Genomic DNA, 55,236 nt, shown 5'->3' on the forward strand with positions numbered 1-55,236 from the left:
GATCGCGCGGACCGATGTGGCGGGCGATGAATTCGTTGCGGGTGGTCAAATCAGTCATGGCTTTATCTCACGCGTCGGCTTTGGCGTTGAGCAGGCGCTCGTAGGCATCCTGATCGAGCAGGCCGGCCAGGGCGCCGGCATCAGCTGGGCGGAAGCGGAAGAACCAGCCCTGGCCCAAAGGCTCGGCATTGACCAGTTCGGGGCTGGCCTCGAGATCCGGGTTCACTTCGACCACTTCGCCGTCCAGCGGCATGCCGATGTTGCTGGCAGCCTTCACGGACTCCAGCACCGCCACCTCGTCGCCGGCGGCATAGGCCTGCAGCTCGGGCAACTGCACGAATACCACGTCGCCCAGTGCGTCTTGAGCGTAGGCGGTGATCCCTACTGTGACCAGGCCATCGGCCTCCTGACGCAGCCATTCGTGCTCGACGGTGAAACGCAATTCGCTCATGGGGACTCCCTTGTTGGACTCTGTGCCCATCTGCGTGGGCGCGGTGATTGGAAGCTGATTAGCAAGGTCGGTGCCATATAAAATAATCCCTACAAATCAATTACTTAAATATTTTTACATTGTCTGATCAGGTAGTTTGTATTGAATTCAATACAGAAACGCCACGCCATATCCTTAAGCCCGCTACGGGCTTGGGAATGTCGTGGTTGGTTATGCCTGTGTCGTATTGGATACGGTGTATTTAAATCAATACACTTGTTGGCCGATGGCCGCTCTCGGTGATGTGCCGGGCTCAGTGCAGCGCGGGTTGCGCACTGGATTGGCGCAGCCGATCCCCGAGTTTCAGCCGTTGGGCGGGGTCTTCGCACAGCAGCAGGGCCCGCTGCACATCGAAGCGTTCAGCTTGGGAGCAATCTAGGTGGCGATAAAGCTCGGCCCTGGCCAGGTGGTCGTTAACGTTTGGCGCGGCCAGTTGCAGCACCCGCTCGGCATCCTTCAAAGCACTGATGTAGTCCTCTGCCTGGGCGTGCAAATGGCGCAAGTTGCGCGACAGGCGCAGGATCATGCCGCGGGCGTCGCAGCTCGCCATATGTTCGGCGCTCAGCTGGGCATGGGGGCCGAGGTAGCGCAGCAGTAACTCGCGGCAGTCGCGGGTGTACAGTCGTCGCCCGCCGCAGGGGTCGAGCAGGTGGTCGGCGCCAGGCACACGCAGCAGAAAGTAGCCGGGAAACCCGACGCCCTGCAGCGGGATATTCAGCCGACGCGCCAGTTCCAGGGCGATCAGCGCGATGCTCAGCGGCTGGCCGCGGCGTCGTTGCAGCACCTTGTGCAGCAAGGCGGCTTGCGGGCGTACCGGGCTGTCGTCATCGTCATAGAAATGCAGGTCACTGAGGCGGCGCAACAAGGGCTGCGCCAGTTCTTGGGGCGGGAAGTTGGGCAGGCCGGAGTCGACCTGATGCTTGACGTGCTCGAGCTCGTGCAGGAGCTGCTGGGGCTCCACCGCCGGATCGTGCTCGGCAGCGACCCAGAGTGCGGCTTCGAAAAACGCCGGCTGTTCGGCGTTCAGACAGGCAAGGCAGTGATCGCGCGCGCTCATGGACACCTCCCGGGGGATGTGCCTGTTTTAGCTGTGCGCGCGCCGGCCGTCCAGCCCGGAAAAGCGAAGAGATGTTAACGGCGCAGCCTGGCGGTCACTCTGTTTCCGGCAGGCTGCCCAGTTCGCCGAGGGCATCGGGCTGATTCTTGAACGCCTTGGCGAACACGTCGCGATTTCTGGCCATGTAGATCCCCAGCTCCTCGCCTTGGTCTTCGCTGAGCGACGGCACCGCCTTCTGCAGTACATCGCTGAGCAGCTCGGCCAGCTCCAGCATCTTGTCGTGACGATCTGCTTCGGCCTTATCCATAAACAAACGCTCCGGGTCGCGACTGCTGCGGTACACCACTTCGACGGCCATTCATCACCTCTACGCCTTCGCTGACAATTAAAAATACTGTTCATGCATACAGTTGTGGCGAGTTTACTCGACTGCGCTGCGTTTGAACAGCGTAAACCTGGCCGCGAGATTCGCCATCCAATGTGTCTTTCCCACGTCCTGGCGCTTCTGTTTGCCAGCGCAGCCGCCTCGCTGGTCTTGTTCCTGCATGGGAATGTCACGCGGGCGCGCCAGAATCGGCGCCAAGCTGTATCAATCTGAAAGGGGAATTCCATGAAGTGGGTCGACGATAGCCGCAAGCGGATGCATAAGGGCGCGAATTCGATCGGTAATCTGTTCGTCGAGGGCTTTCATTATTTAGGGCTTTTCGCCATCGGTGCAGCAACAGCCTGGGCCTCGGTCGGCGCGTTTCTAGGCATGGTGGAAAAGGGCAGTGCCAGCGTGGACGACATCCTGCTGCTGTTCATCTACCTGGAGTTGGGAGCGATGGTCGGCATTTATTTCAAGACCAACCATCTGCCCATCCGTTTTCTGCTTTACATCGCCATCACCGCGCTGACCCGTTACCTGATCGGCGACGTATCCCATCACAAGGCGCCGGACATTGGCCTGCTGTACCTGTGCGGCGGTATCTTCTTCCTGGCACTGTCGGTGCTGGCGGTGCGTTTCGCGTCCTACAAGTTTCCGTCCAGCAAGGCCATCGACGCCACCGGTGAGGTGGTCGGCGACAACTACTCCGAGCGCTGATGGCGCTCAGTCGGCCAGGGGTGCGAACAGCGCCTGTAGGTCGTCTTCACTGAGCTGCCAGCTGCTCTGGCTGCCGCCTTCTTCGAGCAGGCCGTGGGCCAGGTTGGCCTTGGCCTGCTGCAATTGCTGGATCTTCTCTTCCACGCTGCCGCGGGCGATCAGCTTGTAGACGAACACCGGTTTGTCCTGGCCGATGCGGTAGGCGCGGTCGCTGGCCTGGGCTTCGGCCGCCGGGTTCCACCAGGGGTCGAAGTGGATCACGGTGTCGGCAGCAGTCAGGTTCAGGCCTGCACCGCCGGCCTTGAGGCTGATCAGGAAGACCGGGAATTGCCCAGCCTGGAACTGCTCCACGGGGGTGCGCCGGTCCCGGGTGCTGCCGGTCAGTTTGGCATAGCCTATGTTGCGCGCCTGCAGCTCGCTTTCGATCAGCGCCAGCATCGAGGTGAACTGGGAGAACAGCAGCACGCGGCGGCCTTCGCCGATCAGGGCTTCGAACATGTCCAGCAGGCCGCTGAGCTTCCCGGAGTCGCTGCTGGTCAGTTCGGCTGGCGCCTCGTCGAGCAGGCGCAGGTCGCAACAGACCTGGCGCAGACGCAACAGCGCTTCGAGTATGACGATCTGGCTGCGCGCCAGGCCCTGGCGGGTGATCTCCTCGCGTACCTTGCGGTCCATGGCCAGGCGCAGGATCTCGTAGCGGTCACGCTGGGCCGGCGTCAGCTCCACCCACTGGGTGATTTCGGTTTTAGGTGGCAGTTCGCGGGCGACCTGTTCCTTCTTGCGGCGTAGCACGAACGGCTTGATGCGCCCGCGCAGGTGCGCCAGGCGCTGCTCGCTGCCGTGCTTTTCGATGGGCGTGCGGTAATCGCGGGTAAAGCGCTTGGCGTCGCCGAGCCAGCCCGGCATCAGGAAGTTGAACAGCGACCACAGCTCGCCCAGGTTGTTTTCCAGTGGCGTGCCGCTCAGGCACAGGCGCTGGCGGGCGTTGATCTGCCCGGCAGCGAGGGCGGCCTTGCTGCGCGGGTTCTTGATGCTCTGGGCTTCGTCGAGAATCAGCAGGTGGAAGCGCTGTGCGGACAACGTCTTGAGATCGCGGGGCAGCAGGGCATAGGTAGTGAGCACCACATCGTGCTCGCCGATCAGCTTGAACTGGCTACGCCGCTTGGCACCGTGCAGGGCCAGCACCTTGAGGGTCGGCGCGAAACGCGTGGCCTCGTCCTGCCAGTTGGGGATCAGGCTGGTGGGCATGACGATCAGCGCCGGCTGCTTGAGGCGACCGTTTTGCTTCTCCAGGAGAATGTGCGCCAGGGTCTGCAGGGTTTTGCCCAGGCCCATGTCGTCGGCCAGCACGCCACCGACTTCCAGCTCACCCAGCGCCTGCATCCAGCCGAGGCCCTGCAACTGATAGGGGCGTAGCTGCGCAGCCAGGTCGTCGGGAGCGCTCACGTCCTGTTGGGACGTTTGTTGCAGGCGCCTCGCGAACTCGCGCAGTTCGATGCCCCCCTGCCAGTTCAGCGCCGGCCCCTGTTGCAGGGTATTCAGGCGCGCGGCATCGGCCCGCGCCAGGCGTACGCGGGTACCGATTTCGTCGGCGTCGCCAATGAACAGCTCACCCAGCGCCGCCAGCAAGGGTTTCAGTCGCGCGTAGGGCAGGGCCACGCGGCGCTGGCTGTGGGGCAGACTGACCAGCAGTAATTCCTCGTCCGGGCGCTGCGCCAGGGCGTCACCGGAAAGCAGCCAGGGCGAGCGGCGGATGGCCTGCAGCAATACGGGCAGCAGGCTGATGCGTTGGCCTTCCACCTCGATGCCCAGCTCCAGGTCGAACCAGCCCTGTTCGGGCAGCTCGTCGACATCGGCGTACCAGTCGTCGATCTCGGCCAGGTTGTACTGGAAGTCGGGCTGGATCTCGACGCGCCAGCCTTCGTCGCGCAGCGCCGGCACCTGCTGTTGCATGAAGGTCAGCCAGGCGGCGTCGCCCTGCAATTCGAAATGCTCGCCTGGGTGCTGGGCCAGGGCTTCGCTCTGCCGCAGGGCGATACGCAGACCGACAGTCTCCAGGCGGCGCCGTAGCTCGGTTTCCCGAGCCGTGTCGCGGGTGATGCGCAGCTGGCGATTGGGCCCCAGGCGTACCAGCAGATCCTTGGCCGTTTTACCGACCGCGCTGTTGCCCTGGTAGTCGAAGGCCAGGGCGGCGCGGTGCTGGGTCTGCTCCAGCATGCGGCCCTTGCGCGCATCGAAATGCACGCGCACGTGGCTACCCAGGGTCAGGATCGGCTGCGGCTGCACGTGGTCCAGCACGGTTTCATCCACCGGCTTTTCGGTGACGATCAGGGTGCCGAGGTCATCGCCTGAGCGCTGCCGTGCTTCCAGGGTGATCAGGGCGGCCGCCACGTGCTTGCAGTTGAAGCCCACCGGGCAGCTGCAATGGCCGGTCACACCCCAGCCCTTGCCGTAGGCGTGCAGGGTGATGCGCTGCTGGTAGGGGCGCTCGCCGCTGCCCAGGCAACTTGCGAGCAGGCTGTGATCCTTGAGACTGAGCAGACGACTCAGGCCGCGTGTGGCGTAATCCTGGCCACGGCGCAGCGCGCCTTCATCGAAATCGCCGCGCCAGTCGGCCTGCTGCAGGTGCAGGATGTCAGGCATCGGACGAGCTCTCTGGGGACAAAACTAGGTTCGGCATGGCACTGTGAAAACGATGGCAAGCCGCCGATGGTCTCACAGCTTGTCGGGCAATGGCAGACCCTAGCTGGCTCAGGCGCGTTCGGCAGGCGTCTCGGTCTTGAGAGCGCCACGAATGTTCATCGCGCCCAGGCACAACTGCAGCACAATCAATGCGTAGGCGTGGCTGTAGAGCCCCCAGATGATCCACAAGAGGTTGCTGGCCATGAACACCCAGAAGCCCAGATTACGGCGGTGGCGCTGCTTGGAGGCGACCAGCCAGGCAGCGATGATGGTGATCAGCATGGCCGGCCATTGCAGCCAGTCGAGGTATTCCATAAGGCATCCGCAAACTGAGAGTACTCAGTAGCGACCCTTGCCCCGACGCGGACGTTCGACCTTTCAGATCGGATTGCTCTCGCGCTGTGCCTTGTCAGCGTACATTTCGGCGTCGGCCATGCGCAGCAGTTCGCTGGCCGTAGTGCCGTCCGTCGGTGCGATGGCGATACCGAGGCTGACACCCACCTGTAGATTCTGGCCATTGAATACGATGGGATCGCTCAGTTCTTCTTCTATGCGCTGGCCCAGGCGAATGGCTGCTGCCCTATCCAGACCGGGCAGCAGTACGGCGAACTCGTCACCGCCAAGACGTGCCGGTACGTCGATGCTGCGTAGCAGGCCGCGTAGCCGGCGGGCGCTGACTTTGAGTACCTCGTCGCCCGCAGCGTGGCCAAATCGGTCGTTGATCTGCTTGAAGTGATCCAGGTCGATCATCATCAGCGCGAAGGACGCCGAGCGCCCCTTGGTCAACGCATTGGTGACGCTCAGGTCGAATACCCGGCGATTCGGCAACTCGGTTAGCGGGTCCTGATGGGCCAGGGTGTCAAGCGGCCGCAGCAGGTGCCGGCCGATCAGCGCCACTACCAGGGCAGACAGCGCCAGGCTGGCTAGCAGCAGATAGCGCTGGAAACGTTCGATACGCTCGTAGGCGGCCATGTGCTGGTTCAGTGATTTGCCTGCGATCAGCAGTACTTCGCTGGCCTTCTGGGCATTGAAATTGTGCAGCGCCACCGAGCGCATCAGGTACTCGTCGTTCTCGTCCCGCAGTGTCCACTCGGCCCCGTCGACCAGCGCCGCCGGGTTGCTCAGCAAGCGCTCGAAGCTGCTTTCAAGGGTATTGCCGTGCAGTTGCCAGGCGCCGTCCTGGCCGCGTGACAGGAATACGAACTCGGTATCGGTGGTCTGCTTGAGCGCTTCAGCCAACTCGGTGTTAATGGCGAAACCCAGAGTCAGTTCAGCCTGGGGCGTAGGCATGTTCACCACGCGGTGGATCAGCTGGTAAAGCACACCGCTTTGACTGCGCAGCAGGCTCACCGGTTGCGCGCCCGGGCTGCCCGCCTGTGCAGCGGCCTTGAGTAGCGGGGCAATGTCGGCCTGTTGCAGTTCCTTGGGCACACTGGCAATCAGCTGGCGGTCGAGCGTATTGAGCAGAGCGATGTCGGCCTTCAGGCGCTTGCTGTGGTTGCTCAGCATGGATTCGATGGTCGAGCGCTCAGCGGTGGCAATGGCCTCCTTAAGGCCATAGTCAGCGGCCAGCACAGCAGCGCCCTGAGTCAGTTGCCGCTGGCGCAGTTCCAATAACTCGTCGACCACCTGGGTGGTGGTCTGCAGGCTTTTGCTGATGGTTTCTTCGACGATGCTGCGGTTGGTACGAGCGCTCACCAGGTAGATGACCACCTGCACGCTCAGCAACGCCACGAGCAGTACCACGATGATGCGTCGTTCCTGAGTCTTGATGTGCCGGCTGCTTCTCATCGACGTTCCATTCCCTATGGTTGTTATCGAGTGTAGAGCAGCGATTGGTCGACAGGTGTCAGCTGGTCAGGAAGTCCGTTTGAAGATGCGCTCCGAGAACAGCATTTGCGCGAGCAACGGATAGGCCAGGTAATGCAGGATGAAGAGCAGTATGCCCATGGGGCTGGGCTCGTCCTGTAGGCTCATCATGGTCAGCAGTAAGGCATACAGCAGGGCGAGGATGCCACCGTACAGCCACACCAGGCGCCGCCGTTCCCCGCGGGTTGGCGGGCGGCGTTGTTGCCAGGCGAATACAAGTGCCATCAGTGCTGCGATGCTGGCGGCGATCACCAGGGTCGCCAGCACGCCACCAAGTTTGACGAAGCTGCGCAGCAGCACATTGAGCACCACGGCCGCCGCCACACCGATGAGGGCGTAACGCAGCATGGCGACGGGCTGTTGGGAAGGCGGCATGGCGACAGGGCTCGGCGGTGGCGATGATGCTTGGAGTCTCGCCTGTGAATTCAGGTTCTACAAGCGGCGATCCAGGCCGAAGCGGCGGCTCAGCACGCGGTCGAGCAGGGCGCCTGGCAGCAGCGCCGAGAGCAGCGGCAGGGCGCGGCTGCCATTGCCCAGGCGCAATACCCTTGGGCGCTTGGCATTGGCCACGGCAGCGTATACGTTGCGCGCCACGTGGCTGGCCGGTGTCGGATTGTCTTGCGAAGCGATGGCGCGGGCGCGAATGCCGTCACGCATCGGCCACCATGGCGACTGCTCGCCGATCAGTTGTTCGGCCTGGCGACTGGCGTGGGTGCCGAAGCTCGATTCGATCGCACCCGGCTGCACTTCCATCACACCGACGCCAAATGGCGCCAACTCCAGCCGCAGTGCGTCGCTCAAAGCATGCACCGCAGCCTTTGAGGCGCAATAAGCGCCGGCGAACGGTGTCACCAGTACGGCGGAAACACTGCCGATATTGATCACCAAACCCTTGTTCTGGCGCAGTAGCGGAAACAGCGCGCGGGTCACGTTGACTAGGGAGAACACGTTGGTTTCGAACTGCGCGCGCATGGCGGCAGCGCCGCCGTCGAGCAGTGGGCCCATGGCGCCGTAGCCGGCATTGTTGATCAGCACGTCGAGCCCGCCGATGCGTTCCTTTAGCGTGGCGGCCAGCTGCTCGACCGCGGCTGCATCGTTGACGTCCAGCTGCACGGCATTGAACCCTGCTTCGCTCAGGCGCGCCACGTCTTCGCGCTTGCGGGCGCTTGCCCAGACCTCATAACCCTGTTGCGCGAAGGTGTCGGCCAGTGCCCGGCCAATGCCGCTGGAGCAGCCGGTGATCAGAACCCTAGGGTGACTCATGGGTAATCCTTGTGATTGTTGTTGTGTGGATCGTGAAAGGGCGGCTAACGACTGAAGGTGCCCTGCAACTGCTCGGCGCGGAATTCCAGGGTACTGGCGCGGTAGCCGCTGCGCAGCGTAGGCAGCGGCAGGCAGCTTTGCCAGTCGGCACCGGGTAGCAGCTCGCCGGGGCCGCTGTAGCGCGGCGTCTCGTACAGGCGCTGCGCCAGGTTGACACTGTCACCTGGCCGGTAGGCGCTGACCTGCCAATGCAGTTCCTGCAGTGCGGCGTCGCTGCCGTTGTGCAGGTGCAGCTCCAGTGGGCGGTCAGCGGGGCAGCGTTCGGGGGCGTAGCTCAGGCGCAATTCCAGGTGAGCCAGGTTGCGATTCTCGCGGTTTTCCTGCCACAGCACCCAGCTCGCCACCATGCCCAGCCCGGCCAGCGCCGCCAGTGAAATGGGCAGGGCCTTGGCCGGGTAGCGGATCAGCAGAATGAACCAGCTGAGAACCAGAATCGCGCCGAAAATCATGGCTGGACCTTGAACGTCGAGTGTCCGCCAATCCTACACAAGGCCGATGGGCTCGGCACCCGCCCAGAGATTGGTGGATGTTTCGCCAGGATCCGTTTCTCGCCGCCACGCAACTCGTGCTGAGGCGCCTGGGCCTTTACTCCGGCGCGTGGTCGCGCAGGAACACCAGCTTGTCGGCGCTCGAATCCTTTGCCGAGAAGCGGTAGCCCTGGTCGTCGAAATCCTTGAGGTGCTTTGGATCGGTCACGCGTTCCTTGATCACGTGGCGGGCCATCAGACCGCGGGCTTTCTTGGCGTAGAAGCTGATGATCTTGTACTGACCGTTCTTCAGGTCCTTGAATTCGGTGTCGATGATCCGCGCTTTCAGCACCTTGCGCTTGACCGCCCCGAAGTATTCATTGGATGCCAGGTTGAGCAGCACGTCGTCGCCCTGGGCGGCCAGCGCCTCATTCAGCCATTCGCTGATGTGCTCGCCCCAGAACGCGTAGAGGTCCTTGCCGCGGGCGTTGGCCAGCTTGGTACCCATTTCCAGGCGATAGGGCATCATCAGGTCCAGCGGGCGCAGCAGTCCGTACAGGCCGGAGAGCATGCGCAAGTGCTGCTGGGCGAAATCGAAGTCGGCCTCACTGAAGCTTTCCGCGTCCAGCCCGGTGTACACGTCGCCCTTGAAGGCCAGCAGCGCCTGCTTGGCGTTCTCAGGGGTGAAGTCCGGCGTCCAGCTGCCGAAGCGCGCTGCGTTGAGGCCGGCCAGTTTGTCGGAGAGGTGCATCAACTCGGCGATCTGCGCCGGCGTGAAGTCGCGCAGCTGGGTGACCAGTTCCTGGGAATGGTCGAGAAATTCGGGCTGGGTAAAGCGCGAAGTGACCGGTGCGCTTTCGTAGTCCAGGGTCTTGGCGGGGGAAATCACCATCAGCATGAGTCGTCTCCTTCGGCGGAGCGGCGATTCTAGCCGATTCGGCAGGGCCCGCGTGGAGCAAGGCAGCAGGCTGGACTCATGACTCTAGTGGGCGATAAGTGCCGCTGCCAAGGTCATTCGTCCAACCGACAAATAAAAATAAAAAAACTGAAAAGATCATTTGCCTGTCACATTTTTTGGAGTATCAACGAACTGTGGTTTGCGACGAACCGGGCATGAAGGCCGGCCCGTGCAGACCACGCCTTGAAAGACCGCCGAACCCTGCAGACAGGTGGCGGCCCTCGGCCCTCATCCGTTTGCGGCGCTCCTGATCGGGAGTCGGTGGTCCTGTGTGGCGGAGCGCCGTCCTGGCATTCCGTCGCTGGATCCGACAAGAGGTGACGAGTATGGATGACCACGGACGCATCAAGCCCACCGCCCCAACCTTGTACGCCCTCGACACCAATGTCCTGATTCACGATCCCAACGCGCTGCTCAATTTCCAGGAACACCACGTCGCCATCCCGATGACGGTGCTGGAGGAACTCGACAAGCTGAAAACCGGCAAACAGGGCGTCGCCGCCGAATGCCGGCAAGCCATCCGCCTGATCGACAAGATTCTCGATGGCGCCACCCCCGAGGAGGTCGAGCACGGGGTGCCGATCCAGCGCGACAAGAGCGGCCCCTGCGGTTTTCTGTCGATTCTCATGAGCAAGAGTGCAGCGCCTGTCACCTGGCTGCCGGAAGACCTCAACGACAACAAGATCATCAACCAGCTGGTGGAGCTAAAGTCACGGCGTCCGGGCATGTCCGTGGTGCTGGTGACCAAGGACATCAACATGCGCCTGAAGGCGCGTGGCTGCGGGCTGGATTCCGAGGATTACCACACCGACCAACTGGTCGACGACATCTCGCTGCTGTCCAAGGGTTACCACGACGTCGAGGGTGCCTTCTGGGATCGCGTGGCCAAGGTCGATACCCGTCAGGGCCATGGTCGTACCTGGCACCGCGTGCAGCTCAGCGAAGACTTGCCGGCGGTCAACGTCAATGAATTCATCATCGACGAGCAGGGCTTCGTCGGTTGGGTCAAGGAGGTCGAGGGCAACGAGCTGCTGATTCTCGATCTGCACCAGGAGCCGCTGCTGCATCAGGAAGCCTGGGGGCTCAAACCGAGGGACATCCACCAGGCGCTGGCACTCTACGCGCTGCTCGACCCGGACATTCATCTGGTCAACTTGACCGGCGCCGCCGGCTCGGGCAAGACCATCCTGGCGCTGGCCGCAGCCATCGAACAGACCATGGTCAGCAAGCGCTACCGGCGCATCATCGCCACCCGCAGCGTGCAGGGTCTTGATCAGGAAATCGGCTTCCTGCCCGGCACCGAGGCCGAAAAGATGGAGCCCTGGCTGGGCGCCATCACCGACAACCTCGAAGCCCTGCACATGGACGACGAGAACACCCACGGCAGCGTCGACTACATCCTGCAGAAGGTGCCCCTGCAGTTCAAATCCCTGAACTACATCCGCGGGCGCAGTTTCCAGCAGAGCCTGATCCTTATCGACGAATGCCAGAACCTCACCCCGCACCAGATGAAGACCATCATCACCCGTGCGGGCAACGGCTCCAAGGTGATCTGTCTGGGCAACCTGGCGCAGATCGATACGCCGTACCTTTCAGCGCCCAGCTCGGGCCTGACTTACCTCACCGAGCGCTTCAAGGGCTTCGAGCACGGCGTGCACATCACCCTGCAGGGCGTGCCACGTTCGATCCTCGCCGAGTACGCCGAAAGCCACATGTAACCCTTCGCCCCGGAGCCGCCTGGCGGCTCCGGGCATTCATTGCGGCGCCCATGGTTTGCAGGGGACGGTGCGCGGCCTACAATCGCCAGGTTTTCTACTTGGAGATTGCCCGTGCTGACCCATCTCGACTCCCAGGGGCGCGCCAATATGGTCGACGTCAGCGACAAGGCGCAGACGGTGCGTGAAGCCGTGGCCGAGGCCCGGGTGCGCATGCTGCCCACCACGTTGCAGATGATCGTCGACGGCGATCATCCCAAGGGCGACGTGTTCGCCGTGGCACGCATCGCCGGCATCCAGGCGGCGAAAAAGACCTCCGATCTGATTCCCCTTTGTCATCCGCTGATGCTCACCAGCGTCAAGGTCGAGCTGCAGGCCGATGGCGACGATGCGGTGCTAATCCGTGCACGCTGCAAACTCACGGGCCAGACCGGCGTGGAGATGGAAGCGCTGACCGCTGCCAGTGTCGCGGCACTGACCATTTATGACATGTGCAAGGCGATGGATCGCGGCATGACCATCGAGCAGGTGCGCCTTCTGGAAAAGCTTGGCGGCAAGAGCGGCCACTTCCTGGCAGGCGAGGGCGAGCGATGATCCGCGTGCAGTATTTCGCCCGTTACCGCGAAACCCTGGATCTGGAAGCCGAGGAGCTGCCAGGCAGCTTCGCCACCCTCGACGAGCTGCGCCTGCACCTGCTGGCCCGCGGTGGCATATGGGAGGTGCTCGCCGAGCGCGGGCTGATGTGCGCCCGCAACGAAGAACTTTGCGCGCTGAGCGAGCCGCTGGTCGATGGTGATGCAGTGGCGTTCTTCCCGACGGTCACCGGAGGCTGAGATGAGCATTCGCGTTCAGCAGGCCGTCTTCGATCCGGGGCAGGAAACCAACGCCGTGCATGCCGCCAATACCGGCGTTGGCGCGGTGGCGTGCTTTGTCGGCTACGTACGTGATTTCAATGATGGCCAGGACGTGGCAGGGATGTTTCTCGAACACTTTCCGGGCATGACCGAAAAGGCCCTGTCGGGCATCGAGGCCCAGGCCCGCGAGCGCTGGCCGTTGCTGGGGGTCGAGGTGATTCACCGCGTCGGGCGGCTGGAGCCGGGCGAGCCGATCGTTTTCGTCGGCGTGGCCAGCGCTCACCGCCAGGCGGCCTTTCAGGCCTGCGAGTTCATCATGGATTACCTGAAAACCCGTGCGCCGTTCTGGAAAAAGGAGGACACCCCCAGCGGCCCGCGCTGGGTCGAGGGCCGCGAGAGCGACCAGGCATCCGCCCGGCGTTGGCAGGCCGAAAGCTGAAAGCGGCTCAGCCGAACTCGATGAATACCTTGAAGTACAGTGGCGCGAACATCGACAGCGCGCCCAGCCCGGTCAGCCAGATGCCCCATTCCTGTTCGCGGTTATTGAAGCCGATACCCAGCAGCAGAAAGCCGCTGATCAGCAGGACGAGCATGATGTGAAAAGCATCCATGGCGAAGCCTCCTCGCAAGTGTCGCGTGCCATGAGCTGCGCCGCTGCCGTGCGGCGACCTACATATTCAGCGTAGTCGAGGGTGCGTGTGGTGGGGCTGATTCAGAGCAATTCGTGGCATCAATAATGCGCAGCCTGGCCGCGATAAAAAGCACGTTCGCCGATTTTGGTCGCCGTCGCGGCCGGGCGTGATTAAAATCGCCGACTGAATTCTCCTGCTACCCAAGGATCCTGTTATGCCCCGTATCGGAACCCCCCTGTCGCCCAGCGCGACCCGCGTGTTGCTGTGTGGCTCGGGCGAGCTCGGCAAGGAAGTGGTCATCGAACTGCAGCGCCTAGGCGTGGAAGTGATCGCCGTCGATCGCTACGCCAACGCTCCGGCCATGCAGGTGGCGCATCGCAGCCACGTGATCAACATGCTCGACGGCGCCGCGCTGCGTGCAGTGATCGAGCAGGAGAAGCCGCATTACATCGTGCCGGAGATCGAAGCCATCGCCACCGCGACGCTGGTCGAGCTGGAAAACGAAGGCTACACCGTGATCCCCAGCGCCCGCGCCGCGCAGCTGACCATGAACCGGGAAGGCATCCGTCGCCTGGCCGCCGAAGAGCTCGGCCTGCCGACTTCGCCCTACAAATTCGCCGATTCCTTCGAAGAGTTCCAGGCAGCGGTGAGCGCCATTGGCTTCCCGTGCGTGGTCAAGCCGATCATGAGCTCGTCTGGCAAAGGTCAGTCGGTGCTCAAAGGCGTCGATGACGTGCAGAAAGCCTGGGACTACGCCCAGGCCGGTGGTCGTGCTGGTAAGGGCCGGGTGATCGTCGAGGGTTTCATCGACTTCGATTACGAAATCACCCTGCTGACCGTGCGCCACGTCGGCGGCACCACCTTCTGCGCGCCTGTCGGCCATCGTCAGGAAAAGGGCGATTACCAAGAGTCCTGGCAGCCTCAGGCGATGAGCGAGGCCGCCCGTGCCGAGGCCGAGCGTATCGCTCTGGCCGTTACTGGCTCGCTGGGTGGTCGCGGCCTGTTTGGCGTCGAGCTGTTCGTCAAGGGCGATCAGGTGTGGTTCTGCGAGATCTCGCCGCGCCCGCACGACACCGGCCTGGTCACCCTGATCTCTCAGGATTTGTCCGAATTCGCCCTGCATGCCCGCGCCATTCTTGGCCTGCCGATCCCGGCGATCCGCCAGTTCGGCCCGTCCGCCTCGGCAGTGATTCTGGTCGAAGGCGAGTCCAAGCAGGTCAGCTTCGGCAGCCTCGGCGCCGCGCTCACCGAGCCGGATACCGCCCTGCGTCTGTTCGGCAAGCCGGAAGTCAGCGGTCAGCGCCGCATGGGGGTCGCCTTGGCCCGTGACGAGTCGCTGGACGCAGCCCGCGCCAAGGCGCTGCGGTCGGCGCAGGCGGTCAAGGTGGAGCTGTAACGTTTCTGGAACGATGCCCGCAGCTGACGTGGGCATTGCTGCACTAACTGTGGGAGCGGGCCATGCCCGCGAAAAAGTCACGGGCATGGACTGGGCGTCCCCGCCCGTTCCCTCAGGTAGTACGCTAACGCTCGCGTTTCACCCGTTGTCGTCGATCAATGGGAATACGAATTCTCGGATACGAAAGATCGTGAGCTGCTTTATAAGTAACAGCGGCGTCTCGCCGCTATCCAGCTTCAGTGCTGTTGGGCCTCCCAGGCCCGCACTTCCAGCACGCGGCTACCGCTTGCCTGGAGAATCTCCAGCCGGTAGCGGCCTACCTGCAAACAAACCGCACAGTCAGGAATGTTTTCCAGCACTTCGGTCACCAGGCCGTTGACCGTCTTCGGTCCATCGACCGGTAGGTGCCAGCCTAGTGCCCGGTTCACTTCACGCAGATAGGCGCTGCCCTGGATCGACCAGGTGCCGTCGCCCAGCGGATAAAATTCGCGTGGGTGTGCGGTTTCCACCGAACTCAGGTCGCCGACGATCTCTTCCAGAATGTCTTCAACGGTGACGATGCCCATGGCCTCGCCGTATTCGTCGACCACTACGGCAGTGCGGTACTTGTGCTGCTGGAAGTTGACCAGCTGGTTCGCCAGCGTGGTGCCTTCGGGCACGAAGTACGCGGCGTCGCAGGCCTGCAGCAAGGCCGCTTCATCCAGCTCGCTACACCCGGCCAGGCGGCGCATGTGCAAGATGCCTTCGGTCTGGTTGAGGCCGTTGCGGTACACCGGCAGGCGGGTGTGCGAGGCGCTGCGAATCTGCTCGAGCAGCGGCGTGCTGCCCTGCAGATCGATGCCGGTGACCTCGTGGCGCGGAATCATCACGTCCTCGACGCTGACCTTGTCCAGCTCCAGCACGCCCAGCAGCATGGCGCGGCGCTCGGCGGGCAGCGGCAGGTCGTCGGCCTGCAGCGCGTCGCGCAGCTCGGTGAGGCTCGGCGCATCATCGGGTGCGGCGCTCTGATCCGCCTTGCCTATTCGCCGGCGCAGACCCTGGCCGATGGTCATCAGCAGGCGGGTGAACGGGGACAGCGCCAGGCTGACCAGGGTCAGCGGATAGCTTGCCGGGTAGGCGAACAGCGGCGGCGGCAGGATGGCCAGCAGGCGACCGAACGGATGGGCCAGCATCAGCACGGCCAGCGTCAGAACGAATGGCGATGGCGCCAGATTACCGGGCGCACCGTGGCGCAAGGCCAGCAAGGTGGCAGCGACCGAGGCGGCCATGGTGCTGCAAATGGTGCCGATGCGCAGGGTCGCCGACAGCCGTTGTGGCTGGTCGAGCAGGGCGATCAGCCGGGCAGCGGCGCGATGGCCTTGGCGCGCCCGGTAGCGCAGCCGATAGCGGTTGAGACCGAATAGCACGGTACGTGCGCAGATGAAAAAGGTCGCGCAGGCCAGCAGGGTGAGCAGCAGGGCGAGCTGGAAAAGCGGTGAGGGTGTGTTCACGGCTCAGATGTGCAGGATGAATTCACGAACCAGCTTGCTGCCGAAGAAGGCCAGCATCAGCAGACAGAAACCGGCCAGCGTCCAGCGGATCGCCTTGTGGCCGCGCCAGCCGAGCTGGTGGCGGCCCCAAAGCAGTACGGCGAATACTACCCAGGCGAAGCACGACAGGATGGTCTTGTGCACCAGGTGCTGAGTGAACAGGTTGTCGATGAACACCGCGCCGGAGAGCAGCGACAGTGACAGCAGCGCCCAGCCGCTCCACAGGAAGCCGAACAGCAGGCTTTCCATGGTCTGCAGGGGTGGGAAGTTGCGGATCAGCCCGGAGGGATGCTTGTTCTTGAGCTGCCGGTCCTGCACCAGTAGCAATAGCGACTGGAACATGGCGATGGTCAGTAGGCCGTAGGCCACGATGGACAGCAGAATGTGGGCGAGTATGCCAGGGCCTTCCTCGATCGGCTGGCTGGTGCCGCTGGGCATGAACTGCGCGCACAGCACCGTCAGCCCGCCGAGCGGAAACAGGAACAGCAGCAGGTTGTGCACCGGCATGCGCTGGCAGGCCAGCAGGATCAGCGCAATCACCGTGAAGGCGATCAGACTGGAGGAATTGAAGAAGTCCAGGTTCAGGCCGGCGACATCGTGCATCTGCATGTACAGGCTGCCACCGTGAAACAGCAGGGCGATCACGCCCACCAGCAGCAACACGGGTTGGCTGGGCTGGCTGCGGCGGGCCAGATGCAGGCCTTGATAGCAGGCAGCGCCAAAGTAGAGAACGGCGGCGGCGAGGCTGGGTAACAGAGGGTGCATAGATAGGCGATGACAGGGCCGGAAAGGCGCTGAGTGTGGCACACAACCGTTGTCGCAAAAAGACTGCAAGCGGTATCCGCTCTCATATGTCGCAGGCGCACCGACAAACAAGCCTCGAAAGCGTCGCGGTCTTCGTTATAATCCGCCGTTTGCTGCCAGCCCATCCCGGCCAGACGGCCCGAAAGGAACGCGCATGTTCGAAAATTTAACCGATCGCCTCTCGCAGACCCTGCGCAGCGTCACTGGCAAGGCCAAGCTGACCGAGGACAACATCAAGGACACCCTGCGCGAAGTGCGCATGGCGTTGCTCGAGGCCGACGTGGCGCTGCCCGTGGTCAAGGATTTCGTTGCTCGCGTCAAGGAGCGCGCGGTCGGCACCGAGGTGTCCAAGAGCCTGACTCCGGGCCAGGCGTTCGTGAAGATCGTGCGTCTGGAGCTGGAAAGCCTCATGGGCGCCGCCAACGAAGACCTCGACCTGAGCACTACGCCGCCGGCGGTGGTGCTGATGGCCGGTCTGCAGGGTGCTGGTAAGACCACCACTGTTGGCAAGCTGGCGCGCCTGCTGAAGGAGCGCAAGAAGAAGAGCGTGATGGTGGTGTCGGCGGACGTCTACCGTCCGGCGGCCATCAAGCAGCTGGAAACCCTGGCCAATGACCTGGGCGTGACCTTCTTCCCTTCCGACATTACCCAGAAGCCGGTGGCCATCGCCGAAGCGGCGATCCGTGAGGCCAAGCTCAAGTACATCGACGTGGTGCTGGTCGACACCGCTGGTCGTCTGGCCGTCGATGCCGAGATGATGGCCGAGATCCAGGCGCTGCACGCCGCGGTCAAGCCGGTGGAGACCCTGTTCGTGGTCGACGCCATGACCGGTCAGGACGCCGCCAACACCGCCAAGGCCTTCAACGATGCGCTGCCGCTCACTGGCGTGGTGCTCACCAAGGTCGATGGCGATGCCCGTGGCGGTGCCGCGCTGTCGGTGCGCGCCATCACCGGCAAGCCGATCAAGTTCATCGGTATGGGCGAGAAGAGTGAAGCGCTCGAGCCGTTCCACCCCGAGCGAATCGCCTCGCGCATCCTCGGCATGGGTGATGTGCTCAGTCTGATCGAACAGGCCGAGCAAACCCTCGACCGCGAGAAGGCCGAGAAGCTCACCAAGAAGCTCAAGAAGGGCAAGGGTTTCGACCTCGAGGACTTCCGCGACCAGCTCGTGCAAATGAAAAGCATGGGCGGCCTCGGCGGCCTGATGGACAAGCTGCCGCAGATGGGTGGCGTCAACCTTGCGCAGATGGGCAATGCCCAGGGCGCGGCAGAAAAGCAGTTCAAGCAGATGGAGGCGATCATCAACTCGATGACGCCTGCCGAGCGCCGCGACCCCGACATCATCAGCGGGTCGCGCAAGCGCCGCATCGCCATGGGTTCCGGCACTCAGGTGCAGGACATCGGCCGGCTGATCAAGCAGCACAAGCAGATGCAGAAGATGATGAAGAAATTCAGTGCCAAAGGCGGCATGGCCAAGATGATGCGCGGTATGGGCAGCATGATGCCTGGCGGCGGCATGCCGAAGTTCTGATGGCTCTGGCAGGCCGCCTGGCGGCCTGTGGAAAAAGAGATTTGCAAACAGCCGCATAATCCTTAGAATATGCGGCCTTTCGGGCCTAGGCCCATTTTTGATGTGTGCCTCAAGTTAGCACCGACTACAGGAACGATGTTCACATGGTAACTATTCGTCTCGCTCGCGGCGGCTCCAAAAAGCGCCCCTTCTACCACCTCACCGTGACCAACAGCCGCAATGCGCGCGACGGTCGCTTCGTAGAGCGTATCGGTTTCTTCAATCCGATCGCCTCGGGTGCTGAAATCAAGCTGTCCGTGAATCAAGAGCGCGCTACTTACTGGCTGAGCCAGGGCGCCCAGCCGTCTGAGCGCGTTGCTCAGCTGCTGAAAGAAGCTGCCAAGGCTGCTGCCTAAGCACTTCTTATGAGCACGACGCCGGCCCCCGCCGAGGATCTTCTGGTTCTTGGCAAGATAGTCTCGGTGCATGGCGTCAAGGGTGAGATAAAGGTGTATTCCTTTACCGATCCCCTGGATAACGTGCTCGATTACCCTCGCTGGACGCTGCGGCGCGATGGCGAGGTGAAACAGGTTGAACTGGCTGGTGGACGCTTGCAGGGCAAGGTTCTGGTCGCCAGGCTCAAAGGGCTCGAGGATCGTGAAGTGGCGCGTACCTACGCGGGCTTCGAGATCTGCGTACCCAGGAGCCAGCTGCCGGAGCTCGATGACGGCGAGTTCTACTGGTATCAGCTGGAAGGTCTGAAGGTCATCGATCAGGCGGGGCAACTGCTCGGCAAGGTCGATCATCTGTTCGAGACCGGTGCCAATGACGTGATGGTGGTCAAGCCCTGCGCTGACAGCCTCGATGATCGTGAGCGTTTGCTGCCGTATACGCAGCAGTGCGTGTTGTCGATCAATCTCGAAGCTGGCGAGATGCAGGTCGAGTGGGACGCGGATTTCTGACGCCATGCCGAGCTTGCGCGTCGATGTGATTACGCTGTTCCCGGAAATGTTCGCCGCCATCAGCGATTACGGCATCACCAGTCGTGCGGTAAAGCAGGAGCTGTTGCAGCTGACCTGCTGGAATCCGCGCAGCTACACCACGGATCGTCATCACACCGTTGACGACCGCCCCTTCGGTGGTGGTCCCGGCATGGTGATGAAGATCAAGCCGTTGGAAGATGCTCTGGTTGATGCCAGGCAGGCCAGCGACGCACCGGCGAAGGTGATTTATCTCTCGCCGCAGGGCCGCAAGCTGACGCAGGCGGCGGTACGCGAGCTGGCGAAGGAGGAGCGTTTGATCCTCATCGCCGGCCGCTACGAAGGCATCGACGAACGTTTCATCGAAACCCACGTCGATGAGGAATGGTCGATCGGCGACTACGTCCTGTCCGGCGGTGAGCTGCCGGCCATGGTGCTGATCGATGCGGTAACGCGCCTATTGCCTGGTGCATTAGGTCATGCAGATTCGGCCGAGGAAGACTCCTTCACGGATGGCTTGCTCGACTGCCCGCATTACACCCGTCCGGAGGTGTATGCGGATAAACGTGTTCCGCAGGTGCTGCTTGGTGGCAACCACGAACACATCCGGCGCTGGCGTTTGCAGCAGTCCCTGGGACGCACCTGGGAACGCCGTGTCGATCTTCTGGATAGCCGCTCGCTTTCTGGAGAAGAGAAGAAGCTGCTGGAGGAATACATCCGCCAGCGGGACGATAACTAAATATCGATGGCCGGCCTGACGGCCCGTCTTAGGAGCGCAGCATGACCAACAAAATCATTCAGCAACTCGAAGCTGAGCAGATGAGCAAAGAGATCCCTACCTTTGCCCCGGGCGACACCGTAGTCGTTCAGGTGAAAGTAAAGGAAGGTGACCGCCAGCGTCTGCAGGCGTTCGAGGGTGTGGTAATCGCCAAGCGTAACCGTGGTCTGAACAGCGCCTTCACCGTGCGCAAGATCTCCAGCGGCGTTGGCGTTGAGCGTACTTTCCAGACCTACAGCCCGCTGGTCGACAGCCTGGCCGTCAAGCGTCGCGGTGATGTTCGCAAAGCCAAGCTGTACTACCTCCGCGACCTGTCCGGCAAGGCAGCGCGCATCAAGGAAAAACTGGTTTAATCCAGCTTTCCCCCTCGAAAAAAGCAGCCTCGGCTGCTTTTTTCGTTTCTGGCGTTTGGTAGGCTGGCAGCCGTTTCGCAAGCCACCTGTGGGAGCGGGCGGGGGCGCCTAGCTCATGCGCGCGAAATCGCGGGTACGGCCCGATCCCACAAAAGCAGTGCAGTATCTGCTTTTGATTGTGTTGATAATGAATTTTTGCGTAGTGCAGATCTGATCCATGTCCGCTGTCGACCATCCATTGATCGAGCGTTTCATCGAGGCTTTGTGGTTGGAGAAGGGCCTGTCCGCCCATACCCAGTCGGCCTATCGCAGTGATTTGGCGCTGCTCAACGGCTGGCTGCAGGCCCGCGACGTCGAATTGCAATCGGTGGGCCGCGAGGTGCTGCTCGATCATCTGGCCTGGCGCATGAATGAAGGCTACAAGGCGCGCTCCACGGCGCGGCTGATTTCCGGCATGCGCGGCTTCTACCGCTTCCTGCTGCGCGAGGGCATCATCGACACCGATCCCACGCTGCAGGTCGACATGCCGCAGCTTGGCCGGCCGCTGCCCAAGTCGCTGTCCGAGGCGGATGTCGAGGCTCTGCTGGCTGCGCCGGATCTGGATGATCCCATCGGCCTGCGTGATCGCGCCATGCTCGAGGTGCTGTATGCCTGTGGTCTGCGGGTCAGCGAGCTGGTCGGGCTGACGCTCGAGCAGCTCAATCTGCGCCAGGGCGTGCTACGGGTGTTCGGCAAGGGCAGCAAGGAGCGCCTGGTGCCCATGGGGGAGGAGGCCATCGGCTGGGTCGAGCGCTATTGTCTTGAGGCGCGGCCTGCGCTGCTGGCTGGTCGGCCCGCGGACGTGCTATTCCCGAGCCTGCGTGGCGAGCAGATGACCCGGCAAACCTTCTGGCACCGTATCAAGCATCACGCCCAGGTGGCGGGGATCGCCAAGTCGCTGTCGCCGCACACTTTGCGTCATGCCTTCGCGACTCATCTGCTCAACCACGGCGCTGACCTGCGCGTGGTGCAGATGCTGCTGGGCCACAGTGATCTGTCCACCACGCAGATCTACACCCACATCGCCCGCGCGCGCTTGCAGGCGTTGCATGCTCAGCACCATCCGCGTGGCTGAATCGGCTGGTGCCAGTTGGCGCTTTGCGTCTGCCGGGCGCAGCCTGTGGCGCCGGTTATGGTAGTCTCTGTGCTTTCCCTGTCACCCCGTCGCTCGATAGGAGTTTTCATGCGTGTGACCCGCATCGTCGCGGCCATGGCTCTCGGCCTGGTCAGCACCCTCGGCCATGCCGCCGACCCGGATCAGGCGATCCGCAAGAACCTGCTTTCCATCCAGCCCGATCTGCCGATCGAAACCATTGCCGAGAGCCCGATGCCCGGCGTTTATCAGGTTCAGCTCAAGGGTGGTCGCCAGCTTTACGCCAGTGCCGATGGGCAGTTCGTGATGCAGGGCTACCTGTTTCAGTTCAAGGATGGCCAGGCCATCAACCTGACCGAAGCAGAAGAAAGCAAGGCCATCGCCAAGCAGATCAACGCCATTCCGGCCAAGGACATGGTGGTGTTCGCGCCGAAAGAGCCGAAAACCCATATCACCGTATTCACCGACACCGACTGCGCCTATTGCCAGAAGCTGCACAGCGAAGTTGGCGAGCTGAACAAGCTTGGCGTCGAGGTGCGTTACCTGGCTTTCCCGCGTCAGGGGATGGGCAGCAAGGGTGCCAAGGATCTGGCCAGTGTGTGGTGTTCCAAGGACCGCCAGGCCGCGATGAACAAGGCCAAGGCCCGTGAGTCGATTCCCCAGGTCAGCTGCGACAATCCGGTCGCGCAGGAGTACCAACTAGGGCAGGCGATCGGCGTCAACGGCACGCCGGCGATCATTCTTGAGAACGGCAAGATGATTCCCGGTTACCAGCCCGCCGCGCAGCTGGCGAAGCTGGCCCTGGAAGCCAAGTGATTCGAACCGGGGTAGTCGATTGACTATCCCTTGGCCGCTTCGTAATGTGCGGCTCTTTTTCCACGGCTGGCGCCCGCGTCGGCCGTTTTACGCAGTGCAGTTGGGGAGTCTAGTGTGAATCCGGTCAAAGTAGGCATCTGTGGGCTGGGTACCGTCGGTGGCGGTACCGTGAATGTGCTCAAGCGCAACGCCGAGGAAATCGCGCGTCGTGCCGGGCGTGGCATCGAGGTGGCGCAGATCGCCACCCGTACACCCAAGCCCCAGTACCAGTCGACCGGCATTACCATGACCGACGATGTCTTCGCGGTGGTCAGCAACCCCGAGATCGATATCGTCGTCGAGCTTATCGGCGGCTACAGCGTCGCCCGCGAGTTGGTCCTCAAGGCCATCGACAACGGCAAGCACGTGGTTACTGCCAACAAGGCGCTGATTGCCGTGCACGGCAACGAGATCTTCGCCCGCGCTCGCGAGAAGGGCGTGATTGTCGCGTTCGAGGCGGCGGTGGCTGGTGGCATTCCGGTGATCAAGGCGATCCGTGAAGGCCTGTCGGCCAACCGTATCAACTGGCTGTCCGGCATCATCAACGGCACCGGTAACTTCATCCTCAGTGAAATGCGCGAGAAGGGTCGCACCTTCGAAGACGTGCTGGCCGAGGCTCAGGCCCTGGGTTACGCCGAAGCCGATCCAACCTTCGACGTCGAAGGCATCGACGCGGCCCACAAGTTGACCATCCTGGCGTCCATCGCGTTTGGCATTCCGCTGCAGTTCGACAAGGCCTACACCGAAGGCATCACCAAGCTGACCACGGCCGACGTGAACTACGCCGAGGCGCTGGGCTACCGCATCAAGCATCTGGGGGTGGCGCGTCGTACCGACGCCGGCATCGAGCTGCGCGTGCACCCGACGCTGATCCCGGCCGACCGCCTGATCGCCAACGTTAATGGCGTGATGAACGCGGTGATGGTCAATGGCGACGCTGCCGGCAGCACCCTGTTCTACGGCGCGGGTGCCGGCATGGAAGCGACCGCTTCGGCCGTGGTGGCCGACCTGGTCGACGTGGTGCGTGCACTGACCACCGACCCGACCAACCGCGTGCCGCACCTGGCCTTCCAGCCGGATTCGCTGTCCGACCACCCGATCCTGCCGATCACCGCCTGCGAAAGCGCCTATTACCTGCGCATTCAGGCCAAGGATCGCCCGGGCGTGCTTGCCCAGGTGGCGAGCATCCTGTCGGAGCGCGGCATCAATATCGAGTCGATCATGCAGAAGGAAGTCGAGGAGCAGGACGGCCTGGTGCCGATGATCCTGGTCACCCATCGCGTTGCCGAGCAGCGCATGAACGACGCCATTTCTGCCCTGGAAGCGCTGGCCGACGTCGTCGGCAATGTGGTGCGCATCCGCGTCGAACAACTCAGCTAATTCAGTCGCGCGCTGCGACCCGTTCGCGGCGTGGCGCCCCAAACCGAAGGTTTGCAGACCATGCGCTATATCAGCACCCGCGGCCAGGCACCGGCCCTCAATTTCGAAGACGTCCTGCTGGCCGGCCTGGCCACGGACGGCGGCCTGTACGTGCCGGAAAACCTGCCACGCTTCAGTCAGGAAGAGATCGGCTCCTGGGCGGGCCTGCCGTATCACGAGCTGGCCTTCCGGGTGATGCGCCCGTTCGTGACCGGCAGCATTCCGGATGCCGACTTCAAGAAGATCCTCGAAGATACCTACGGCGTGTTCGAGCACTCGGCCGTGGCGCCGCTGCGTCAGCTGAACGGCAACGAGTGGGTGCTCGAGCTGTTCCATGGCCCGACCCTGGCGTTCAAGGATTTCGCCCTGCAGCTGCTCGGTCGCCTGCTCGATTACGTGCTGGCCAAGCGCAACGAGCGCGTGGTGATCATGGGCGCCACCAGTGGTGACACCGGCTCGGCGGCCATCGAAGGCTGCAAGGCCTGCGACAACGTCGATATCTTCATCATGCACCCGCACAACCGTGTGTCCGAGGTGCAGCGCCGGCAGATGACCACCATCCTCGGCGACAACATCCATAACATCGCCATCGAGGGCAACTTCGATGACTGCCAGGAGATGGTCAAGGCCAGCTTCGCCGATCAGGGCTTCCTCAAGGGCACGCGCCTGGTGGCGGTCAACTCGATCAACTGGGCGCGGATCATGGCCCAGATTGTCTACTACTTCCACGCGGCCCTGCAGCTGGGCGGGCCGGCGCGTTCGGTGGCCTTCTCGGTGCCGACCGGCAACTTCGGCGACATCTTCGCCGGCTATCTCGCCCGCAACATGGGCCTGCCGGTCAGCCAGCTGATCGTCGCCACCAACCGCAACGACATCCTGCACCGCTTCATGAGCGGCAATCAGTATGCCAAGGGCGAGCTGTACCCGACCCTGTCGCCGTCGATGGACATCATGGTCTCGTCGAACTTCGAGCGCCTGCTGTTCGACCTGCACGGTCGCAACGGTCCATCGATCGCCGCGCTGATGACCGAATTCCGCCAGACCGGTGGTTTCACCGTTGAAGACGACCGCTGGACCGAAGCCCGCAAGCTGTTCGACTCGCTCGCCGTGAGCGACGAGCAGACCTGCCAGACCATCGCTGAAGTCTATGCTGCCACGGGCGAGCTGCTCGATCCGCACACCGCCATCGGCGTGCGTGCCGCGCGCGAATGCCGTCGCAGCCTATCGGTGCCGATGGTGGTGCTGGGCACGGCCCATCCGGTGAAGTTCCCGGAGGCCATCGAGAAGTCCGCCGTGGATCTGTCGCCAGCCTTGCCGGCGCACCTGGCCGATCTGTTCGAGCGTGATGAGCGCTGCACTGTGCTTGCTAACGACCTGCCAACCGTGCAGCAATTCGTGGCGGCACATGGTAATCGCGGCAAGCCGCTGTAAGCGAAGGCGCTGCGAAGCGAAAGGCCGGTCACCGAGAGGTGCCGGCCTTTTGTGTTTGGGGAAGTGGTCGGGGACGCCTGGTTCATGCCCGCGATTCGCGCGCATGGCGCGCTCCCACAAAGGCTGGTCTGTAGCTATCGGGAAGTGGGGTGGGCTTTAGCCCACCAATCCACCAGAGCGCGTCTGCCTCGAGGCGCTACCGCCGATTGACCGCCGCAATTGGCGCCTGCTGGCAAAGTCGTTTATCCAATTGCCCGACATAGGGGTTGCCCCAGCCCATCACGCAGCCGACCAGTTGGTTGCGTTGGCGCTCCCACTGCTCGGCGGGATAGGTCTTGTTCCAGGCGTTGAACAGCTGGCGGTTCTGCTTGGATAGACGCAACTGGTAGCGATCGCTCATGTACAGATAGGTGCGGGCGATCATGCCGCGTACCTGCTGGCGCGGCATCACCTTGCGCGCCTTGAAGTCGACTACCGTGGGGCAGGCGCCGTACTGGTTGGGCTTTTGCGGCAGCCAGCCGAAGTCATAGTTGCTGCGGTCGCCATTGACCTCACCAATCGCCGGCACCAGGTTATGCAGGTCGGCTTCGGCGCGGCGATAAACGCTGTCGTTCTTGCTGCAGTTCTTGCGCCCGCCGTGCTGCCAGCACTGGCGCTGATGGCCGATCTGCCAGGCCGGGACGATGTGTTCCCACTCGATGCGCGCCGCGCGGTTGGCATTCTTGCGTGGTGTGTAACCGCAGCTTTTCAGGTCTACACGGTTGCCTTTGAAGCTGCAGCCGCAATAGAACTCCACCGACTGGCGCTCATAGAGCGTCCAGCCGATCTTCTTGGCTTGAGTGAAGTTTTGCGGCGGGGCGGCTTGCAGTGAGGTGCAGAGTGTGAGGCACAGCAGGGTGAGAAGGCTGCGAAACGGCATGCGGCTTTCCTAAAAAGTGCCGCATCATACCGGCTCGTTGTGGTTTGCCAAGGCTGGCCCATTGATGGCGTCTATCTAGGGTCTGTTGCCGTTTCAACGCGAGCCGCGTTGCCGCGAGAAATCTTGCCAGGCTAGATGGAGGGCGCAGGGAATGGCGTTCCCTTTTCAAGTCCTCCAGCAACGCATGGCGAGATTTCTCGCGCAACCCGAAGAGCCGGGCCCGTTTTGCCGTGATACTGCGTTTCTCGCCGGCTCATTTAGCTCGCTAAACTTCGCGGCTCGCGCCTTGCCTCGCGGTAAAAACGGGCTCCGGCGCGGCCGTGCGTGAAACGGCAACAGATCCTGGGATTCAATCTCTATGCTCTGCGACGCAGTCGGCGAACTTGTCCCATTTTCTCGGTTAAAGTTCTGCGGCTGACTCCCTCTTTCAGGCTATCGGTGCCTGGGCCCGCAAGACCCCGATTACAGCTCTCGAATAAATTACATGTGATGTCTTGAGTTCTCACATGTGATGTTCTAGGCTGCGCCACATGGAAAACAAATCATCTGCGCACTACCAGCGTCTTTTCCGTCAGCGTCTGCGCGAGCAGGGGTTGGTGAAGAAGGAGGTCTGGATTCTGCCCGAGCATGCCCAGAGGCTCTCGGCGGTCGAAAGGAAACTGCGCCAGCCCCAGCCGGAGCTGGCTTCAATGGAGGAGGGGGTGAGCATGCCTCAGGTTTGGACTGCACAAACGTTGTTCGATGCGCTGTCGGCGACAGAGCCGTTTGCCGATGGCCGCGCGGCCGTCGAGCTGATCCAGGGTGCCGACGCCAGTCTGCACGTGACCATGAAGGAATACGGCGATCTGCCGCTGTTCATCGCTGTGTTCGGCGACCAGATCGTGGTCGAGGCGCTGCTCTGGCCGGCCAGCGACGTTCGCGACACCGCCGCCTTCAACGAAGAAGTGCTGCGCAGCCACAAGCTGTTCCCGCTGTCCTGCGTCGGGCTGGAAACCCTGCCAGACGGTCAGGCCTGCTACACCATGTTCGGTGCGCTCAGCGCCTCGTCGATCTTGCCCAACGTGGTACTGGAGATCGAAACGCTGGCGGACAACGTCATCAAAGCGACCGAAGCCTACGAAGACTTCCTCAAGGCCAGTGCATAAGGAGACATGCCCATGAACGTCTGGAGCAAATTGCTGACGGCGCTGCGCGGCGGTGCCAACGAAATGGGTGAGGCGCTGGTCGATGGCCAGGCCCTGCGCATCCTCGATCAGGAAATCCGCGACGCTGACGTCGAGCTGCGCAAATCCAAGGAAGCGTTGGCCGAGATCATGGCCAAGCAGAAGCTGGCCGCCGAGCGCGCCAGCAAGTCTGCCGCCAAGATCGCCGAGTACGAGCAGTACGCGGTCAAAGCGCTGGAAACCGGTAAGGAAGACCTGGCAGCCGAAGTGGCCGGCAAGATCGCCAACCTGGAAATCGAACTGGACAGCGAGCGCGAGCAGGCTGATGCCTACGCTGCCAGCGTGGCTCAGCTACGGGCCGCGGTGAGCCAGGCGGAAGCCAACATCAAACGCCTGAAACAACAGGTCGATACCGTCAAGGCCACCGAAAGCGTGCAGAAGGCGCAGATGGCCGTGGCCCAGCGTTACGGCGGCTCCCAGGCCAAGTTGCACACTGCGGTCGAGTCGCTGGAGCGCATCAAGCAGCAGCAGGCCGAGCGTGCAGCGAAGATGGAGGCGGCAGCTGAGCTGGCCGAAGCCTCCAACCTCGACGAGTCGCTGGACGCCAAGCTGCGCGCTGCCGGTATTGTCGCCGACAAGAGTAGTGCCGACAGCGTGCTGGCGCGTCTGAAGGACAAAGCCAAGCCCTGATCACAGGCTGGCCCGTAGCGTCATCGATGGTGGGGCCAACAGGCTCCGCCATGTTTTCAGGGATAGGAAACCATGGAAATCTTCCTGCAGGTCTCGTTGGCGTTCCCGACGGTCATTTTCACCTTTCTGCTGTGCCTGGCGGTGGTGTACTGGGTCGTCGTCGCGTTCGGCCTGATCGAGATCGACGTGCTCGACATCGAGGCCGATTCCGCCCTGGAAGGCCCGGCGGCAGCGCTCCTGTCCAAACTCAAACTACGTGACGTACCGCTGACCCTGGTGCTGACGCTGTTGTCTTTCTTCGCCTGGTTCATCAGCTATTTCGCCGACCTCTGGCTGCTCGGCCTTTTGCCGCTCGAGTGGCTGCGTTACCCGCTGGGCCTGGCGGTCGCGGTGCTGGCGCTGCTGCTCGCCGTGGCACCTACCCGGCTGTTGTGCGCGCCGCTGCGCCCGTTGTTTCTCAAGCTGGAAGTGACCAGCAGCAAGAGCGTGCTCGGCCAGACCGCCGTGGTGCGCAGCGGGCGGGTGACCGCCAGCCATGGCGAAGCAGTGCTGGAAGACGGTGGCGCCGGGCTGATCCTGCGTGTGCGCGCCGACGAGCAACTGGGTTTCAAGCGTGGCGATCGTGTCGTTTTACTGGAATACCTGGAGGCGCAGCACGCCTACCGGGTGATAACCGAGGATGAGTTCCGCGGCATCTGAACCGGCGGTTCCGTCTGTCTCAAAGGAGATTGAGTGCAATGTACAACCTTCCCCCGTCGTTGATCCCCGTGCTGGTCGGGGTTGGCCTGGTCGCCCTGCTGATCGTCGGCCTGCTGGCGCTGTTCAAGGCCTTCTATATCAAGGTTCCCCAGGGTACGGCACTGATCGTCAACGACATGTCGTCGACGCCCAAGGTGCATTTCACCGGTGCCTTGGTGTACCCGGTCATCCACCTCAAGGAGTTCATGAAGATCTCCCTGATCACCCTGGAAGTCGACCGCCGCGCCAAGGACGGGCTGATCTGCCGCGACAACATGCGCGCCGACATCACCGTGGCCTTCTACCTGCGCGTCAACGAGACCCAGGAAGACGTGCTCAAGGTTGCCAAGGCCATCGGCGTGGAACGCGCCTCTGACCGTGCGGCGGTCAACGAGCTGTTCAACGCCAAGTTCTCCGAAGCCCTGAAAACCGTCGGCAAGCAGTTCGACTTCGTGCAGCTGTTCGAGAACCGCCAGGATTTCCGCGACCGCATCGTCGAGGTGATCGGCAACGACCTCAACGGTTACGTACTCGAAGACGTGGCCATCGACTACCTGGAGCAGACCTCCAAGGCCTCGCTGGACCCAAGCAACATTCTCGATGCCGAAGGTATTCGCAAGATCACCGAGCTGACCGCCGCGCAGAACGTCATCACCAATGACCTGGAGCGCAACGAAGAACTGGCGATCAAGAAGAAGAACGTCGAAACCCGTGAGGCGACCCTGGCCCTCGAGCGTCAGCAGGCCGACGCCGAGGCGCGCCAGAAACGCGAGGTGGAGACCATCCGCGCCCGTGAGGAAGCGGAAACCCTCAAGGTGCGCGAAGAAGAGCGCCTGAAGGCCGAGCAGGCGCGTATCCAGACCCAGCAGGAGCTGGACATCCGCGCCGAGAATCACCAGCGTGAAGTGGAAGTGGCCCAGCAGAACCGCCAGCGCGCGGTGGTCATCGAGGTCGAGAAGGTCACCCGCGCCAAGGATCTGGAAGTGGTAGCCCGCGAGCGCGAGGTCGAGCTGCAGCGCATCGAGAAGGAAAAGGCGCTCGAAGAAGAACGCAAGAACATCGCCAGCGTGGTGCGCGAGCGCGTGGCGGTGGAAAAGACCGTCGCCCAGGAAGAAGAGCGCATCAAGGAAGTACGCGAAGTCTCCGAAGCCGAGCGCCTGAAGCAGGTCACCGTGCTCAACGCTCAGGCCGAAGCCGAGCAGGAGCTGGTGCGCCAGGTCAAACAGGCCGAGGCCGACGAAACCCGTTCCAAGCACAAGGCGGTGGAAATCAACAACCTCGCCCAGGCCGAGCTGGAAGCCGCGGCCAAGAGTGCCGAGGCCAAGAAGAAACTGGCCGAAGGCATCGAAGCCGAGCGCGCTGCGCCTGGCCTGGCCGATGCGCGTGTGCGTGAAGTCACCGCTGCGGCGAAAGAGAAGGAAGGTCTGGCCGAGGCTCGCGTGCAGGCCGAGCGTCTGATCGCGGAAGCCAAGGGCGAGCAGGAGAAAGGTCTGGCCCAGGCCCGCGTGATCGAAGCGCAGGCGGCCGCCAAGGAAAAAGACGGTCTGGCCGACGCCAAGGTGTTGGAAGAGAAGCTCGGCGCCCAGGCACGTGGCGAAGAGCAGCTCGGTACTGCCAAGGCCAAGGCGACCCAGGATCTGGGCATGGCCGAAGCGCAGGTGCTGCTGGAGCGTCTGAACGCCGAGGCAGAAGGTCTGGGCAAGAAGTTCGGTGCTCTCGACGCGCTCAGCGACAATGCTCGCCAGCACGAAGAGTTCCGCATGCAGTTGGAGAAGAGCTTCGAGGAGGCCATGGCCGCGATTGCTGCCAACAAGGAAATCGCCAAGGACCAGGCCGAGGTACTGGCCACCGCGCTGGCCAAGGCGAAGATCGAGATCGTCGGCGGCGAAGGCGACTTCTTCAACTCGTTCGCCAAGTCCCTGTCGGTCGGCAAGGCCATTGAGGGCGTGGTCGGCAAGAGCCCGGTGGTGCAGGACGTGCTTGCGCGTCTGCTGCAGGGCCGCGCCACTGAAGCCAAGCCGGCAGCTGTAGGCGACGCGGACGCGGTGTAAGTCTGAATGCCGGTGCCAGCCTGTGCGGGCTGGCGCCGGTCACGGATCAGGCGCGCAGCAGCTGCGCGCATTCAGGCCGTCATGGCCTGCCTCAATGACAAGGAAAGTGGCATGTCGCAATCTAGAGATCACCTGGAAATGACCTTTCGCAGCATCCAGTGCTTTGCCGATGACGGCCGCCTGGACGCCGCCGAACTGGGCTCGCTGCTGGAAATCGCCGAGCGTGACGGCGTGATTGATGACGACGAGATCCGCGTACTGACGCGCATCATCGCCCGCATCAAACCCGAGGAGCTCGACGCCGCGATGCACGAGAAGCTCGCCGAGATCGCCCGCAAGATCGGTGCCTGAGCACCGCCTCATTTTTTTCGGCCCCGCCCATGACGGGACCTTGCTTGCAGACCGCGCAGATTCAGGAAGACCATGATGTCGGACGCCCAAGCCGAAAACACCCAGCAGGACATTCTCGACAAGGCCGTGGCCGAAGGCGGCGCCTACGAGGTGCTGCACAAACGCTTGCAGGAGCAGGGCCTGCGCCTGCGCCAGAGCACCGAAGCGCTCAACGAGCAGCGCCTGCAGGAGTTCGGCAGCAGCCAGATGGAAGTGATCGGGCGGGTGCGTATCCGTACCGAGAACAACTGCATCGCCCGCGACATCGTGCAGGTCGGCGACTGGCTGCTGTTCGGCTACAACGTGTTCATGGGCCTGAAGAAGGAAACCTCGGTCGCCGACGTGTTCTCCCTCTATCGCCTGGTCGAGGGCAGCGAGGGCTATGAAGCCGAAGCGGTCGCCCTGGACGGCACCTTCCTGAGCCAGAGCGGCTTCGTCAACGACTTCAACGAGCTGTACACCTACTACAAGAACACCCGTCTGCTGCAACTGGCGATCCGCGACGGCAAGCTGCTGGCCAGCTTCCAGATCGGCGAGCGGATCACCGACATCCGCGTGTTTCGCTGGTCGCTGTCGCTCGACGGCAAGGACGTGCGCTATATCGACAACCGCGGCGAGCGCGATATCGCGCTGCCGGCGCCGTTCGATTTCGAGTGGCAGAAAACCACCCGCGAGATGACGGTCAACGGCCGCCATCCGCACCTGAACATCCTCGACACGGTATTCGTCGAGACGGTCGGCGGCGACCTGACCATCAAGGTTGAGAACAACACCGAAAGCGGCCAGGGCATCTACCGCGAAGAGGTGATGGACAAGACCCAGTCGCTGGACGATGCGCAGATCGAATACGCCGCCCTGGGCAGCCTGATCCTGCTCAAGGTGCTGCCGTACCGCGAGGAGCAGTGGCGCTACCTGGTGTTCAACCGCCTGACCCGCAAGGTCGAGCGTATCGACGCCATCGGCCTGGCCTGCGTGCAGCTGCCCGAAGACCACGGCATCATCTTTCCCGGCGGCTACTACCTGCAGAACGGCGAGTACAAGACCTTCGAGCAGTCGATGGCCGGCATGCGCTTCAAACGCTCGGTGCGCTCGCCCAACGGCGAGGACGTGCAATACATCTTCTACCATCCCGGCGAAGGCCGGGCGGTGCTGTTGACCTACAACATGGTCACCCGTCAGTTGCAGAACCCGATCTTCGGCCACGGCTACGCGCGCCTGGAAGACGGGCGCATGGTGATCTTCTCCGCCGAGGGTGACGAGCCCACGCGGATTCACCCCATGCAGGTCTGGCAGACGCCGTTCGAGAGCGAGGAGTTCGCCGCCCGCCAGCCGGCGCGCAGCGGCTTCTTCGGGCGCATCGGCAATGCCGAACTGGTGCGCGGGGTCTCCGATCTGTTCAACCTCAGTCGCGAGATCGAAAGCCGCGAAGTGTCGGTGGCGCGCTATAGCCTGCTGTGCCAGAACACCCGCCGGCTGTTCGACATCTATCACTGGCTGAGCGACCCGCAGTGCGCCGAGCTGGCGCCACTGCTGCGCGAGATCGCCGCCACCGGCGAGCTGGTGCTTGACGAATTCGAGAAGGTCGAGAGCATTCGCCAGCAGTCCGCCGCGGCCATGGCCGACGCCGAAAGCCGCCAGAAGGCGTTGCTCGAAAGCGTGCGCTCGGACACCTGGGACAAGGTCGAGCAATACGTCGACGCCCTCAATGCGATCACCGCCCAGCGTGGCCAACTGCTGACCATCCGTGACTACCGCTACATCGACGTGGCGCGCATCGACGCCATGGAAACCGCGTTGCTCGAAGCCCGTGACCAGACCGCCGCGGCCACCTCGCGCTTTCTCGCCGGTGATGCTGCGCTGCAGCCCTATCACCACGATCTGCAGGTGTTCGACGAGCAGGCGCAGAAGGCCGAGAGCGTCGCGCAGCTGGCCGAGCCGCTGGCCGGCCTCAACGAGATGGCCGGTAACCTGGACATGCTCTCCGGGTTAATGGCCTCGTTGCAGATCGACGACGCCACCGAACGCACGCGCATCGTCGATGCCATTTCCGAGGTATACGCCAAACTCAACCAGGCCAAGGCGCGCGCCGAGCAGCGCCGCAAGGGCCTGGGGTCTGCCGAGACCGTGGCGCAGTTCGGTGCCCAGTTCAAGCTGTTCAGCCAGAGCGTCACCAACGCCCTGGCGCTGGCCCAGGACCCGGAAAAATGCGACGAGCAGCTGTCGCGCCTGCTGGTGCAGCTTGAGGAGCTGGAAAGCCAGTTCGGCGATCACGAACAGTTTCTCGGTGACATCCTCGCCAAGCGCGAGGAGCTGCTGGAAACCTTCGAGGCGCACAAGCAGAGCCTGCTCGACGAGCGTCAACGCAAGGCCCAGGGCCTGCTCGACGCCGCGCGGCGGATCCTCGACAGCCTCGGCCGGCGTACCGCCAAGTTCACAGAGGCCCAGGAACTCAACGCCTTCTTCGCCGCCGACCCGCTGATCCTCAAGCTGCGCGAACTGGCCGAGCGCCTGCGTGAGCTCAAGGACAGCGTCAAGGCCGATGACGTCGAGGCGCGCCTCAAGGCCGCTCGCGACCAGGCCGTGCGCGCGCTGCGCGACAAGAGCGAGCTGTTCGAGGCCGGCGGCGACGTCATCAAGCTGGGGCCACGCCACCGTTTCGCGGTCAACACTCAGGAGCTCGACCTGACCCTGCTGCCGCGTGGCGACGGTCTGTTCCTGCACCTGACCGGCACCGACTTTCTCGAGCCGCTTCACGATGGCGAACTTGATGGCCTGCGTGATTACTGGCAGGCCAGCCTGGAGTCCGAGTCGGCCGCGCTGTACCGCGGCGAGTACCTGGCGGGCCTGGTGCTCGACGCGGCGGTGAACAATACCGACGGCCTTAGCCTGGATCAGCTCAAGGCGCACATGAGCCAGCCCGACGAGCTGATCAAGCGCATCCGTGAATTCGCTGCGCCGCGTTACAAGGAGGGTTACCAGAAGGGCATCCACGATCAGGACGCCATGGCCATCCTGCTGCGTCTGCTGGCGCTGCGCGAGGCGGCTGGCCTGTTGACCTATTCGCCACGGGCCCGCGGCCTGGCGCTGTTCTTCTGGAACCGCTGGCGCGAAGACGTGGAGGCCGCCCACTGGCCGGAGCGGGCGCGCACCTGCGCCAACATCCGCCAGCTGTTCGGCCGCGACGAGGGCATCCGCCAGCTACGCGAGGAAGTGCTCAAGGCGCTGCACGGTTTTCTCGTCCGCCACCCGATGCCGTTCGACGCTGCGCTGCAGCGCGAGGCGGCCGAATACCTGGTCGAGGAGCTGGCCGCGCCACGCATCGAATTCGTGGTCAGCAAGTACGCCCGCGACCTGTTCGATGGCCTGCGCCGGCACCTGGAGGCCGCCCATATGTGGGAGGGCTACGTGCAGGCCCAGGAACGCCTGCGCGGGCGTCCGGATCAGCGTTGGGCGCTGGCCGAGAACTGGCTGCAGGCCTACTGCGCGCAGCAGGGCCAGGAGCAACTTACGGCCTACGTGCCGGAGGCGGTGGCCTTGGGCCTGATCGACAGCGACCTGCCGCAGCGCGTCACCGAGGCCGATCTGCAAGTGCGCATCGAGGGGCTGCTGGGCGACCACCCACGCATCCAGGACGGCACCCTGAGTTTCGCCCTGCACGATTTCTTCCAGCGCCTGCGCCATCACCGCGAGGCCTTCCTGCCCGAGTTGCAGCGTTACCAGAACCTGCGTCAGGAGGTGGTCAACCGTGAGCGCACGGCGCTGCGCCTGAGCGAGTTCAAGCCGCGGCCGCTGTCATCGTTCGTGCGTAACAAGCTGATCAACGACGTGTACCTGGGCTTCATCGGCGACAACCTGGCCAAGCAGATGGGCACCGCCGGGGAGAACAAGCGCACCGACCTGATGGGCTTGCTTATGCTCATCTCGCCGCCTGGCTACGGCAAGACCACGCTGATGGAGTACGTGGCCCACCGCCTGGGGCTGATCTTCATGAAGATCAACGGCCCGGCCCTCGGCCACGAGGTGCGCTCCATCGACCCGGCCCAGGCGCCGGACGCCACTTCGCGCCAGGAGCTGGAAAAGCTCAACCTGGCGCTGGAAATGGGCAACAACGTGATGCTCTATGTCGATGACATCCAGCACACCCACCCCGAATTCCTGCAGAAATTCATCTCCCTGTGCGACGGCACGCGGCGTATCGAAGGCGTGTGGAAGGGCAAGACCAAGACCTACGACATGCGCGGCAAGAAGTTCTGTGTGGTGATGAGCGGCAACCCGTACACCGAGTCCGGCGACGTGTTCAAGATCCCCGACATGCTCGCCAACCGCGCCGACATCTACAACCTGGGCGATACCCTGGGCGGCATGCAGGAAGCCTTCGCGCTCTCCTACATCGAGAACAGCCTGACCTCCAACCCGGTGCTGGCACCCCTGGCCACCCGCGACATGGCCGACGTCTACCGCTTCGTCGCCAAGGCCGAGGGCAAGCCGTTCTCGGCCAACGAGTTGTCGCACAGCTACAGCGGCGCGGAGATCAACGAGATCGTCGCCACCCTGCAGCGTCTGATGCAGGTGCGCGACGTGGTCGGCCGGGTCAACCAGCAGTACATCGTCAGCGCCGCCCAGGCCGACAACTACCGCACCGAGCCGCCGTTCAAGCTGCAGGGCAGCTACCGCAACATGAACAAGATGGCCGAGAAAATCAGCTCGGTGATGAACGAGAGCGAGCTGCTGCAGCTGATCGCCGACCACTACCAGGGCGAGTCGCAGCTGCTCACCACCGGCGCCGAGGAGAACCTGCTCAAGCTCGCCGAGCTGCGTGGCAACCAGACGCCCGAGCAGGCTGAACGCTGGGCGCAAATCAAGCGTGACTTCATGCGCAACAAGGCCATGGGTGGCAGCGACTCGGACGTCGGCGCCCGCGTGGTGGCCCAGCTCAACGACCTGGTCGATGGCGTGCGCGGTTTGGCGCGCAGCGAGCCGACGGCGCCAGCGGTTGCCGCCGTGCCCTGGCAGGAGTTGCTGGCCGGCCTGGAACGGCTGCGCGAAGTGCCGCCCAGGGTCGAGGTGGCCGTGCAGGCTGCGCCGCAGCCTGGCATCCAGGCACTGCTGGAACGCCTGGCCGATGGCCTGCAGGACGGCGTGCTGCCGCTGATCAACGCCATGGACAAGAAGATCGACATCGACCTGGGGACGCACAAGCGCATGGGCGACATGGCCCAGCAACTGCGTGAGATCGCCCGGATGATGGGGCAGGGCGGCGAGGCGCCGTGACGCTCTGGCTGTTGCCGCGCCTGAAGCTGCTGTTCGGCATCGCTGCGGTGATGGTCGTGCTGCAACTGATCAACAGCCTGGACGGCTACAGCCTCAACCGCTTCGGGCTGATCCCGCGCGAGGTGCAGGCGTTGCCGGGCATCGCCCTGGCGCCCTGGTTGCACGGCAGCTGGCTGCACCTGTTCGGCAACCTCAGCGGCTTCATGGTGCTGGGCGCCCTGGCGCTGCTGGAGTCGCGGGCCGAGTTCATCCGCGCCAGCCTGTTCATCATCGTCGTCAGTGGCATGCTGGTCTGGCTGTTCGGGCGCACCGGCATCCATGTCGGCTCCAGCGGCTGGCTGTTCGGCTTGTGGGGGCTGCTGCTGGGCCGCGCCTGGTTTCGCCGCAGCTTCGCCGACCTGCTGCTGGCGGCCCTGGCTCTGCTGCTGTACGGCGGTTTTTTCTACGGTCTGCTGCCCCAGCAGGGCGTTTCGTTCGAATACCACCTGGCCGGCGCAGTGTGCGGCGGCCTGTACGCCTCATGGCAACGCGGCGGCCAGAAACGTCGCACTCGAAAACGGACTCGACAAGGTTAAAAATGGATTTCAATCGCCTCGACCAACACCTGCGTGACAGCCTCGTCGACCTCAGGCTCAGCAACGAGGAGCGCGACGAACTGCGCGAACTGGGCAACGACCTGACGCCCGACCAGGTGCGCTACATGCGCAACCGCGCCTTCGATCTGGTGCGCGAACTGATCACCGACCCGGACAACGCCGTGTCGGCCCTTAAATGGCTGGAGCAGGTGATCAAGACGTTGGAGGTGCGCTGCTCACCGATGCGTGGCCAGAGCAGTGCGCATTTCAGCCCCGGCGAAAGCTGCCGCCAGCGCATCCGCGACCTGTGCCGCAACGCCCGGGATTCGGTGGATGTATGCGTATTCACCATTTCCGACGACCAGCTCAGCGACGAGCTGATCGCCGTGCACCGCCGTGGGCTGGCCGTGCGTATCATCAGCGACAGCGAAAAGCGCTTCGACGTCGGTAGCGACATCCAGCAACTGATCGATGCCGGCGTGCCGCTGCGTATCGACAACAGCCCGTTTCACATGCACCACAAGTTCGCGCTGTTCGACGGTCGCCTGCTGCTCAACGGCAGCTTCAACTGGACGCGCAGCGCCAGTACCAGCAACGAGGAGAACCTGTTGGTGACCAACGATCCGCATCTGGTCGCCGAGTACCGCCGCGAGTTCGAGATGCTTTGGGCGCGCTACCGACCGAATTGACGGCCTAGGGTCTGTTCCCGTTTCACGCACGGCCGCGCCGGAGCCAGTTTTTGTGCGAGGCAAGGCACGAGATGCGAAGTTTGGCGGGCCAAATGAGCCATCGAGTAACGCCGCATCGCACAAAAACTGGCCCGGCCCTTCGGGTTGCGCGGGAAATGGCCTCCGCTGTCGTTGCAGGACTTGGCAAGGGAGCAACCATTCCCTGCGTCCTGCGCCTAACCGGAGGCCATTTCTCGCGGCAACGCGGCTCGCGCTGAAACGGGAACAGACCCTAGCGACGCAGCGCCGGCAGAAATGCCAGGAGACTCGCTGGTAACTGCCGGCGCAACGCCTCGCTCATCGCCTCGCGGCGCTTCTGGTAGAGCAGGCCGAGGCCCATCACGCCAAGGCCGATCAGGCTGACCACCACCGGGAACAGCAGCGAGTCCTCGAATACGTCGTGGGCCAGGTAGCCGAGATAGCCGGCCACGCCCAGGGCGCCGAAGACCATGAACAGCGGGCGGCGCAGCAATATCGACAGGCCGATCAGGCCCAGGTTGATCAGGCAGTAAAGCGCCTTGCCCAGCTCGCTGCCGCTGTCCATCAGGCTCAGGCCACCCCAGAACGCCGTCAGCCCGGCCAGGTAACCCCAGAAGGCGTAATCACGCTTGCTGCGGCCGTCCACCAGCAGGCTGGCGAGCAGAATCACCAGGCCGAACCACAGCGACACCTCGCGGCGCTGCTCCCAGCTGAAGTATTCGCCATGCAGCAGCTCGCTCAGGTCCATGGACATGAACCACAGCGCCACGGCAATCGGCATGACGATGAACGGGAAGGGCAGCAGGCGCAGTACCAGCAGGCCGACCAGCACCGTCGCCACTTCCATGACCAGCCAGCCGCCCTGCACGTAGCGGTAGTAGTCGACGTAGTCCGCCTGCGCGTCATCCAGGGGCCACAGACCCAGCAGCCTTTGTGCGGCGAACACCACCAGTGGCGTGAGGCTCACTGCCACGGCTCCGAGCAGGCCGCCGGGAATCGGCTGGCCGCGGCGCCACAGGCTGCGCCCGCCGAGCAGGAACAGCAGCAGGTAAGCCGTGCTGATCAGCAGGAGCGCCAGGTCACCTATGTTCATCCAGGCTTCTGTGAGCAGCCAGCCCATGGCGCCCATGATCAGCAGGGCGCCGAAGTAATAGGCGATATGGGAGAGCTGGAAGCTGGGGCGCTCAGTGGGCGTCTGCTGCAGAAAGGCCAGCAGCGCCTGATCCTGGCCGGGCTGCAGGACGCCGGCCTGTACGGCGCGGCTGAGGTCACTGGACTCTATGGTCAGCTTCATGGGGTGGACGTCCTGTCTTGGAGCCGCTGCTTGAAGTCGCAGCGGCGTGCCCAGGCGTTGCGCCTGGGCGTAGTCGATCAATGCTTGCGCGGTACGGCCTTGAGCAGCTCGTCCGGTGGCATCTCGCACTGGATCTTGCGGCCGATCAGCTCTTCGATCGGTGGCAGGGCGAAGGCGTCGTCCTCGCCGGCAAAACTGATCGAGGTGCCGCTGGTGCCGGCGCGGCCGGTACGGCCGATGCGGTGCACGTAGTCGTCCGGGTCTTCCGGCAGGGTGAAGTTGATCACGTGGCTGATACCGTCGACATGGATGCCGCGGCCGGCCACGTCGGTGGCGACCATGACGCGGATCTTGCCTTCGCGAAAACCTTCCAGGGCGCGAATACGCTTGTGTTGGGGAATGTCGCCGGACATCTGCACCGCGCTGATGCCGTCACGGGTCAGGCGTTCTTCGATACGGCGCACCTCGTCCTTGCGGTTGGCGAACACCATCACGCGAGTCCAGTCGTTCTGGGCGATCAGGTTGTAGAGCAGCTTGTACTTGTCCGCCGAGGCGACGGCGTAAACGTGCTGTTCGACGGTGTCGCTGGCGACGTTTTCCGGCTCGATCTCGACGATGGCCGGGTTGGTGGTCCACTGCTTGGCCAGGTTCATCACGTCTTCGGTGAAGGTGGCGGAGAACAGCAGGGTCTGGCGCTCGCCCTTCATCGGGGTCTGGCGGATGATCTGGCGAACCTGGGGGATGAAGCCCATGTCGAGCATGCGGTCGGCTTCGTCGAGCACCATCACCTCGACCATGTCCAGGTGCACTTCACCGCGCTGGTTGAAGTCCAGCAGGCGGCCTGGGGTGGCTACCAGGATGTCGCAGAAGCGCGATTCCAGCTGCTTGAGCTGCTTGTCGAAGTCCATGCCGCCGACGAAGCTCATCACGTTGAGGCCGCTGTACTTGGTCAGCTCCTTGGCGTCGTTGGCGATCTGCACCACCAGCTCGCGGGTCGGCGCGATGATCAGCGCGCGCGGCTCGCCCATGTAGCGATCCTTGGGCGGCGGGGTCTGCTGCAGCTGAGTGATGATCGAGATCAGGAAGGCGGCGGTCTTGCCGGTGCCGGTCTGGGCGCGGCCAATGGCGTCCTGGCCCTTGAGCGTATAGCCCAGTACACCGGCCTGGATCGGCGTGCAGTACGGAAAGCCCAGGTCGTGGATGGCGTGCATCAGTTCCGGAGACAGCTTGAAATCGTGGAAGCGGGTCTTGCCGGGCGCCGGTTCGACATGGAAATCCTCGAGCTTCCAGGTATCGACCGGCTTGGGCGCACGTTCACGGCGCGGCTTGGCAGGTTTGCTCTGGGGCTTCTGCTCGGCGCTGGCGGCTTCTTGCGGCGGGCGCGGCGGGCGCTCCTCGCGGGGAGCGGCGGCGGGAGGCGCAGTGGCCTCGAGGCTCGGGGAGACTGAGCTGTGTGGCTCATTTTCGGCTTTGCCGAATATTTTTTTGAGTGCTTTGAGCACGGTCATCTCGTCGATTGATTAAGGAATGAACGCCAGCCAGTGTAAAGCAAGACGCGGGCAGGGCGAAGTACTCTGCCACTGGCGTCATGCGCGGCTGTCGATCAGTTCGCGGGCAGGCTGGCGAGCAGCAGGCGCTGGACGTTGCCGCCCATGATCGCGGCGATGTCGGCGCGGCTGAAACCGGCGCCGAGCAGGCCTTCGGTCAGCTGGGCCAGGCCGGTGACGTCGAAGGGCGCATGAATAGTGCCGTTGAAGTCCGACCCCAGGGCCACGTGCTCGACGCCCACCAGGTCGGCCGTGTAGCGGATCGCCTTGACGATGGCCGCTACAGAGGTGGCGCACACCGCCGTGTCCCAGTAACCGATGCCGATCACCCCGCCGGTGGTGGCAATAGCGCGTATATGCCGGTCGCTGAGGTTGCGGGTGCCCGGGCAGGTGCCTTCGACGCCGCCGTGGGACACCAGCACTGGGCGAGTGGCCATGGCCAGCACGTCGTCCATCAGCGGGCGCGAGGCGTGGGCCAAGTCGATCAGCATGGACTTTTCTTCCAGACGCGCGATGACCTGACGGCCGAACGGCGTCAGCCCGCCCTTGCTCAGGCCATGGGCCGAGCCGCCGACCTCGTTGTCGAAGAAGTGGGTCAGGCCAGCCATGCGAAAGCCGGCATCGTAGAGGCGATCCAGGTTTTCCAGCTTGCCTTCCAGCGGGTGCAGGCCTTCGGTAGCAAGCAACGTGGCGACGCGCTGCGGGTCCTGCTTCCAGGCCTGCAGAAAATTCCTCAGATCCTTGCGCGTGCGGATCTGTACCATCCGGCCGTCGCTGCCGGCAGCCGCCTCGTGAAGTTTTTCAGCCTGGTACAACGCGCGCTCGAGCAGGCTGTTCCAGGTTGCCCGTGGCCAGCGCTGGGCCATGGCGAGCAGGGTGATGGTGTCGCTGTCGGCGCCGTTGCTTTCGTAGTTCAGCCCGCGGGGCGATTTGGTGACGGTGGAAAACACCTGCAACCCGACGCGCCCGTCGAGCATGCGCGGCAGGTCCGAGTGGCCGTAGCTGTAGCGCTTGAGTAGGTCGCGCTCCCAGAGCAGGGCATCATCGTGCAGGTCGGCGATGAACAGTGTGTCGTGCAGGCGCGTGGCTGCTTCACCGGCCGGATAGGGGGCCGGGGATTCGACGCTGTTCATGCGCCGGTCGAGCACGCTGGGCAGGGTGAAGAACACCGCGGCGACAAGGCCCAGAACAATCGGCACGATAAGCAGGCGCTTGCGCATAGGTGCTTTCCAGAAAAAAGTTACCGTCAGCTTGTCACGCGCTCACGGCAATTCAATGACAGAGCCGGTTGCGGCCACTGTTCTTGGCCTTGTACAGGGCCTTGTCGGCCCGGGCGATCAGGCCGGCCAGGCCATCGCGGGCATTCATCTGGGCCAGGCCCAGCGAGATGGTCACGCCCGGCTGGGCGCCCAGCGGCGAATAGAAGGAGCCGATGCGCTCCAGGCTCTCACGCAGTCGCTCGGCCACCTCAGCAGCCTGTTGCAGCGCCAGCTCGGGCAACAGCACCACGAACTCCTCACCGCCGTAACGCACCAGGCTGTCGCGCGTGCGCAGCTGGCGGCGCAGGGTATGGGCGACCAGGCACAGGGCGTAGTCACCGGCCAGGTGGCCGTGCTGGTCGTTGTAGTCCTTGAAGTGGTCGACATCGAGCATCAGCAGGCAAAGTGGCTGCTTGTCGATCAGGCAGCGGGCACGCTCGCGCTCGAACACGTGCTCCAGCCAGCGGCGGTTGAAGGCGCCGGTTAGTTTGTCGACGTTGGCGTTCTGTTCACTGTTGATCAGCTGCCGGTTGCCCTGGCGCACGCGGTCGCAGAGCACCTTGATCAGGTTGTGCATCATCTGTGGCGATTGCTGGAAGAGCGAGGTGACCGCGTCGCGGTGCAGGCGCAGTACGCTGCTGGGCTCGTTTGCCACCACGTAGGCGCTGGGGTGTTCGTTGTCGAGAAAGCTGATCTCGCCGGCGCAGTCGCCCGGCCCCAGGGTGGTGACCGGTTGGTTGTCCAGCGAGCCGAGGTATACCTTGAGGCTGCCGGTGACGACTATATAAAGGTACTGGTTGCGGTCGAACGGCGAGAGCAGCACTTCGGCCGCCTCCAGCTCGCACGGGCGGAAGGCATCAAGCAGGCGATTGAGGCTGCCCAGTGCGACCTTGTCGAACAGGCGCAGCTGGCGAAGCTGCTGCAGGTCGGTTTGCCAGTGTGCCGCCTTCATGGCATCAGCATCCTTGCGTGAAACGCTTAACGATCGACATCGCCAACGCTCCCATGGGTCGATGACCGCGTTCGTGATCGACGAACGAGCCTCATTTCCCAGACAGTATCCGCCGCCAGGCAGGCTGACAATCGTCTTGCGTCGTGCCGACGACCGGCGGCGCGGGGACTGTGAAAGGCATCACAGCCGCGCCGCCAGAACCCTCTTTATAGACGCTCGGCGAGCCAGGCGCCGATATCGGCGATTTGCTGCGGTAACACTTCGTGGGCCATCGGGTACTCCTGCCAGGTCACGTTGACGCCGCGACCTTGCAGCCAGTCGTGGGCGGCGCGGCCCATACTCGGCAGCACCACGCCGTCCTGGGTGCCGTGCTGGCAGCAGACCGGTATGCCGCGCTGGATATCGTTCAACTGCACGTCGTCCGAGAAGGTTGGCGAATAGGTCGAAAGCGCCAGCACGCCGCCCAGCGGACCCTGCCAGCGCAGGAAGGCGGTGTGCAGTACCACGGCGCCGCCCTGAGAAAAACCAGCCAGAAAGATGCGCGCCGGGTCGATGCCGTCACCGCGCTGTGCCTCGATCAGATCGATGACCTGCTGGGCCGACTGCTCGAGCTGCTCGCGGTCGATGGCCCTTGCCGGGCTCATGGCCAGAATGTCGTACCAGCTGGGCATTTCCCAGCCACCGTTGATGGTTACCGGGCGAGTGGGGGCCTGGGGTAGCACGAAGCGGGTGGTGCGCAGCGAGCGTTGCAGAGCCTCGGCGACCGGCTGGAAGTCGAAACGGTCTGCACCCAGACCGTGCAGCCATATGACACAGGCGTCGGCGGGAAGTGGGGGCTGCAGTATCAATGTGGTATCCATGTGGTGCTCCAATTTGGGGCTGGTGCGTTACTTTGGTGCGTGACTGTTTTTTGTCACTGTACTGATCCATGAACTAGATGTCGCAAGATTACAACTTTGCCCCCTTGACCTGCCTATGTCGCGGCTAAAAACGGTGGGTGGTATGGCCTTTGCTATAGAGCATTGGACTGATGTCGTCGGGCCAGTGTGGTAACACCACGCTGGGCCGCGGAGCAGACGGGGAAAGCCAATTTGATGGGGTTTCCAAAAGGTTCGTCGGGCGCTGCATGCTCGTCGATATGCAAATTTGCGATCCGTCTCGGGCCCGTTCACCAACGGACTGGTGCAAGCATCGCTGACCTGCTCTCGAATGGGTCACGGTACTGGCGCCCAGGTCTGACCACCGGTCTACACTGTTGCTGCCAATAGTGACGACATGCCCCAAAAGGGTACGGCGATCAGGCTGAGACTCCAACACAACACAAGAACCGGAGAATGTTCAATGAAGATGGTTAAAACCACCCTGGCGATGTTGACCGCCGCCGCCGTTCTGGGCGCAGCAGGCATGGCTCACGCCGGTGCTACCCTGGACGCAGTGAAGAAGAAGGGCTTTGTACAGTGTGGCGTCAGTGACGGCCTGCCGGGTTTCTCGGTGCCGGATGCAAAAGGTAACTACCAGGGCATCGACGTCGACATCTGCCGCGGTGTGGCCGCAGCAGTTCTGGGCGACGCCAGCAAGGTCAAATACAGCCCGCTGACCGCCAAAGAGCGTTTCACCGCCATTCAGTCCGGCGAAGTCGACGTGCTGTCGCGCAACACCACCTGGACCAGCTCCCGCGACGGCGGCATGGGTCTGGTGTTCACCGGCGTGACTTACTACGACGGCATCGGCTTCCTGGTGAACAAGAAGCTGGGCGTTGCCAGCGCCAAGGAACTGGATGGCGCGACCATCTGTATCCAGGCAGGCACCACCACCGAGCTGAACGTCTCCGACTACTTCCGTTCGAACGGCCTGAAATACACCCCGATCACCTTCGACACCTCCGACGAGAGCGCCAAGTCGCTGGAAGCCGGCCGTTGCGACGTGCTGACCTCCGACCAATCGCAGCTGTACGCACAGCGCATCAAGCTGGGCTCCCCGGATGACTGGGTTGTATTGCCGGAAGTGATCTCCAAGGAGCCGCTGGGCCCGCTGGTTCGTCGTGGCGACGAAGACTGGATGGCTATCGTCAAGTGGACCCTGTTCGCCATGCTCAACGCCGAAGAGCTGGGCGTCGACTCCAAGAACGTCGAAGCCCTGGCCAAGGAAACCAAGAACCCTGACGTTGCCCGTATGCTGGGTGCCGACGGTGAGTACGGTAAAGACCTGAAGCTGCCGAAAGACTGGGTCGTCCAGATCGTCAAGCAGGTCGGTAACTACGGCGAAGTGTTCGAGCGCAACATCGGCAAGGGCAGTGAGCTGAAAATCGAGCGTGGCCTCAACGCTCTGTGGAACAAAGGCGGTCTGCACTACGCTCCTCCAGTGCGTTGATTGACCTGTCGCCCGGCAGTGCACTGCCGGGCGATTTTCGTTCCGTTATACCTGGGGCATTCCCATGCAGAAGAACATTGGCGCACCGCAGGGGTTCTCCCTTAGCGATCCACGTGTGCGTGCCTGGCTATTCCAGATCATTACCGTTGTGGCCGTGGTCGCAATGGGCTGGTTCCTATTCAGCAATACACAGACCAACCTGCAACACCGGGGTATTACCTCGGGTTTCGACTTCCTCGAGCGCAGTGCCGGCTTCGGCATCGCCCAGCACCTGATCAGCTACACCGAAGCGGACAGCTACGCCCGCGTTTTCGTCATTGGCCTGCTCAACACCCTGCTGGTTTCGTTCATCGGCATCGTGCTGGCCACCATCCTCGGCTTCATCATCGGTGTCGCGCGCCTGTCGCCGAACTGGATGATCAACAAGCTGGCGACCGTCTACATCGAAGTCTTCCGCAACATTCCACCGCTGCTGCAGATTCTCTTCTGGTACTTCGCCGTGCTGCTGCCGCTGCCCGGTCCGCGTGCCAGCATCAACCTGGGCGACAGCTTCTTCCTCAGCAATCGTGGCCTGAACATGCCGGCGGCCGAGGCGACCGGGGCATTCTGGCCATTCGCGGGCGGCGTCTTGGTGACCATCGTGGCCATCGTGATGATGACCCGCTGGGCCAATAAACGTTTCGAAGCCACCGGTCAGCCGTTCCACAAGTTCTGGGTCGGCCTGGGCATGGCCATTGTCATCCCCACGCTGGTTGCGCTGATCTTCGGCAGCCCGCTGCACTGGTCGGTACCGGAGCTCAAGGGCTTCAACTTCGTCGGCGGCTGGGTGATGATTCCCGAACTGCTGGCGCTGACTGTCGCCCTGACTGTCTACACTGCCGCCTTCATCGCCGAAAACGTGCGTTCCGGGATCAACTCGGTCAGCCACGGCCAGACCGAAGCTGCCCGTTCCCTGGGCCTGCGCCCCGGCCCGACGCTGCGCAAGGTGATCATCCCGCAAGCCATGCGCGTGATCATTCCGCCGCTGACCAGCCAATACCTGAACCTGGCGAAGAACTCGTCTCTGGCCGCCGGTATCGGCTACCCGGACATGGTGTCGCTGTTCGCCGGTACCGTACTCAACCAGACAGGCCAGGCCATCGAGGTGATCGCCATCACCATGAGCGTCTACCTGGCGATCAGTATCAGCATTTCCCTGCTGATGAACTGGTACAACAAGCGCATCGCGCTGATCGAGCGGTGAGGACCTAGCGCAATGAGCACTCATACTTTCAAACCGGATCTGCCGCCACCCAGCGCCAGCGTTGGCGCGGTCGCCTGGATGCGCAGCAATCTGTTCTCCAGCTGGCTCAATACGCTGCTGACTCTGTTCGCCATCTACCTCGTCTGGCTGATGGTGCCGCCGCTGCTCAAGTGGGCGATCTTCGACGCCAACTGGGTAGGCACCACCCGCGCGGATTGCACCAAGGAGGGCGCCTGCTGGGTGTTCATCCAGTCGCGCTTCAGCCAGTTCATGTACGGCTTCTACCCCAGCGAACTGCGCTGGCGCGTGGACCTGACCGCCGTGCTGGCCATCGTCGGTGCAGCGCCGCTGTTCATCTCCAAGTTCCCGCGCAAGGCCGTCTACGGGATCGGCTTTCTGGTGATCTACCCGATCGTCGCCTGGTGCCTGCTGCACGGTGGTGTGTTCGGCCTGGACACCGTGGCCACCAGCCGTTGGGGCGGCCTGATGCTGACCCTGGTGATCGCTGCCGTCGGTATCGCCGGCGCGTTGCCGCTGGGCATCCTGCTGGCGCTGGGGCGTCGCTCCAATCTGCCGGCGGTGAAGGTGGTCTGCGTGACCTTCATCGAGTTCTGGCGTGGTGTGCCGCTGATCACCGTACTGTTCATGTCCTCGGTGATGCTGCCGCTGTTCCTGCCCGAAGGCATGAGCTTCGACAAGCTGTTGCGTGCGCTGATCGGCGTAATCCTGTTCCAGTCGGCCTACATCGCCGAAGTGGTGCGTGGTGGGCTGCAGGCAATTCCCAAGGGGCAATACGAAGCAGCCGGCGCCATGGGCCTGGGCTACTGGCGGATGATGGGTCTGGTGATCCTGCCGCAAGCGCTCAAGCTGGTGATTCCGGGCATCGTCAACACCTTCATCGCCCTGTTCAAGGACACCAGTCTGGTGATCATCATCGGCTTGTTCGACCTGCTCAACAGCGTCAAGCAGGCGGCTGCCGACCCAGCGTGGCTGGGCATGGCGACCGAGGGCTACGTGTTCGCCGCCCTGATTTTCTGGATTTTCTGTTTTGGTATGTCGCGCTATTCCCTCCATCTGGAGCGGAAGCTCGACACTGGCCACAAGCGTTAGGAGTCACTTAGATGAGCGAAGCAAACAAGCAACCCAGCGCCGAGCCGATCATTCAGCTGCAGGGCGTGAACAAGTGGTACGGCCAGTTCCACGTACTCAAGGACATCAACCTGGACGTGCGCCAGGGCGAACGTATCGTGCTGTGCGGCCCGTCGGGCTCGGGCAAGTCGACCACCATCCGCTGCATCAACCGCCTGGAGGAACACCAGGCCGGGCGCATCGTGGTCGATGGCACCGAACTGACCCGTGACCTCAAGGACATCGAAACCGTGCGCCGCGAAGTGGGCATGGTGTTCCAGCACTTCAACCTGTTCCCGCACCTGACCGTGCTGCAGAACTGCATCCTGGCGCCGATGTGGGTACGCAAGATGCCCAAGCGCAAGGCCGAAGAAATCGCCATGCATTACCTGGAGCGCGTACGCATTCCGGAGCAGGCGCACAAGTTCCCGGGGCAACTGTCCGGCGGTCAGCAGCAACGTGTGGCGATTGCCCGCGCGCTGTGCATGAAGCCCAAGATCATGCTGTTCGATGAGCCGACCTCGGCACTCGACCCGGAAATGGTCAAGGAAGTACTCGACACCATGATCGGCCTGGCCCAGGACGGCATGACCATGCTCTGCGTGACCCACGAGATGGGCTTTGCCCGTACCGTGGCCGACCGCGTGATCTTCATGGACAAGGGCGAGATCGTCGAACAGGCCGAGCCGAACGCCTTCTTCGACAACCCGCAGAACGAGCGTACCAAGCTGTTCTTGGGGCAGATCCTGCACTGAGAACGGGCGGGCAGGGCGTGGGCATCCGTCTGCGCAATGACCGAAACGCCGATGAAAGAACGCCGGGGCATCAGCCCCGGCGTTTTTTTATGGGTGAGAAGCAGGTTTTGCCCATTGGCCCCCTAGCCTCACGATTTGTCCTGGGGCTTCAGATAGCTGGTGATGATCGCCGAGAAATCCAGGCCGCCGTGCCCGTCGCTACTGAAGCGTTGATAGAGCTGCTGAGCGAGGGCGCCGAGTATCACCGGTTGTTTGATCTGCCGCGCCGCCTCGGTGGCCAGGCCCAGGTCCTTGAGCATCAGGTCGGTACCGAAGCCGCCGCTGTAGCCGCGCGAGGCCGGCACGTTGTCGAGCACGCCGGGGTAGGGGTTGTTGGTGTCCGAGCTCCAGCAGCGCCCGCTGGAGGTATTGATGATGTTCGCCAGTACCTTGGCGTCGATGCCCAGTGACACCCCCAGCGCCATCGCTTCGGCGACGCCGATCATGGAAATGCCGAGGAGCATGTTGTTGGCCACCTTGGCCACCTGTCCGTTACCGCTGCCGCCACAGTGCACGATGTTGCGGCCCATGGCTGCGAGGATCGGCTGGGCCTTGGCGAAGTCCGTCTCGGCGCCGCCGACCATGAAGGTCAGGGTGCCGGCAGCCGCGCCACCCGTGCCGCCAGACACCGGCGCATCGAGCATCGGGTTACCGTGGGTAGCCGCTGCCCTGGCGACCCCCCGTGCAGACAGCGGGTCGATGGTCGAGGAGTCGATCAGCAGCACCCCGTGCTTCACGTTGGCCAGCAGGCCGTCATCGCCGAGATAGACCGCTTTCACATGGGCCGAGGCCGGCAGCATGGTGATGACGATCTCGGCATCCTGCAGCACGCCGCAGGCGCTGTCGGCACCCTTGGCACCTGCGTCCACCAGGGCCGCGACGGCGCCGGTAGACAGGTCGAAGACGCGCAACGCATGGCCTGCCTTGAGCAGGTTGTGGGCCATGGGGGCGCCCATGTTGCCCAGGCCGATGAATCCGATATTCATGGTCGTCGCCTCACTTCAGGGTGATGGTGGTGTTTACCGCGCCGCCGACATCGCTCTCGTCGAACCAGCGCTGGGTCACGGTTTTGGTCTGGGTATAGAACTGCACCACCTGCTTGCCGTACGGGCCCAAGTCGCCGAGCTTGGACGCCCGCGAGCCGGTGAAGGAAAACATCGGCACCGGCACTGGAATCGGCACGTTGATGCCTACCTGGCCAACGTCGATCTCCTCCTGGAAGTGCCGGGCGGCGGCGCCGGAGCGGGTGAAGATCGCCGTGCCGTTGCCATTGGGGTTGGCATTGATCAGCGCGATGGCCTCATCCAGGGTTGCGGCGTGCATCACGCACAGCACCGGGCCGAAGATTTCCTCGCGGTAGATGCTCATCTGCGGCGTTACCGCGTCGAAGATGGTCGGGCCGACGAAGTTGCCTTGGTCGTAGCCGGCCACCGCCGGGTTACGGCCGTCGAGCACCAGGCGCGCGCCTTCGCTGGCGCCGCGTTCGATCAGGCTGCTGACCCGGTCCAGCGCCGCGCAGGAAATCAGCGGGCCGACATCGGTGCCGTTTTCCACACCGCTGCCGACCTTGAGCGATTCGGCCTTGGCCACCAGGTCCGGCAGCCAGCCCTGGGCTTCACCGACCAGAATCACCACCGACAGAGCCATGCAGCGTTGCCCGGCGGCGCCGAATGCGGCGCCGGCGAGGTTGTTGAGGGTCTGTTCCTTGTGTGCATCGGGCAGCACGATGGCGTGGTTCTTGGCGCCCATCATGCACTGCACGCGCTTGCCGACCTGGCTGGCGCGGTTGTAGACGTGGGTGCCGACGCGGGTCGAGCCGACGAAGGACACCGCCTTGATGTCCGGGTGATCGCAGATCGCGTTCACCGCGTCCTCGGCGCCGTGCACCACGTTGAGCACGCCCGGCGGCACTCCGGCTTCCAGGGCCAGTTCGCACAGGCGCATGGTCACCATCGGGTCCTGCTCGGAGGGCTTGAGCACGAAGGTGTTACCGGTGGCGATGGCCATCGGGAACATCCACAGCGGGATCATCGCCGGGAAGTTGAACGGGGTGATGCCGGCACACACGCCCAACGGCTGCAGCAGGGTGTAGGTATCGACGCCGCCGGCCACGTTGTTGGCTAGCTCGCCGAGTTGCAGGTTGCCGATGCCAGCCGCGTGCTCGACCACCTCCAGGCCGCGGAACACGTCGCCCTCGGCGTCGGCGAGGGTCTTGCCCTGTTCAGCCGTGAGAATGGCCGCCAGCTCTTTCATGTTTTCGCGGATCAGTTGCTGGTACTTGAGAAAGATCCGCGCGCGGGCGCCGACCGGCGTCTTGCGCCAGGTCTTGAAGGCCTGGCTGGCGCTGGTCACTGCGGCGTCGATCTCCTCGGCAGTGGCGAGAGGAACCCGAGCCAGGACCTCCTGGGTGGCCGGGTTGACGACGTCGCGCCACTGCTGGGTGCGTGACTCGACGAATTCGCCGTTGATGAGCAGTTTCACGGTATCGGTCATTGTTCAGTCCTTTCTTCAATCAACGGGCGCGCAAAGGCGCGGGACGTGCGGTATCCAGCGCGGCGCTGGCGATAGGTTGGCGGGGCGGGTCGCTGCGCATCAGGGCGGTGCAGCCCAGCGCGACCAGGCCCATGCCGATCAGGTAGGCGATCACGTAGCGGGGGCTGCCATCGGCAGCGGCCAGCAGGCTGGTGGCGATCATCGGTGCGAAGCCGCCGCCGAGCACGCCGGCCAACTGCACCGACAGCGAGATGCCGCTGTAGCGGATCTCTGCCGGGAACTGGCGAGCGAACAGCAGGGATTCCGGCGCGTAGAGGATCGGGAACACCACGCCTACCGCCAGCACCATCGCCCACCACACCAGCACCGGCTCACGAGTGCCGAGCATGGCGAAGAACGGGTAGACGAAGGCGCACAGCAACAAGAGCCCGGTGAAGTACAGGCGCTTCTGGCCGACGCGATCGGACAGCCAGCCGCAGAACGGCATGGTCGCCAGTGACAGCGCGGCGCCGGCGGTGATGGCATGCAGCACGTCGGCCCGGGGAATCTGCAACTGGTTGGCGGCGTAGGCGAGGGCGAAGGTGACCGCCATGTAGAACCAGGCGTTCTCGGCCGTGCGCGCGCCGATGATGGTCAGGGTGGCACGCGGGTGATTGCGCACCACTTCCAGCAGCGGCAGACGTACGCGGCGGTCCTGCTGCTTGAGCTTCTCGAAGTCCGGCGACTCGGCGACCTTGACGCGAATCAGCCAGCCCACCGCCAGCAGCACCACGCTGGCCAGGAACGGCAGGCGCCAGCCCCAGGCGAGCATCTGCTCTTCGGGCAGCGTGGCGACCGCGCCCATGGCCAGGGTGGAGAGCACCAGGCCGGCGCCGACGCCGGTCTGTGGCAGGCTGCCGTAGAAGCCCTTCTTGCCTTCTGGCGCATGCTCGACGGCCATCAGCACCGCGCCGCCCCATTCGCCCCCCACGGCCATGCCCTGCAGAAAGCGCATGACCACCAGCAGCGCCGCGGCCCAGTAGCCGATCTGCTCGTAAGTGGGCAAGAGGCCGATGGCGATGGTCGGGATGCCCATCATCATCAGGGTGAACATGAGCATCGACTTGCGGCCGATGCGGTCACCGAAGTGGCCGAACAGAATGCCGCCCAGGGGCCGACCGATGAAACCGACGGCATAGGTGGCGAAGGCCGCCAGTACGCCGGTGATCGGGTCGAGGGTGGGGAAGAACAGCTTGTTGAAGACCAGCGCGGCGGCGGTGCCGTAGAGGAAGAAGTCGTACCACTCGATGGTGGTACCCGCCATGCTGGCCAGGCCGGCGATACGGTAGTGCTTGCGGCCGGCAGCCGGCCCTTGAGCGTGTGAGTCGTTCATGAGTTGCCTGCTTTTGTTTTTGTCGTAGGAACTTGGAACTGGGGGCAGCTGGTAGGCGCTGCGTGTCTGGAGTATAGGTATGCAAACTTTCTGATCCAGCACCTAAAAAGACAGGTTCGTTATGCAAAAAAGCATGATGTCGGCCGGCCAGATGAACTGGGACGACCTCAAGTTCTTTCTCGAAGTCGCCCGTACCCGAACCGCCAGCAGCGCCGCACGGCGCCTGGGCGTGGACTACACCACGGTGTCGAGGCGTATCGGCGCGCTGGAAAAGGCCCTCGGCACCCTGTTGTTCGAGCGCTCGCGTGCCAGCGGTTTCGTGCTGACTACGGAGGGGCAGCACTTGCTGGGGTATGCCGAGACCCTGGAAAGCACCCTGCAGACGGCCTGCGAACAGGTGTCGGGCGCCAGCCTGGCGCTCTCGGGCCACGTGCGCATCGGCTCGACCGAGGGCTTCGGCAGCTATTTCGTGGCGCCGCAGCTTGGCGGCTTTCAGGACATCTATCCGAACATCGCCATCGACCTGTTGCCGGTGCCGCATTTCATCAGCCTGTCGCGCCGTGAGGCGGACATCGCCATCACCCTGGAGCGCCCCGAACGCGGGCCCTACGTCTGCTCCCGGCTGTGCGACTACGCCCTGAAGCTCTACGCAACGCCCGAATACCTGCAGCGCCTCCCGCCGATCCGACAGGTGGAGGATCTGGGCCAGCATTCGTTCATCACCTACGTCGATGACCTGGCATTCAGCCCGGAGCTGCTCTATCTGGAAAGCATCGTGCCCAATGCCAGCAGCACGCTGCGCAGCACCAGTGTCGTGGCCCAGTACCAGGCCACCTTGCAAGGGCGGGCGCTGGCGATCCTGCCGTGCTTCCTGGCAGGTCCGGATGCCCGGCTGGTCGAGGTGCTGCCGGATGAGGTGAAGGTGATTCGCCAGTTCTGGCTGTACTACCGGGAGGACCTGCGCAAGCTCAAACGCATCACCCTGGTGGCCGATTACCTGCGTGCCTGCGCCGAGCGCAACCGCGCGTTTCTGCTTGGTGATGCTGGCGAAATGGTGTTTGTGTGACTCATTTGCCCATAGCGGTCACTTGCGGCTCGGGCGATACTTGCGCCCACTGCCAGGAGGCCATGCCATGTCCACAGAAAATGCCCAACTGATCACCCGTTTCTACCAGGCGTTCCAGCGCCTCGATGCCGAGGAGATGGCACGGTGCTACGCGCCGGACGTACGTTTCAGCGATCCGGCTTTTGGCGAGCTGAACGGCGAGAATGCCCGCGACATGTGGCGCATGCTCACCTCACGGGCCAAGAAATTCTCCCTGACCTTCAGCGACGTGCAGGGTGACGCCACTGGCGGCAGCGCCAAATGGGTGGCCACCTACCTGTTCACCCAGACCGGGCGCACCGTGGTCAATCGCATCGACGCATCGTTCGTGATTCGCGATGGGCTGATCGTCGAGCACCGCGACCGCTTCGACATGTGGCGCTGGGCCGCTCAGGCGCTGGGCTTTCAGGGCATGCTGATTGGCTGGACGCCGCTGCTCAAGAACACCGTGCGCAAGCAGGCGCGAGGCGGCTTGCGGCAGTTCCAGGCCGCCCGTGCGTCCGACGGGCAGCACGGCGGAGCAGCGCGCGGCTGAACGGAGTGGTACGCTCTCCGGTCAGAACTTCAGCGATGAATGGCAAGGTGCATGTAAAGGCCTGATTCATCGTGTGAAAGCCCGTCCGCCAGAGTATTTCGATCATGAGTGTTATGTCCGTATCCCCCCGTAAAGCCAAGGCCTGGAGCGTGCACGCGGTAACCGCGAGCGGAGTCATCCTCGGTATGCTGGCGCTGCTCGCGCTGATCGAGGGGCGGGCGGAGAGTTGCCTCCTGTGGCTGGGGCTGGCGCTGCTGGTCGACGGCCTGGACGGCACGCTGGCACGCAAGTACGACGTCAAGGTGGTGCTGCCGCATTTCGATGGCTCGACCCTCGACTTGGTGATCGACTACCTCACCTACGTATTCATCCCGGCGATCTTCGTATACCGCTTCATCCCGCTGCCCGAATACACGTTGCTGCTGTCGGTGGGCGTGATCCTGCTGTCGTCGCTGTTCTGCTTCTGCAACGTCAACATGAAGAGCAAGGACAACTACTTCGTCGGCTTCCCTGCCGCCTGGAACGTGGTGGTGGTTTACCTCTACCTGCTGGACTTCGAACCCTGGGTCACTTTCGCGGTGATCATGGTACTGGCCGGCCTGACCCTGACCCGCATGAAGTTCCTGCACCCGTTCCGGGTCAAGCAGTTCATGCCCATCAACATCGCCGTGACCATGGTGTGGATGTTCGCCTGTGCTGGCCTGATCATGCAGTTCCCCGCTCAGCCGGTGTGGCTGCTGGTGCTGTGGGGCCTGTCCTCGGCCTACTTCGTGGGCATGTGCGTGTGGCGTTCGGCCCGCGAGTGGTTCGCCTGACCGCGTGATGAGCGTCAGCGCCGATAAACCCTGGTTCGTCTACCTCGTGCGCGCCGCCAATGGCGCGCTCTACTGCGGCATCAGTGATGATCCACAGCGGCGCTTCGCCCAGCATCAGAGCGGCAAGGGCGCGCGGTTCTTCTTCTCCAGCCCGGCGGTGGCCCTGGTCTACAGCGAAAGCTGCCCGGGCAAGGGCGACGCCCTGCGCCGCGAACGGGCGATCAAGCGTCTCGGCAAGGGTGCCAAGGAGGCCCTGGTGGCCACCGGCAGCCTGATGCATGTGCTTGATGAGCTGCCATCAGCCCCGCTGGAATCTATCTAACGCTGTGGGGAAGCTGAGTTAAGCTGGGCGCTCATCCGTTCCCGGAGGCTTCCATGTCTGATCTGATCCTGCACCATTACCCTACGTCGCCCTTCGCCGAGAAGGCGCGCCTGCTGATGGGCTTCAAGAACCTGGCCTGGCGCTCGGTGCAGATTCCGCCGGTGATGCCCAAGCCGGACCTCACCGCC

At 63.4% G+C, this 55,236-nt stretch carries 55 protein-coding genes (2 of these 55 cut by a window edge); 32 read left to right on the plus strand and 23 right to left on the minus strand.

The annotated features are described in order from the left end of the window. From gcvP to PVA39_RS18720, 4 genes are all read right to left on the minus strand, one after another. On the minus strand, positions 1 to 58 hold the beginning of the coding sequence (gene gcvP / locus PVA39_RS18705; RefSeq protein WP_274125306.1) for an aminomethyl-transferring glycine dehydrogenase. It extends 2,795 nt beyond the left edge of the window; only the first 58 of its 2,853 coding nucleotides appear in the window; its start codon is at positions 56 to 58; its stop codon lies off the left edge, out of view. A 9-nt stretch (positions 59 to 67) separates the two neighbouring features. Next, positions 68 to 451 (minus strand): glycine cleavage system protein GcvH, encoded by a 384-nt coding sequence (gene gcvH / locus PVA39_RS18710; RefSeq protein ID WP_013790132.1) that lies wholly within the window; start codon positions 449 to 451, stop codon positions 68 to 70. Between the two features lie 292 nt (positions 452 to 743). Next, positions 744 to 1,547: a SirB1 family protein gene (locus PVA39_RS18715; RefSeq protein WP_274125307.1), complete on the minus strand. Its 804-nt coding sequence runs from the start codon at positions 1,545 to 1,547 to the stop codon at positions 744 to 746. Between the two features lie 94 nt (positions 1,548 to 1,641). Further along, entirely contained in the window at positions 1,642 to 1,905 is a 264-nt protein-coding gene (locus tag PVA39_RS18720) for a YebG family protein (protein WP_093505820.1), read from the minus strand. A gap of 252 nt (positions 1,906 to 2,157) precedes the next feature. On the opposite strand from PVA39_RS18720, the gene PVA39_RS18725 reads away from it, so the two are divergent. Continuing rightward, positions 2,158 to 2,631, plus strand: a complete 474-nt coding sequence (locus tag PVA39_RS18725; protein WP_274125308.1) for a phosphate-starvation-inducible protein PsiE — start codon at positions 2,158 to 2,160, stop codon at positions 2,629 to 2,631. Between the two features lie 6 nt (positions 2,632 to 2,637). Here PVA39_RS18725 and PVA39_RS18730 read toward each other — a convergent pair whose 3' ends face one another. The 7 genes from PVA39_RS18730 to yaaA form a co-directional block, all read right to left on the minus strand. Then, a complete protein-coding gene (locus PVA39_RS18730) occupies positions 2,638 to 5,271 on the minus strand; it encodes a DEAD/DEAH box helicase (protein WP_274125309.1) in 2,634 nt (877 codons plus the stop codon). 108 nt (positions 5,272 to 5,379) lie between these two features. Continuing rightward, positions 5,380 to 5,625 carry a hypothetical protein gene (locus tag PVA39_RS18735; protein ID WP_274125310.1) on the minus strand — a complete coding sequence of 82 codons (246 nt, stop codon included), beginning with the start codon at positions 5,623 to 5,625 and terminating at the stop codon, positions 5,380 to 5,382. A gap of 63 nt (positions 5,626 to 5,688) precedes the next feature. Beyond that, positions 5,689 to 7,101: a GGDEF domain-containing protein gene (locus PVA39_RS18740; protein WP_274125311.1), complete on the minus strand. Its 1,413-nt coding sequence runs from the start codon at positions 7,099 to 7,101 to the stop codon at positions 5,689 to 5,691. A 66-nt stretch (positions 7,102 to 7,167) separates the two neighbouring features. Continuing rightward, the gene (locus tag PVA39_RS18745; protein ID WP_274125312.1) at positions 7,168 to 7,554 is read right to left on the minus strand and encodes an ABZJ_00895 family protein; all 387 of its coding nucleotides are present in this window, start codon (positions 7,552 to 7,554) and stop codon (positions 7,168 to 7,170) included. 57 nt (positions 7,555 to 7,611) lie between these two features. Continuing rightward, complete coding sequence (locus PVA39_RS18750) at positions 7,612 to 8,442, minus strand: SDR family oxidoreductase (RefSeq protein ID WP_274125313.1); 831 nt, start codon at positions 8,440 to 8,442, stop codon at positions 7,612 to 7,614. Positions 8,443 to 8,486: 44 nt separating this feature from the next. Further along, positions 8,487 to 8,951, minus strand: coding sequence for a multidrug transporter (locus tag PVA39_RS18755; RefSeq protein ID WP_274125314.1), 465 nt, complete (start codon positions 8,949 to 8,951; stop codon positions 8,487 to 8,489). Between the two features lie 136 nt (positions 8,952 to 9,087). After that, positions 9,088 to 9,867: a peroxide stress protein YaaA gene (yaaA, locus tag PVA39_RS18760; protein ID WP_274125315.1), complete on the minus strand. Its 780-nt coding sequence runs from the start codon at positions 9,865 to 9,867 to the stop codon at positions 9,088 to 9,090. A gap of 386 nt (positions 9,868 to 10,253) precedes the next feature. Between yaaA and PVA39_RS18765 the strand changes: the two genes are divergently transcribed. The 4 genes from PVA39_RS18765 to moaE all read left to right on the plus strand — a co-directional run bounded on the left by PVA39_RS18765 (position 10,254) and on the right by moaE (position 12,935). Further along, positions 10,254 to 11,645, plus strand: coding sequence for a PhoH family protein (locus tag PVA39_RS18765; protein WP_027905963.1), 1,392 nt, complete (start codon positions 10,254 to 10,256; stop codon positions 11,643 to 11,645). A gap of 111 nt (positions 11,646 to 11,756) precedes the next feature. Continuing rightward, a complete protein-coding gene (gene moaC / locus PVA39_RS18770; protein ID WP_274125316.1) occupies positions 11,757 to 12,236 on the plus strand; it encodes a cyclic pyranopterin monophosphate synthase MoaC in 480 nt (159 codons plus the stop codon). Next, a complete protein-coding gene (locus PVA39_RS18775) occupies positions 12,233 to 12,475 on the plus strand; it encodes a MoaD/ThiS family protein (protein WP_274125317.1) in 243 nt (80 codons plus the stop codon). Before moaC ends, PVA39_RS18775 begins: the two co-directional genes overlap by 4 nt. A gap of 1 nt (position 12,476) precedes the next feature. Continuing rightward, positions 12,477 to 12,935, plus strand: coding sequence for a molybdopterin synthase catalytic subunit MoaE (gene moaE / locus PVA39_RS18780; RefSeq protein ID WP_274125318.1), 459 nt, complete (start codon positions 12,477 to 12,479; stop codon positions 12,933 to 12,935). A gap of 7 nt (positions 12,936 to 12,942) precedes the next feature. On the opposite strand, the gene PVA39_RS18785 is transcribed toward moaE, so the two are convergent. Next, a complete protein-coding gene (locus PVA39_RS18785) occupies positions 12,943 to 13,107 on the minus strand; it encodes a hypothetical protein (protein ID WP_274125319.1) in 165 nt (54 codons plus the stop codon). Between the two features lie 235 nt (positions 13,108 to 13,342). Here PVA39_RS18785 and purT point away from each other — a divergent pair, with 235 nt between their 5' ends. After that, positions 13,343 to 14,524, plus strand: coding sequence for a formate-dependent phosphoribosylglycinamide formyltransferase (gene purT / locus PVA39_RS18790; RefSeq protein ID WP_274125320.1), 1,182 nt, complete (start codon positions 13,343 to 13,345; stop codon positions 14,522 to 14,524). A gap of 236 nt (positions 14,525 to 14,760) precedes the next feature. On the opposite strand, the gene PVA39_RS18795 is transcribed toward purT, so the two are convergent. Further along, positions 14,761 to 16,014, minus strand: coding sequence for an HlyC/CorC family transporter (locus tag PVA39_RS18795; protein WP_274125321.1), 1,254 nt, complete (start codon positions 16,012 to 16,014; stop codon positions 14,761 to 14,763). A 3-nt stretch (positions 16,015 to 16,017) separates the two neighbouring features. Then, complete coding sequence (locus PVA39_RS18800) at positions 16,018 to 16,818, minus strand: cytochrome C assembly family protein (protein ID WP_013790150.1); 801 nt, start codon at positions 16,816 to 16,818, stop codon at positions 16,018 to 16,020. 193 nt (positions 16,819 to 17,011) lie between these two features. On the opposite strand from PVA39_RS18800, the gene ffh reads away from it, so the two are divergent. From ffh to thrC, 9 genes are all read left to right on the plus strand, one after another. Continuing rightward, entirely contained in the window at positions 17,012 to 18,388 is a 1,377-nt protein-coding gene (gene ffh, locus PVA39_RS18805) for a signal recognition particle protein (protein ID WP_274125322.1), read from the plus strand. Between the two features lie 143 nt (positions 18,389 to 18,531). Continuing rightward, entirely contained in the window at positions 18,532 to 18,783 is a 252-nt protein-coding gene (rpsP, locus tag PVA39_RS18810; RefSeq protein WP_274125323.1) for a 30S ribosomal protein S16, read from the plus strand. Positions 18,784 to 18,792: 9 nt separating this feature from the next. Further along, on the plus strand, positions 18,793 to 19,329 hold the full coding sequence (rimM, locus tag PVA39_RS18815; protein ID WP_093505849.1) for a ribosome maturation factor RimM: 537 nt from the start codon (positions 18,793 to 18,795) through the stop codon (positions 19,327 to 19,329). Positions 19,330 to 19,333: 4 nt separating this feature from the next. Continuing rightward, positions 19,334 to 20,086 (plus strand): tRNA (guanosine(37)-N1)-methyltransferase TrmD, encoded by a 753-nt coding sequence (gene trmD / locus PVA39_RS18820; protein ID WP_274125324.1) that lies wholly within the window; start codon positions 19,334 to 19,336, stop codon positions 20,084 to 20,086. A gap of 41 nt (positions 20,087 to 20,127) precedes the next feature. Further along, entirely contained in the window at positions 20,128 to 20,478 is a 351-nt protein-coding gene (gene rplS, locus PVA39_RS18825; protein ID WP_013790154.1) for a 50S ribosomal protein L19, read from the plus strand. Between the two features lie 217 nt (positions 20,479 to 20,695). Beyond that, entirely contained in the window at positions 20,696 to 21,592 is an 897-nt protein-coding gene (xerD, locus tag PVA39_RS18830; protein ID WP_274125325.1) for a site-specific tyrosine recombinase XerD, read from the plus strand. Positions 21,593 to 21,700: 108 nt separating this feature from the next. Further along, positions 21,701 to 22,426, plus strand: coding sequence for a thioredoxin fold domain-containing protein (locus PVA39_RS18835; protein WP_093505856.1), 726 nt, complete (start codon positions 21,701 to 21,703; stop codon positions 22,424 to 22,426). Between the two features lie 114 nt (positions 22,427 to 22,540). Next, on the plus strand, positions 22,541 to 23,845 hold the full coding sequence (locus PVA39_RS18840; protein WP_274125326.1) for a homoserine dehydrogenase: 1,305 nt from the start codon (positions 22,541 to 22,543) through the stop codon (positions 23,843 to 23,845). Positions 23,846 to 23,905: 60 nt separating this feature from the next. Next, positions 23,906 to 25,315, plus strand: coding sequence for a threonine synthase (gene thrC, locus PVA39_RS18845; RefSeq protein WP_274125327.1), 1,410 nt, complete (start codon positions 23,906 to 23,908; stop codon positions 25,313 to 25,315). A 196-nt stretch (positions 25,316 to 25,511) separates the two neighbouring features. On the opposite strand, the gene PVA39_RS18850 is transcribed toward thrC, so the two are convergent. Beyond that, positions 25,512 to 26,234, minus strand: coding sequence for an endonuclease I family protein (locus tag PVA39_RS18850; RefSeq protein WP_274125328.1), 723 nt, complete (start codon positions 26,232 to 26,234; stop codon positions 25,512 to 25,514). A 530-nt stretch (positions 26,235 to 26,764) separates the two neighbouring features. Here PVA39_RS18850 and bacA point away from each other — a divergent pair. The 8 genes from bacA (at position 26,765) to PVA39_RS18890 (ending at position 37,801) form a co-directional block, all read left to right on the plus strand. Beyond that, a complete protein-coding gene (gene bacA / locus PVA39_RS18855) occupies positions 26,765 to 27,379 on the plus strand; it encodes a biofilm formation regulator BacA (protein WP_013790160.1) in 615 nt (204 codons plus the stop codon). Positions 27,380 to 27,391: 12 nt separating this feature from the next. Then, positions 27,392 to 28,087 carry a PspA/IM30 family protein gene (locus tag PVA39_RS18860; RefSeq protein WP_274125329.1) on the plus strand — a complete coding sequence of 232 codons (696 nt, stop codon included), beginning with the start codon at positions 27,392 to 27,394 and terminating at the stop codon, positions 28,085 to 28,087. Positions 28,088 to 28,159: 72 nt separating this feature from the next. Beyond that, positions 28,160 to 28,786 carry an OB-fold-containig protein gene (locus PVA39_RS18865; RefSeq protein WP_274125330.1) on the plus strand — a complete coding sequence of 209 codons (627 nt, stop codon included), beginning with the start codon at positions 28,160 to 28,162 and terminating at the stop codon, positions 28,784 to 28,786. A gap of 38 nt (positions 28,787 to 28,824) precedes the next feature. Further along, positions 28,825 to 30,876 carry a flotillin family protein gene (locus tag PVA39_RS18870; RefSeq protein ID WP_147176720.1) on the plus strand — a complete coding sequence of 684 codons (2,052 nt, stop codon included), beginning with the start codon at positions 28,825 to 28,827 and terminating at the stop codon, positions 30,874 to 30,876. Between the two features lie 111 nt (positions 30,877 to 30,987). Next, the gene (locus tag PVA39_RS18875; protein ID WP_274125331.1) at positions 30,988 to 31,227 is read left to right on the plus strand and encodes a hypothetical protein; all 240 of its coding nucleotides are present in this window, start codon (positions 30,988 to 30,990) and stop codon (positions 31,225 to 31,227) included. Positions 31,228 to 31,302: 75 nt separating this feature from the next. After that, entirely contained in the window at positions 31,303 to 36,537 is a 5,235-nt protein-coding gene (locus tag PVA39_RS18880; RefSeq protein WP_274125332.1) for a DNA repair ATPase, read from the plus strand. Then, the gene (locus PVA39_RS18885) at positions 36,534 to 37,112 is read left to right on the plus strand and encodes a rhomboid family intramembrane serine protease (protein WP_274125333.1); all 579 of its coding nucleotides are present in this window, start codon (positions 36,534 to 36,536) and stop codon (positions 37,110 to 37,112) included. The genes PVA39_RS18880 and PVA39_RS18885 overlap by 4 nt, the downstream gene beginning before the upstream one ends. Positions 37,113 to 37,114: 2 nt before the next feature. Next, a complete protein-coding gene (locus PVA39_RS18890) occupies positions 37,115 to 37,801 on the plus strand; it encodes a phospholipase D-like domain-containing protein (RefSeq protein WP_274125334.1) in 687 nt (228 codons plus the stop codon). Positions 37,802 to 38,072: 271 nt separating this feature from the next. Here the strand turns inward: PVA39_RS18890 and PVA39_RS18895 are convergent, their stop codons facing one another. The 5 genes from PVA39_RS18895 to PVA39_RS18915 all read right to left on the minus strand — a co-directional run bounded on the left by PVA39_RS18895 (position 38,073) and on the right by PVA39_RS18915 (position 43,731). Further along, entirely contained in the window at positions 38,073 to 39,113 is a 1,041-nt protein-coding gene (locus PVA39_RS18895; RefSeq protein WP_274125335.1) for a DUF2157 domain-containing protein, read from the minus strand. A 77-nt stretch (positions 39,114 to 39,190) separates the two neighbouring features. Next, positions 39,191 to 40,615: an ATP-dependent RNA helicase RhlB gene (rhlB, locus tag PVA39_RS18900; RefSeq protein ID WP_274125336.1), complete on the minus strand. Its 1,425-nt coding sequence runs from the start codon at positions 40,613 to 40,615 to the stop codon at positions 39,191 to 39,193. Between the two features lie 101 nt (positions 40,616 to 40,716). Further along, positions 40,717 to 41,880 (minus strand): dipeptidase, encoded by a 1,164-nt coding sequence (locus tag PVA39_RS18905; RefSeq protein WP_274125337.1) that lies wholly within the window; start codon positions 41,878 to 41,880, stop codon positions 40,717 to 40,719. Between the two features lie 52 nt (positions 41,881 to 41,932). Then, complete coding sequence (locus PVA39_RS18910; protein WP_274125338.1) at positions 41,933 to 42,871, minus strand: GGDEF domain-containing protein; 939 nt, start codon at positions 42,869 to 42,871, stop codon at positions 41,933 to 41,935. 206 nt (positions 42,872 to 43,077) lie between these two features. After that, complete coding sequence (locus PVA39_RS18915; protein ID WP_274125339.1) at positions 43,078 to 43,731, minus strand: alpha/beta hydrolase; 654 nt, start codon at positions 43,729 to 43,731, stop codon at positions 43,078 to 43,080. A 481-nt stretch (positions 43,732 to 44,212) separates the two neighbouring features. Between PVA39_RS18915 and PVA39_RS18920 the strand changes: the two genes are divergently transcribed. The 4 genes from PVA39_RS18920 to PVA39_RS18935 all read left to right on the plus strand — a co-directional run bounded on the left by PVA39_RS18920 (position 44,213) and on the right by PVA39_RS18935 (position 48,367). Then, positions 44,213 to 45,241, plus strand: a complete 1,029-nt coding sequence (locus PVA39_RS18920; protein ID WP_093505885.1) for an amino acid ABC transporter substrate-binding protein — start codon at positions 44,213 to 44,215, stop codon at positions 45,239 to 45,241. Positions 45,242 to 45,305: 64 nt separating this feature from the next. After that, positions 45,306 to 46,484, plus strand: coding sequence for an amino acid ABC transporter permease (locus PVA39_RS18925; protein ID WP_274125340.1), 1,179 nt, complete (start codon positions 45,306 to 45,308; stop codon positions 46,482 to 46,484). Positions 46,485 to 46,496: 12 nt separating this feature from the next. Then, on the plus strand, positions 46,497 to 47,594 hold the full coding sequence (locus tag PVA39_RS18930; protein WP_274125341.1) for an amino acid ABC transporter permease: 1,098 nt from the start codon (positions 46,497 to 46,499) through the stop codon (positions 47,592 to 47,594). Between the two features lie 11 nt (positions 47,595 to 47,605). Next, positions 47,606 to 48,367 carry an amino acid ABC transporter ATP-binding protein gene (locus tag PVA39_RS18935; protein WP_074882620.1) on the plus strand — a complete coding sequence of 254 codons (762 nt, stop codon included), beginning with the start codon at positions 47,606 to 47,608 and terminating at the stop codon, positions 48,365 to 48,367. A 128-nt stretch (positions 48,368 to 48,495) separates the two neighbouring features. Here the strand turns inward: PVA39_RS18935 and mmsB are convergent, their stop codons facing one another. The 3 genes from mmsB to PVA39_RS18950 are packed head-to-tail and all read right to left on the minus strand — an operon-like array spanning position 48,496 to position 52,271. Next, on the minus strand, positions 48,496 to 49,392 hold the full coding sequence (gene mmsB, locus PVA39_RS18940) for a 3-hydroxyisobutyrate dehydrogenase (RefSeq protein WP_274125342.1): 897 nt from the start codon (positions 49,390 to 49,392) through the stop codon (positions 48,496 to 48,498). Between the two features lie 10 nt (positions 49,393 to 49,402). After that, positions 49,403 to 50,899: a CoA-acylating methylmalonate-semialdehyde dehydrogenase gene (locus PVA39_RS18945; protein WP_274125343.1), complete on the minus strand. Its 1,497-nt coding sequence runs from the start codon at positions 50,897 to 50,899 to the stop codon at positions 49,403 to 49,405. Between the two features lie 19 nt (positions 50,900 to 50,918). Then, on the minus strand, positions 50,919 to 52,271 hold the full coding sequence (locus PVA39_RS18950; protein ID WP_274125344.1) for an MFS transporter: 1,353 nt from the start codon (positions 52,269 to 52,271) through the stop codon (positions 50,919 to 50,921). Positions 52,272 to 52,392: 121 nt separating this feature from the next. On the opposite strand from PVA39_RS18950, the gene PVA39_RS18955 reads away from it, so the two are divergent. The 5 genes from PVA39_RS18955 to PVA39_RS18975 all read left to right on the plus strand — a co-directional run. Continuing rightward, positions 52,393 to 53,337, plus strand: a complete 945-nt coding sequence (locus PVA39_RS18955; protein ID WP_274125345.1) for a LysR family transcriptional regulator — start codon at positions 52,393 to 52,395, stop codon at positions 53,335 to 53,337. A gap of 67 nt (positions 53,338 to 53,404) precedes the next feature. Next, entirely contained in the window at positions 53,405 to 53,911 is a 507-nt protein-coding gene (locus tag PVA39_RS18960) for a nuclear transport factor 2 family protein (RefSeq protein WP_274125346.1), read from the plus strand. Between the two features lie 104 nt (positions 53,912 to 54,015). Beyond that, a complete protein-coding gene (gene pcsA / locus PVA39_RS18965; RefSeq protein ID WP_013790182.1) occupies positions 54,016 to 54,726 on the plus strand; it encodes a phosphatidylcholine synthase in 711 nt (236 codons plus the stop codon). Positions 54,727 to 54,733: 7 nt separating this feature from the next. Further along, positions 54,734 to 55,048, plus strand: coding sequence for a GIY-YIG nuclease family protein (locus PVA39_RS18970; protein ID WP_013790183.1), 315 nt, complete (start codon positions 54,734 to 54,736; stop codon positions 55,046 to 55,048). 53 nt (positions 55,049 to 55,101) lie between these two features. Continuing rightward, positions 55,102 to 55,236: the start of a glutathione S-transferase family protein gene (locus tag PVA39_RS18975; RefSeq protein ID WP_274125347.1), read on the plus strand. It continues 801 nt past the right edge of the window; 135 of the gene's 936 nt are visible here — the first part of the coding sequence; it begins with the start codon at positions 55,102 to 55,104; its stop codon lies off the right edge, out of view.

Origin of the sequence: Pseudomonas sp. CNPSo 3701, assembly GCF_028674975.1 — a bacterium.
Taxonomy (GTDB): Bacteria; Pseudomonadota; Gammaproteobacteria; order Pseudomonadales; family Pseudomonadaceae; genus Aquipseudomonas; species Aquipseudomonas straminea.

What these genes read in the sequence shown, in the direction of transcription:
- PVA39_RS18720 (WP_093505820.1), bottom strand. Translation starts at nt 1,905, where the DNA reads ATGGCCGTCGAAGTGGTGTACCGCAGCAGTCGCGACCCGGAGCGTTTG.
- pcsA (WP_013790182.1), top strand. Translation starts at nt 54,016, where the DNA reads ATGAGTGTTATGTCCGTATCCCCCCGTAAAGCCAAGGCCTGGAGCGTG.
- mmsB (WP_274125342.1), bottom strand. Translation starts at nt 49,392, where the DNA reads ATGAATATCGGATTCATCGGCCTGGGCAACATGGGCGCCCCCATGGCC.
- PVA39_RS18745 (WP_274125312.1), bottom strand. Translation starts at nt 7,554, where the DNA reads ATGCCGCCTTCCCAACAGCCCGTCGCCATGCTGCGTTACGCCCTCATC.
- trmD (WP_274125324.1), top strand. Translation starts at nt 19,334, where the DNA reads ATGCCGAGCTTGCGCGTCGATGTGATTACGCTGTTCCCGGAAATGTTC.
- PVA39_RS18955 (WP_274125345.1), top strand. Translation starts at nt 52,393, where the DNA reads ATGCAAAAAAGCATGATGTCGGCCGGCCAGATGAACTGGGACGACCTC.
- PVA39_RS18835 (WP_093505856.1), top strand. Translation starts at nt 21,701, where the DNA reads ATGCGTGTGACCCGCATCGTCGCGGCCATGGCTCTCGGCCTGGTCAGC.
- PVA39_RS18915 (WP_274125339.1), bottom strand. Translation starts at nt 43,731, where the DNA reads ATGGATACCACATTGATACTGCAGCCCCCACTTCCCGCCGACGCCTGT.
- rplS (WP_013790154.1), top strand. Translation starts at nt 20,128, where the DNA reads ATGACCAACAAAATCATTCAGCAACTCGAAGCTGAGCAGATGAGCAAA.
- rimM (WP_093505849.1), top strand. Translation starts at nt 18,793, where the DNA reads ATGAGCACGACGCCGGCCCCCGCCGAGGATCTTCTGGTTCTTGGCAAG.
- PVA39_RS18755 (WP_274125314.1), bottom strand. Translation starts at nt 8,951, where the DNA reads ATGATTTTCGGCGCGATTCTGGTTCTCAGCTGGTTCATTCTGCTGATC.
- bacA (WP_013790160.1), top strand. Translation starts at nt 26,765, where the DNA reads ATGGAAAACAAATCATCTGCGCACTACCAGCGTCTTTTCCGTCAGCGT.
- purT (WP_274125320.1), top strand. Translation starts at nt 13,343, where the DNA reads ATGCCCCGTATCGGAACCCCCCTGTCGCCCAGCGCGACCCGCGTGTTG.
- PVA39_RS18740 (WP_274125311.1), bottom strand. Translation starts at nt 7,101, where the DNA reads ATGAGAAGCAGCCGGCACATCAAGACTCAGGAACGACGCATCATCGTG.
- gcvH (WP_013790132.1), bottom strand. Translation starts at nt 451, where the DNA reads ATGAGCGAATTGCGTTTCACCGTCGAGCACGAATGGCTGCGTCAGGAG.
- PVA39_RS18880 (WP_274125332.1), top strand. Translation starts at nt 31,303, where the DNA reads ATGTCGGACGCCCAAGCCGAAAACACCCAGCAGGACATTCTCGACAAG.
- PVA39_RS18860 (WP_274125329.1), top strand. Translation starts at nt 27,392, where the DNA reads ATGAACGTCTGGAGCAAATTGCTGACGGCGCTGCGCGGCGGTGCCAAC.
- PVA39_RS18865 (WP_274125330.1), top strand. Translation starts at nt 28,160, where the DNA reads ATGGAAATCTTCCTGCAGGTCTCGTTGGCGTTCCCGACGGTCATTTTC.
- PVA39_RS18730 (WP_274125309.1), bottom strand. Translation starts at nt 5,271, where the DNA reads ATGCCTGACATCCTGCACCTGCAGCAGGCCGACTGGCGCGGCGATTTC.
- PVA39_RS18950 (WP_274125344.1), bottom strand. Translation starts at nt 52,271, where the DNA reads ATGAACGACTCACACGCTCAAGGGCCGGCTGCCGGCCGCAAGCACTAC.
- yaaA (WP_274125315.1), bottom strand. Translation starts at nt 9,867, where the DNA reads ATGCTGATGGTGATTTCCCCCGCCAAGACCCTGGACTACGAAAGCGCA.
- moaE (WP_274125318.1), top strand. Translation starts at nt 12,477, where the DNA reads ATGAGCATTCGCGTTCAGCAGGCCGTCTTCGATCCGGGGCAGGAAACC.
- PVA39_RS18785 (WP_274125319.1), bottom strand. Translation starts at nt 13,107, where the DNA reads ATGGATGCTTTTCACATCATGCTCGTCCTGCTGATCAGCGGCTTTCTG.
- PVA39_RS18725 (WP_274125308.1), top strand. Translation starts at nt 2,158, where the DNA reads ATGAAGTGGGTCGACGATAGCCGCAAGCGGATGCATAAGGGCGCGAAT.
- PVA39_RS18905 (WP_274125337.1), bottom strand. Translation starts at nt 41,880, where the DNA reads ATGCGCAAGCGCCTGCTTATCGTGCCGATTGTTCTGGGCCTTGTCGCC.
- PVA39_RS18890 (WP_274125334.1), top strand. Translation starts at nt 37,115, where the DNA reads ATGGATTTCAATCGCCTCGACCAACACCTGCGTGACAGCCTCGTCGAC.
- PVA39_RS18925 (WP_274125340.1), top strand. Translation starts at nt 45,306, where the DNA reads ATGCAGAAGAACATTGGCGCACCGCAGGGGTTCTCCCTTAGCGATCCA.
- PVA39_RS18875 (WP_274125331.1), top strand. Translation starts at nt 30,988, where the DNA reads ATGTCGCAATCTAGAGATCACCTGGAAATGACCTTTCGCAGCATCCAG.
- xerD (WP_274125325.1), top strand. Translation starts at nt 20,696, where the DNA reads ATGTCCGCTGTCGACCATCCATTGATCGAGCGTTTCATCGAGGCTTTG.
- PVA39_RS18945 (WP_274125343.1), bottom strand. Translation starts at nt 50,899, where the DNA reads ATGACCGATACCGTGAAACTGCTCATCAACGGCGAATTCGTCGAGTCA.
- PVA39_RS18970 (WP_013790183.1), top strand. Translation starts at nt 54,734, where the DNA reads ATGAGCGTCAGCGCCGATAAACCCTGGTTCGTCTACCTCGTGCGCGCC.
- PVA39_RS18750 (WP_274125313.1), bottom strand. Translation starts at nt 8,442, where the DNA reads ATGAGTCACCCTAGGGTTCTGATCACCGGCTGCTCCAGCGGCATTGGC.
- thrC (WP_274125327.1), top strand. Translation starts at nt 23,906, where the DNA reads ATGCGCTATATCAGCACCCGCGGCCAGGCACCGGCCCTCAATTTCGAA.
- PVA39_RS18715 (WP_274125307.1), bottom strand. Translation starts at nt 1,547, where the DNA reads ATGAGCGCGCGCGATCACTGCCTTGCCTGTCTGAACGCCGAACAGCCG.
- rpsP (WP_274125323.1), top strand. Translation starts at nt 18,532, where the DNA reads ATGGTAACTATTCGTCTCGCTCGCGGCGGCTCCAAAAAGCGCCCCTTC.
- PVA39_RS18910 (WP_274125338.1), bottom strand. Translation starts at nt 42,871, where the DNA reads ATGAAGGCGGCACACTGGCAAACCGACCTGCAGCAGCTTCGCCAGCTG.
- PVA39_RS18920 (WP_093505885.1), top strand. Translation starts at nt 44,213, where the DNA reads ATGAAGATGGTTAAAACCACCCTGGCGATGTTGACCGCCGCCGCCGTT.
- PVA39_RS18895 (WP_274125335.1), bottom strand. Translation starts at nt 39,113, where the DNA reads ATGAAGCTGACCATAGAGTCCAGTGACCTCAGCCGCGCCGTACAGGCC.
- PVA39_RS18870 (WP_147176720.1), top strand. Translation starts at nt 28,825, where the DNA reads ATGTACAACCTTCCCCCGTCGTTGATCCCCGTGCTGGTCGGGGTTGGC.
- PVA39_RS18800 (WP_013790150.1), bottom strand. Translation starts at nt 16,818, where the DNA reads ATGCACCCTCTGTTACCCAGCCTCGCCGCCGCCGTTCTCTACTTTGGC.
- ffh (WP_274125322.1), top strand. Translation starts at nt 17,012, where the DNA reads ATGTTCGAAAATTTAACCGATCGCCTCTCGCAGACCCTGCGCAGCGTC.
- PVA39_RS18735 (WP_274125310.1), bottom strand. Translation starts at nt 5,625, where the DNA reads ATGGAATACCTCGACTGGCTGCAATGGCCGGCCATGCTGATCACCATC.
- PVA39_RS18765 (WP_027905963.1), top strand. Translation starts at nt 10,254, where the DNA reads ATGGATGACCACGGACGCATCAAGCCCACCGCCCCAACCTTGTACGCC.
- PVA39_RS18930 (WP_274125341.1), top strand. Translation starts at nt 46,497, where the DNA reads ATGAGCACTCATACTTTCAAACCGGATCTGCCGCCACCCAGCGCCAGC.
- PVA39_RS18850 (WP_274125328.1), bottom strand. Translation starts at nt 26,234, where the DNA reads ATGCCGTTTCGCAGCCTTCTCACCCTGCTGTGCCTCACACTCTGCACC.
- PVA39_RS18960 (WP_274125346.1), top strand. Translation starts at nt 53,405, where the DNA reads ATGTCCACAGAAAATGCCCAACTGATCACCCGTTTCTACCAGGCGTTC.
- PVA39_RS18775 (WP_274125317.1), top strand. Translation starts at nt 12,233, where the DNA reads ATGATCCGCGTGCAGTATTTCGCCCGTTACCGCGAAACCCTGGATCTG.
- PVA39_RS18935 (WP_074882620.1), top strand. Translation starts at nt 47,606, where the DNA reads ATGAGCGAAGCAAACAAGCAACCCAGCGCCGAGCCGATCATTCAGCTG.